At 72.9% G+C, this 54969-nt stretch carries 56 protein-coding genes (1 of these 56 only partly in view); 37 read left to right on the forward strand and 19 right to left on the reverse strand.

The features are described 5' to 3' along the window. Positions 1–282: 282 nt before the first annotated feature. The 3 genes from AH6_RS29500 to AH6_RS29510 all read left to right on the forward strand — a co-directional run bounded on the left by AH6_RS29500 (position 283) and on the right by AH6_RS29510 (position 3435). Positions 283–1770, forward strand: coding sequence for a DHA2 family efflux MFS transporter permease subunit (locus tag AH6_RS29500; RefSeq protein WP_083983594.1), 1488 nt, complete (start codon positions 283–285; stop codon positions 1768–1770). Positions 1771–1783: 13 nt separating this feature from the next. Further along, positions 1784–2359 (forward strand): TetR/AcrR family transcriptional regulator, encoded by a 576-nt coding sequence (locus tag AH6_RS29505; protein ID WP_218005960.1) that lies wholly within the window; start codon positions 1784–1786, stop codon positions 2357–2359. Positions 2360–2640: 281 nt separating this feature from the next. Further along, entirely contained in the window at positions 2641–3435 is a 795-nt protein-coding gene (locus tag AH6_RS29510; protein ID WP_067486361.1) for an SAM-dependent methyltransferase, read from the forward strand. A gap of 182 nt (positions 3436–3617) precedes the next feature. Here AH6_RS29510 and AH6_RS44225 read toward each other — a convergent pair whose 3' ends face one another. Beyond that, positions 3618–3767, reverse strand: coding sequence for an ATP-binding protein (locus AH6_RS44225; RefSeq protein ID WP_157431800.1), 150 nt, complete (start codon positions 3765–3767; stop codon positions 3618–3620). A 135-nt stretch (positions 3768–3902) separates the two neighbouring features. On the opposite strand from AH6_RS44225, the gene AH6_RS29515 reads away from it, so the two are divergent. Both AH6_RS29515 and AH6_RS29520 read left to right on the forward strand, forming a co-directional pair. After that, positions 3903–4718, forward strand: coding sequence for a helix-turn-helix domain-containing protein (locus AH6_RS29515; RefSeq protein ID WP_157431801.1), 816 nt, complete (start codon positions 3903–3905; stop codon positions 4716–4718). Further along, on the forward strand, positions 4715–4903 hold the full coding sequence (locus AH6_RS29520) for a DUF397 domain-containing protein (protein ID WP_067486364.1): 189 nt from the start codon (positions 4715–4717) through the stop codon (positions 4901–4903). The genes AH6_RS29515 and AH6_RS29520 overlap by 4 nt, the downstream gene beginning before the upstream one ends. On the opposite strand, the gene AH6_RS44230 is transcribed toward AH6_RS29520, so the two are convergent. Then, on the reverse strand, positions 4878–5360 hold the full coding sequence (locus tag AH6_RS44230; RefSeq protein WP_157431802.1) for a hypothetical protein: 483 nt from the start codon (positions 5358–5360) through the stop codon (positions 4878–4880). The two genes, AH6_RS29520 and AH6_RS44230, sit on opposite strands and share 26 nt — an antisense overlap. Before the next feature lie 88 nt (positions 5361–5448). Between AH6_RS44230 and AH6_RS44830 the strand changes: the two genes are divergently transcribed. From AH6_RS44830 to AH6_RS29535, 4 genes are all read left to right on the forward strand, one after another. After that, positions 5449–5568, forward strand: coding sequence for a DUF397 domain-containing protein (locus tag AH6_RS44830; protein ID WP_169807937.1), 120 nt, complete (start codon positions 5449–5451; stop codon positions 5566–5568). A 211-nt stretch (positions 5569–5779) separates the two neighbouring features. Next, positions 5780–6301 (forward strand): hypothetical protein, encoded by a 522-nt coding sequence (locus AH6_RS29525; protein WP_157431803.1) that lies wholly within the window; start codon positions 5780–5782, stop codon positions 6299–6301. A gap of 129 nt (positions 6302–6430) precedes the next feature. After that, complete coding sequence (locus AH6_RS29530) at positions 6431–7021, forward strand: TetR/AcrR family transcriptional regulator (protein ID WP_067486368.1); 591 nt, start codon at positions 6431–6433, stop codon at positions 7019–7021. Then, positions 7018–7878 (forward strand): alpha/beta fold hydrolase, encoded by an 861-nt coding sequence (locus tag AH6_RS29535; protein ID WP_067486370.1) that lies wholly within the window; start codon positions 7018–7020, stop codon positions 7876–7878. The genes AH6_RS29530 and AH6_RS29535 overlap by 4 nt, the downstream gene beginning before the upstream one ends. A 165-nt stretch (positions 7879–8043) precedes the next feature. On the opposite strand, the gene AH6_RS29540 is transcribed toward AH6_RS29535, so the two are convergent. Further along, entirely contained in the window at positions 8044–8778 is a 735-nt protein-coding gene (locus AH6_RS29540) for a PaaX family transcriptional regulator C-terminal domain-containing protein (RefSeq protein WP_067486372.1), read from the reverse strand. Positions 8779–8893: 115 nt separating this feature from the next. Between AH6_RS29540 and AH6_RS29545 the strand changes: the two genes are divergently transcribed. The 9 genes from AH6_RS29545 to AH6_RS29585 all read left to right on the forward strand — a co-directional run bounded on the left by AH6_RS29545 (position 8894) and on the right by AH6_RS29585 (position 17566). Further along, on the forward strand, positions 8894–10666 hold the full coding sequence (locus tag AH6_RS29545) for an acyl-CoA dehydrogenase family protein (protein WP_067486374.1): 1773 nt from the start codon (positions 8894–8896) through the stop codon (positions 10664–10666). Positions 10667–10728: 62 nt separating this feature from the next. Continuing rightward, positions 10729–11268: a PaaI family thioesterase gene (locus AH6_RS29550; RefSeq protein WP_067486376.1), complete on the forward strand. Its 540-nt coding sequence runs from the start codon at positions 10729–10731 to the stop codon at positions 11266–11268. Beyond that, positions 11268–12032, forward strand: coding sequence for a crotonase/enoyl-CoA hydratase family protein (locus AH6_RS29555; protein WP_067486377.1), 765 nt, complete (start codon positions 11268–11270; stop codon positions 12030–12032). Before AH6_RS29550 ends, AH6_RS29555 begins: the two co-directional genes overlap by 1 nt. A 75-nt stretch (positions 12033–12107) precedes the next feature. Continuing rightward, positions 12108–12908 carry a hypothetical protein gene (locus tag AH6_RS29560; protein WP_067486378.1) on the forward strand — a complete coding sequence of 267 codons (801 nt, stop codon included), beginning with the start codon at positions 12108–12110 and terminating at the stop codon, positions 12906–12908. Then, positions 12905–13423 (forward strand): RNA polymerase sigma factor, encoded by a 519-nt coding sequence (locus AH6_RS29565; RefSeq protein ID WP_067486515.1) that lies wholly within the window; start codon positions 12905–12907, stop codon positions 13421–13423. The genes AH6_RS29560 and AH6_RS29565 overlap by 4 nt, the downstream gene beginning before the upstream one ends. Before the next feature lie 53 nt (positions 13424–13476). Beyond that, the gene (locus AH6_RS29570) at positions 13477–14700 is read left to right on the forward strand and encodes a L,D-transpeptidase (RefSeq protein ID WP_067486379.1); all 1224 of its coding nucleotides are present in this window, start codon (positions 13477–13479) and stop codon (positions 14698–14700) included. 64 nt (positions 14701–14764) lie between these two features. After that, on the forward strand, positions 14765–16015 hold the full coding sequence (locus AH6_RS29575; protein WP_067486380.1) for a cytochrome P450: 1251 nt from the start codon (positions 14765–14767) through the stop codon (positions 16013–16015). A 7-nt stretch (positions 16016–16022) separates the two neighbouring features. Beyond that, complete coding sequence (locus AH6_RS29580; RefSeq protein ID WP_067486381.1) at positions 16023–17129, forward strand: NAD(P)-dependent alcohol dehydrogenase; 1107 nt, start codon at positions 16023–16025, stop codon at positions 17127–17129. Beyond that, on the forward strand, positions 17126–17566 hold the full coding sequence (locus AH6_RS29585; RefSeq protein ID WP_067486383.1) for a DUF4334 domain-containing protein: 441 nt from the start codon (positions 17126–17128) through the stop codon (positions 17564–17566). The genes AH6_RS29580 and AH6_RS29585 overlap by 4 nt, the downstream gene beginning before the upstream one ends. A gap of 3 nt (positions 17567–17569) precedes the next feature. Here AH6_RS29585 and AH6_RS29590 read toward each other — a convergent pair whose 3' ends face one another. Both AH6_RS29590 and AH6_RS45450 read right to left on the reverse strand, forming a co-directional pair. Beyond that, entirely contained in the window at positions 17570–18178 is a 609-nt protein-coding gene (locus AH6_RS29590) for a 2-hydroxyacid dehydrogenase (RefSeq protein WP_218005961.1), read from the reverse strand. Then, positions 18178–18477, reverse strand: coding sequence for a Rossmann-fold NAD(P)-binding domain-containing protein (locus AH6_RS45450; protein WP_218005962.1), 300 nt, complete (start codon positions 18475–18477; stop codon positions 18178–18180). Before AH6_RS45450 ends, AH6_RS29590 begins: the two co-directional genes overlap by 1 nt. Before the next feature lie 83 nt (positions 18478–18560). Here AH6_RS45450 and AH6_RS29595 point away from each other — a divergent pair, with 83 nt between their 5' ends. Next, positions 18561–19586, forward strand: a complete 1026-nt coding sequence (locus tag AH6_RS29595) for a nitronate monooxygenase (protein WP_067486385.1) — start codon at positions 18561–18563, stop codon at positions 19584–19586. On the opposite strand, the gene AH6_RS29600 is transcribed toward AH6_RS29595, so the two are convergent. After that, positions 19583–20548 carry a YihY/virulence factor BrkB family protein gene (locus AH6_RS29600; protein WP_083983596.1) on the reverse strand — a complete coding sequence of 322 codons (966 nt, stop codon included), beginning with the start codon at positions 20546–20548 and terminating at the stop codon, positions 19583–19585. The genes AH6_RS29595 and AH6_RS29600 overlap by 4 nt on opposite strands. Positions 20549–20729: 181 nt before the next feature. Here AH6_RS29600 and AH6_RS29605 point away from each other — a divergent pair, with 181 nt between their 5' ends. From AH6_RS29605 to AH6_RS29615, 3 genes are all read left to right on the forward strand, one after another. Continuing rightward, positions 20730–22814, forward strand: coding sequence for a catalase (locus AH6_RS29605; RefSeq protein WP_067486386.1), 2085 nt, complete (start codon positions 20730–20732; stop codon positions 22812–22814). Between the two features lie 279 nt (positions 22815–23093). Beyond that, entirely contained in the window at positions 23094–23453 is a 360-nt protein-coding gene (locus AH6_RS29610) for a DUF3140 domain-containing protein (protein WP_067486389.1), read from the forward strand. Between the two features lie 25 nt (positions 23454–23478). Beyond that, positions 23479–23670, forward strand: a complete 192-nt coding sequence (locus tag AH6_RS29615) for a hypothetical protein (protein WP_067486392.1) — start codon at positions 23479–23481, stop codon at positions 23668–23670. Positions 23671–23793: 123 nt separating this feature from the next. On the opposite strand, the gene AH6_RS44835 is transcribed toward AH6_RS29615, so the two are convergent. Together AH6_RS44835 and AH6_RS29620 are read right to left on the reverse strand one after the other, a co-directional pair. Next, positions 23794–23970, reverse strand: coding sequence for a hypothetical protein (locus AH6_RS44835; protein WP_169807938.1), 177 nt, complete (start codon positions 23968–23970; stop codon positions 23794–23796). A gap of 446 nt (positions 23971–24416) precedes the next feature. After that, a complete protein-coding gene (locus tag AH6_RS29620) occupies positions 24417–25175 on the reverse strand; it encodes a GAF and ANTAR domain-containing protein (RefSeq protein ID WP_067486395.1) in 759 nt (252 codons plus the stop codon). Between the two features lie 225 nt (positions 25176–25400). Between AH6_RS29620 and AH6_RS29625 the strand changes: the two genes are divergently transcribed. The 3 genes from AH6_RS29625 to AH6_RS29635 are packed head-to-tail and all read left to right on the forward strand — an operon-like array spanning position 25401 to position 29234. Continuing rightward, positions 25401–25862: a nuclear transport factor 2 family protein gene (locus AH6_RS29625; RefSeq protein WP_067486399.1), complete on the forward strand. Its 462-nt coding sequence runs from the start codon at positions 25401–25403 to the stop codon at positions 25860–25862. An 11-nt stretch (positions 25863–25873) separates the two neighbouring features. Then, the gene (locus AH6_RS29630) at positions 25874–26494 is read left to right on the forward strand and encodes a DsbA family oxidoreductase (RefSeq protein WP_067486402.1); all 621 of its coding nucleotides are present in this window, start codon (positions 25874–25876) and stop codon (positions 26492–26494) included. A gap of 19 nt (positions 26495–26513) precedes the next feature. Beyond that, positions 26514–29234 carry a helix-turn-helix transcriptional regulator gene (locus AH6_RS29635; RefSeq protein ID WP_067486405.1) on the forward strand — a complete coding sequence of 907 codons (2721 nt, stop codon included), beginning with the start codon at positions 26514–26516 and terminating at the stop codon, positions 29232–29234. Between the two features lie 79 nt (positions 29235–29313). On the opposite strand, the gene AH6_RS29640 is transcribed toward AH6_RS29635, so the two are convergent. The 3 genes from AH6_RS29640 to AH6_RS29650 all read right to left on the reverse strand — a co-directional run bounded on the left by AH6_RS29640 (position 29314) and on the right by AH6_RS29650 (position 34092). Beyond that, complete coding sequence (locus AH6_RS29640) at positions 29314–30444, reverse strand: erythromycin esterase family protein (RefSeq protein WP_067486408.1); 1131 nt, start codon at positions 30442–30444, stop codon at positions 29314–29316. 39 nt (positions 30445–30483) lie between these two features. Further along, entirely contained in the window at positions 30484–31386 is a 903-nt protein-coding gene (locus tag AH6_RS29645; protein WP_067486411.1) for an alpha/beta fold hydrolase, read from the reverse strand. 75 nt (positions 31387–31461) lie between these two features. Beyond that, a complete protein-coding gene (locus AH6_RS29650; protein ID WP_067486415.1) occupies positions 31462–34092 on the reverse strand; it encodes a LuxR C-terminal-related transcriptional regulator in 2631 nt (876 codons plus the stop codon). Positions 34093–34366: 274 nt separating this feature from the next. Between AH6_RS29650 and AH6_RS29655 the strand changes: the two genes are divergently transcribed. Continuing rightward, positions 34367–34549, forward strand: coding sequence for a hypothetical protein (locus AH6_RS29655; RefSeq protein WP_067486418.1), 183 nt, complete (start codon positions 34367–34369; stop codon positions 34547–34549). Between the two features lie 6 nt (positions 34550–34555). Here AH6_RS29655 and AH6_RS29660 read toward each other — a convergent pair whose 3' ends face one another. The 6 genes from AH6_RS29660 to AH6_RS29685 all read right to left on the reverse strand — a co-directional run bounded on the left by AH6_RS29660 (position 34556) and on the right by AH6_RS29685 (position 42169). Then, positions 34556–35116, reverse strand: a complete 561-nt coding sequence (locus tag AH6_RS29660) for a DinB family protein (protein WP_067486421.1) — start codon at positions 35114–35116, stop codon at positions 34556–34558. Positions 35117–35513: 397 nt separating this feature from the next. Beyond that, the gene (locus AH6_RS29665; RefSeq protein WP_067486424.1) at positions 35514–37034 is read right to left on the reverse strand and encodes an OmpA family protein; all 1521 of its coding nucleotides are present in this window, start codon (positions 37032–37034) and stop codon (positions 35514–35516) included. A 161-nt stretch (positions 37035–37195) separates the two neighbouring features. After that, on the reverse strand, positions 37196–37990 hold the full coding sequence (locus AH6_RS29670) for an SAM-dependent methyltransferase (protein WP_245679524.1): 795 nt from the start codon (positions 37988–37990) through the stop codon (positions 37196–37198). 133 nt (positions 37991–38123) lie between these two features. Then, positions 38124–38585: a carboxymuconolactone decarboxylase family protein gene (locus AH6_RS29675; protein WP_067486430.1), complete on the reverse strand. Its 462-nt coding sequence runs from the start codon at positions 38583–38585 to the stop codon at positions 38124–38126. A 68-nt stretch (positions 38586–38653) separates the two neighbouring features. After that, positions 38654–39142, reverse strand: a complete 489-nt coding sequence (locus AH6_RS29680; RefSeq protein WP_067486434.1) for an RrF2 family transcriptional regulator — start codon at positions 39140–39142, stop codon at positions 38654–38656. Positions 39143–39151: 9 nt separating this feature from the next. Beyond that, complete coding sequence (locus tag AH6_RS29685) at positions 39152–42169, reverse strand: AfsR/SARP family transcriptional regulator (protein ID WP_083983598.1); 3018 nt, start codon at positions 42167–42169, stop codon at positions 39152–39154. 98 nt (positions 42170–42267) lie between these two features. On the opposite strand from AH6_RS29685, the gene AH6_RS29690 reads away from it, so the two are divergent. The 6 genes from AH6_RS29690 to AH6_RS29715 all read left to right on the forward strand — a co-directional run bounded on the left by AH6_RS29690 (position 42268) and on the right by AH6_RS29715 (position 48029). Then, a complete protein-coding gene (locus tag AH6_RS29690) occupies positions 42268–43158 on the forward strand; it encodes an NAD(P)-dependent oxidoreductase (RefSeq protein ID WP_067486441.1) in 891 nt (296 codons plus the stop codon). Between the two features lie 105 nt (positions 43159–43263). Further along, positions 43264–44607 carry an MFS transporter gene (locus AH6_RS29695; protein ID WP_067486444.1) on the forward strand — a complete coding sequence of 448 codons (1344 nt, stop codon included), beginning with the start codon at positions 43264–43266 and terminating at the stop codon, positions 44605–44607. Between the two features lie 149 nt (positions 44608–44756). After that, positions 44757–46085 (forward strand): NADP-specific glutamate dehydrogenase, encoded by a 1329-nt coding sequence (gene gdhA, locus AH6_RS29700; protein WP_169807939.1) that lies wholly within the window; start codon positions 44757–44759, stop codon positions 46083–46085. 23 nt (positions 46086–46108) lie between these two features. Continuing rightward, positions 46109–46915 (forward strand): endonuclease/exonuclease/phosphatase family protein, encoded by an 807-nt coding sequence (locus tag AH6_RS29705; RefSeq protein ID WP_067486447.1) that lies wholly within the window; start codon positions 46109–46111, stop codon positions 46913–46915. Positions 46916–46983: 68 nt separating this feature from the next. Beyond that, a complete protein-coding gene (locus AH6_RS29710) occupies positions 46984–47616 on the forward strand; it encodes an NAD(P)-dependent oxidoreductase (protein WP_067486450.1) in 633 nt (210 codons plus the stop codon). Next, complete coding sequence (locus AH6_RS29715; RefSeq protein WP_067486453.1) at positions 47613–48029, forward strand: nitroreductase family deazaflavin-dependent oxidoreductase; 417 nt, start codon at positions 47613–47615, stop codon at positions 48027–48029. The genes AH6_RS29710 and AH6_RS29715 overlap by 4 nt, the downstream gene beginning before the upstream one ends. Here AH6_RS29715 and AH6_RS29720 read toward each other — a convergent pair. Further along, positions 48013–49422, reverse strand: coding sequence for a sensor histidine kinase (locus tag AH6_RS29720; protein ID WP_067486457.1), 1410 nt, complete (start codon positions 49420–49422; stop codon positions 48013–48015). The two genes, AH6_RS29715 and AH6_RS29720, sit on opposite strands and share 17 nt — an antisense overlap. A gap of 208 nt (positions 49423–49630) precedes the next feature. Between AH6_RS29720 and AH6_RS29725 the strand changes: the two genes are divergently transcribed. The 3 genes from AH6_RS29725 (at position 49631) to AH6_RS29735 (ending at position 53194) form a co-directional block, all read left to right on the forward strand. Continuing rightward, positions 49631–51235 carry a peptide chain release factor 3 gene (locus AH6_RS29725; protein WP_067486460.1) on the forward strand — a complete coding sequence of 535 codons (1605 nt, stop codon included), beginning with the start codon at positions 49631–49633 and terminating at the stop codon, positions 51233–51235. A 26-nt stretch (positions 51236–51261) separates the two neighbouring features. After that, the gene (locus AH6_RS29730; RefSeq protein ID WP_067486463.1) at positions 51262–52746 is read left to right on the forward strand and encodes a SulP family inorganic anion transporter; all 1485 of its coding nucleotides are present in this window, start codon (positions 51262–51264) and stop codon (positions 52744–52746) included. A 64-nt stretch (positions 52747–52810) separates the two neighbouring features. Beyond that, complete coding sequence (locus tag AH6_RS29735; RefSeq protein WP_067486466.1) at positions 52811–53194, forward strand: MerR family transcriptional regulator; 384 nt, start codon at positions 52811–52813, stop codon at positions 53192–53194. A 53-nt stretch (positions 53195–53247) separates the two neighbouring features. Here the strand turns inward: AH6_RS29735 and AH6_RS29740 are convergent, their stop codons facing one another. Beyond that, positions 53248–54066 (reverse strand): hypothetical protein, encoded by an 819-nt coding sequence (locus AH6_RS29740; RefSeq protein WP_157431806.1) that lies wholly within the window; start codon positions 54064–54066, stop codon positions 53248–53250. A 112-nt stretch (positions 54067–54178) separates the two neighbouring features. On the opposite strand from AH6_RS29740, the gene AH6_RS29745 reads away from it, so the two are divergent. Together AH6_RS29745 and AH6_RS29750 are read left to right on the forward strand one after the other, a co-directional pair. Then, positions 54179–54871: a DUF5995 family protein gene (locus AH6_RS29745; protein WP_067486472.1), complete on the forward strand. Its 693-nt coding sequence runs from the start codon at positions 54179–54181 to the stop codon at positions 54869–54871. 66 nt (positions 54872–54937) lie between these two features. Further along, positions 54938–54969: the 5' portion of a pyridoxamine 5'-phosphate oxidase family protein gene (locus AH6_RS29750; protein ID WP_067486475.1), read on the forward strand. 427 nt of this gene lie beyond the right edge of the window; the window shows 32 of its 459 coding nt (coding positions 1–32); its start codon is at positions 54938–54940; its stop codon lies off the right edge, out of view.

Raw genomic sequence — 54969 nt, forward strand, 5'->3', positions numbered from 1 at the left:
CCCCGGCGGCGGAGGTTGTTGTCCCCGTCCCCGTGGCTGGGGTTGTTGCACGCCTGTCCCCGGGGCTAGCGCTGTTGGTCATGTGTGGGGCACGGGGCCAGGTATGGGCCCGTTGGCCGTCTCCGTGCCCGGCCGGACGCGGGTGCGGATAGCGGCCGAGCAGCGGTAGCCCGTTCCTAAAAAAGAGAGTAGCCTCCGATTTGAAGGCAGACTCTCACTAGGAGGTGAACTCCCATGTCAGCAGATCTGGGTGCGCGCAGATGGTGGGCCGTTGGAGCGCTCGTGCTCGCGTCTCTGGTCGTGGGCTTCGATGTGACGATCCTGAGCCTGGCGTTGCCGGCGATGGCCGCTGACCTGGGCGCGAACAACGTCCAGTTGCAGTGGTTCGTCACGTCGTACACGTTGGTGTTCGCGGCCGGGATGATCCCCGCCGGGATGCTCGGGGACCGGTTCGGGCGCAGGAAGGTGCTCCTGGGCGCGCTGGTGATCTTCGGCGTGAGTTCGCTGGCCTGCGCCTACTCCACGGCCTCGGGTGCGTTCATCGGCGCGCGGGCGGTGCTCGGCCTGGGCGCCGCGCTGATCATGCCGACCACGTTGTCGCTGCTGCCGGTGATGTTCTCCGACGAGGAGCGTCCCAAGGCGATCGGCGCGGTGGCGGGTGCGGCGATGCTCGCCTATCCCCTGGGCCCGATCCTGGGCGGCTACCTGCTCAACCACTTCTGGTGGGGATCGGTGTTCCTGATCAACGTGCCGGTGGTGATCATCGCCTTCCTGGCGGTGTGGGCCTGGCTCCCGGAGTCGAAGGCCAAGCAGGCCAAGCGGTTCGACGTGGGAGGGCTGGTCTTCTCCAGCGTGGGCCTGGCCGCGATGACCTACGGCGTGATCCAGGGCGGCGAGAAGGGCTGGGACGACGTCACCGCGCTGGCACCGCTGCTCGGCGGTCTGCTCGCCGTGGTGGTGTTCGTCCTCTGGGAGAGGCGGGCGGCCGAGCCCCTGGTCGACCTCTCGCTGTTCGCGTCAGCCCGGTTCACCTCCGGCACCATGCTCGGCACGGTGATCAACTTCACCATGTTCGGCGTGTTGTTCACGATGCCGCAGTACTACCAGGCGGTTCTCGGCACCGACGCGATGGGCAGCGGTTTGCGGCTCCTGCCGATGGTCGGCGGTCTGCTCGTGGGCGTGTCGGCCGCGCCCAAGACGGCCAAGGCCCTGGGGCCGAAGGCCGCGGTCGGCATCGGCTTCGCGCTGCTCGCCGCCGCCCTGTTCTACGGCGCCACCACGGACACCGGAAGCGGGACCGGCCTCGCGGCCGCGTGGACGGCGGCCTACGGTCTCGGCCTCGGGCTCGCGCTGCCGACCGCCATGGACGCGGCCCTCGGCGCGCTGTCCACCGACAGCGCCGGTGTCGGCTCCGCCGTCAACCAGTCGATCCGTACGCTGGGCGGAAGTTTCGGCGCCGCCATCCTGGGGGCGGTCCTCAACTCGGGATACCGCGGCGAGCTCGAACTCGGCGGGCTGCCCGCCAAGGCGCAGGACGCCGTCAGGGACTCGGTCTTCGGCGGTCTGGGCGTGGCCAAGGCGGTGAAGTCCCCGGCGCTGGCCGATGCGGTGAAGTCCGCGTTCGTCCACGGTCTGGACGTCGTCCTGGTGGTCTCCGGCGCCTTGGGACTGCTCGGCGTCCTGCTCGCCGTGGTGTGGCTGCCCCGCCATGTTGGTCAGAGCGCCGCCGACCCCGCAGAATCTGAGCATGAAGCCGCGGACGCAGTCTGACGAGGCCAAAACGATGCCTGGCCTGAGAGAACGCAAGAAGGCCAGGACCAAGGCCGCGATCCAGCGGGAGGCGGTGCGGTTGTTCCGGGACCAGGGCTATTCGGCCACGACCATGGAGCAGATCGCCGAGGCCGCCGAGGTCGCTCCCAGCACCGTCTTCCGCTACTTCGCGACCAAGCAGGACCTGGTCTTCTCGCACGACTACGACCTGCCCTTCGCGATGATGTTCCAGGCCCAGTCGCCCGACCTGACCCCGATCCAGGCCGAACGCCAGACGATCAGCTCGATGCTCAAGGACATCTCCCCGCAGGAGCTGGCCCTACAGCGCGAGCGGTGGGTACTCATACTCTCCGAGCCGGAGCTTTGGGGAGCGAGCCTGGGCGGCATCAGCAGGACCATGCGGGTCATGTCGGCGGAAGTGGCCAAGCGCACCGGGCGCAGTCCGGCCGACGCGTCGGTGCGCGCCTATACCGGAGCCGTGTTCGGAGTGATGTTGCAGGTCTCGCTGGAGTGGGCGGACGATCCGGACATGGACTTCGCCACCGCCCTGGACGAGGCGCTGCGCTGCCTGGACGACCTGCGTCCCTGAAGCGGGCGGCGTCAGTGGCCGACGGGCCCGCGGACCCGTACCCGGCCCAGCACGGGGATGAACCGCGGCCTGTCCCGTGGTCGGGACGAACGCGGCGGGCGGCACCCGCGGTCGGCGGCGAGCTGGACGTTGCCGGTCCGCCCGCCCGTTTTGCTCCTCGGGGCCGGTCCCCTGGCGGGATTTGATGAGTTTTCCAAGGTCGTGTCCGAAATGTACTGACGGCACGAGGGCCTCTGCGGGCAGGATGGGGCCAACGAAGATCGCTCATCGAGGGAGCGCCCATGGACGACCGGCCTGCGATCGACACCTCCAGCGCCCACCAGGCCCGGGTCTGGAACTATTTCGTCGGCGGCAAGGACCACTACCCGGCCGACCGCGCGTTCGCCGAGGAGATCCTGCGCGCCTACCCGGGCTTCGACGAGGTGCCCCGCCTGGCGCGGATGTTCCTCAAGCGCGTGGTCTGGCACCTCGCCGACGAGGTCGGCATCCGGCAGTTCCTCGACGTCGGGACCGGCCTGCCCACGCACGACAACACCCACGAGGTCGCGCAGCGCGCCGCGCCCGAGAGCAAGATCGTCTATGTGGACAACGACCCGCTGGTCCTGCTGCACGCCGAGGCGTTGCTGACCAGCACTCCCGAGGGCGAGTGCCGTTACGTCGAGGCCGACGCCCGCGATCCCGAGGGCATCCTGCGCGAGGCCGCCGAGACGCTGGACTTCACGCGCCCGGTGGCGCTGATGCTCCTGGGCGTTCTGGGCACCATCGCCGACGACGGGGAGGCCCAGGCGATCGTGCGACGCCTGCTGGACGCCCTTCCCTCGGGCAGCTACCTGGTGCTGGAGGACGGCACCAAGACGGTCCGGCCCGAGGCGGCGACCGAGGCCGAGCGTGTCCGCGACGAGTCCGGCTACAACTACGAGCTGCGCACCCCCGAGCGGATCGCCCGCTTCTTCGACGGCCTGGAACTGCTGGAACCGGGTGTCGTGTCGGTCTCGCGCTGGCGGCCCTCCCAGAACCCGTTCGGCGAGGACCCGCCGGAGGTGGACGCCTACTGCGGTGTCGCCCGCAAGCCCTGACCGTCGGGGGCGGGGTGTGCTGGGCGATGAGGCGTTCCAGGACGCCGGGGTCGCCCGACGCCAGCACGCGGCCGGTGACGAGGGGAAGCGCGACGAACTGGCGGGAGTAGCGGCCGAAGAGGATCGCCCAGCCTGGCCAGCGGCGGTTCAGTTCGGCGGCGACCTGTTCCGGCGTCATCGCGCTACTCCTTCGGCTTCGGGCCGAGACGCGCCCAGACGACCTTGCCGCCGCCGGGTGCGGGGCGGTGGCCCCAGGCGCGGGAGAACTCCCGGACGAGCAGGAGCCCGCGCCCGTTGAGCGCGGCGGCGGGATCGAGAGGCAAATGAACCACGAAAGTGTCCTCTGGGTAGAGCGCGATGTCTTCGTTGCTTTGTGTTGCGTTCCGCCTCCATAGCGTCGCCAGTCGGATCTACGCTGGGAACCCGCTTGCCTGCTGGATCCGGGAAATAGCAGAACGGTGATCGCGATGCCCGCCATGAAGCCGATCGATCCGTTTGAGAGCCTTTTCGCGTACTTCGCGTACGAACTGCGCCGTCACCGTGAGGCGCGCGGCATGAGTCAGGACCAACTGGCCAAGGAGCTGTACACGACCAGAGCCACCATCGCAGCGTACGAAAGTCGGCGGAACCACCCGAAGACGAAGTTCGCCCTCCAGTTGGACGAGTACTTCGGCACGGGGCTGCATTTTCAGGCCCTGCTGTACTACATGCGGCGAGAGCACCTGCTGGAGTGGTTCGAGAAGTACATGCAGCTGGAGCTTGAGGCCAAGGAGATCAAGGCTTTTCAGCCTCTCATCGTTCCTGGACTACTCCAGACCCCCGAGTACGCCAGCGCTCTCCTCGAAACGGGGGAGTTGGAGGACGTCGACAAGGCGCTCCAGGCTCGGATGAAGCGCCGCGACCTGTTGACGCGGCAATCCTCCGCGCCTCCTCATCTCTGGGTGCTACTCGACCAGGCTGTCATCCAGCGTCCCGTCGGTGGGGCGGCGGTGATGCGGGAGCAGTTGCAGCACCTGATCGATGTGTCCCACCTCCGCCATGTGTCCATCCGTGTTGTGGCGACGGCCGCCGGTGCTCACATTGGCATGGAGGGCGGCTTCCTCACGCTGGCTCAGCCTGACGGAAACGTCGGCTTCGCGGAGGCCATGTTGGCCGGACGCCTGATCTATGAACCTGCCGAGGTCGAGAGGCTGACGCTACGATATGACCGTATCGGCACAAAAGCCCTGCACGAGGAGGGTTCTCGCCGTTTGATCAGGGCTGTGTTGGAGGGCATGAAGTGATCGAGTGGCGCAAGGCGAGCCGCAGCAACGCTTCGGGCGGCGAGTGCGTGGAGGTCTCGACCAACGTCACCGAGCGCGTTCTGATCAGGGATTCCAAGGACCCGGACGGATCGCGCGTCGCGTTCGAGTGGGCAGAGTTGGCGGCCCTCCTGCGCGACATCAAGCGTGGTGCGCACGACCTCTGAGCATGACTGCCTCACTCGCGCCGCCGCCCCACATTGCGTGAGGCCGGAGCAATCCTGCGAGGGCATGGGCGGCCTCATGGGATTTCTGGACTTCGATTGCACTGGTGCCGCTGCGCACGCTGCTGAACAGCGTGTTGCCGACGAGAGCACCCAGGGCCAACCCTGCGACGAATGCGGCCAGGCCGACTCGGCGTGGAGGATAGTTGCCCAGCATCACCGCGAGGACGACGAGTCCGATGACGGTGACGAACATGCTGGGGAAGATCAGCCATATCCCGTCCGGGCAGCGGATGCCGGTATGGCGACCGCATTCGCTTCCCAACTCGGTGAGCCTGACGTGCCAGACCCGGATCGCACACCACACACCTGCACCCCAGATCAGCCCGCCCAGACCCCACAACAACGCTCGCTTGGCCAATGTCGCCGCTTTCTTCAATCCAGTGGTTCCAAGATCCATCTGACGTGAGCGAAAGGTGAACAGTTCCGTCCAGGACGAGTTCTGGGTGGTGTCCGTCGTCGGCGCGGGAGGGCGAGGAGGGGGTGGCGTGGCCGAGCGCGTTCTGATCAGAGACTCCAGGGACCCCGACGGACCGCGCGTCGCGTTCGGGCGCGACGGGTTCGCCGCCCTCCTCCGTGATGTCAAGGGCGGCGTGCACGACCTCTGATCTCCCCGGCGGGCGGTGCGCGCGGGCCGGGTACCGGCCATGCCCCTCCTTCCTGCGCGCTCGTCACGTCGAGCGCGGCGGGCCGTAGCGCGCCCGGCTACGGTAAAAGCCCAGGTCAGGGTGTTGGTCCAGGGGCAGAGTAGGGGGTGCCGCTGGTCCGCCCGGCATGTCGGGAAAAATTCTCAGAAAACTTCCGAACCTGCTGGCGATCATGGGCATCGAAGAGGCCATGAACAGAATGAAGCAGGTTAAGCGCGCCGCCCTCATCGCCCTTGTCGGAGCCTCCACCTTCGGTGCCGGAATTGCCACCGCGGCCACTTCCGGAGCCGCGCCCCACGCCGCCCCCACCAAGGTGAGTGCGCAGGCCAGCAGCGCCAAGCCGGGCACTGCGGTCAACTTGAATTTCTCCGAGTCGCTGCGTGAGTCGCTCGGTGACATTTACTTCAACAAGTCCTACAAGCCCGCCCACAAGAAGGCTATTCGCGGCAACCTCATCGGGCCGTGGAATGTGTATTACGGAAAGGTCGCCGGAAAGTCCGCGGCGAGCGACGTGTACTACGCCGTGGGCACGGTCATGTACGACGGCGACCCGCTGGGCACCGAGGGCGGCCCGCACGTGTGGCGCAAGAAGGGCGGTGGCGCCTGGACCTACGTCGGCAACACCGGCGGCGCGGTCTGCGAGCAGGTTCCGTCCGTGCTGGTCAAGGCGTGGCACAAGCCCTGCAACTGGTGAAGTCCTGAATCCGACCGAGTAGTGCCCTTGCCGGGCCGGTCCCGGCAAGGGAGAGATCTGAACCTCCGGCGCTTGCTCACCCTAGGGACCCTAGGATAAAACTAGGGTTCCTAGGACAGTGGAGGGCGCATGGTGCGGGCCGGGTTGACGGTGGAGCGGGTCACGGTGGCGGGAGCCGAGCTCGCGGACGAGCTCGGGCTCGATCAGGTCACCATGGCCCGCGTCGCCCGGCGGCTCGGCGTCAAGGACGCCAGCCTCTACACCCACGTCCGCAGCCTGGACGACCTGCGCGGGCGCATTGCTCTGCTCGCGGCCGACGAGAAGACCCTCTGCATCGCCGAGGCCACCGCCGGGCGTGCGGGCAAGGACGCGCTCATTGCGTTCGCCAACGCCTGGCGTGAGTACGCCCATGAGCATCCGGGGCGCTACGCGGCCACCCAGACGCCTATCCCGATCGACCCGGAACTCGCCGCCAAAGCCCCCGGGCCCCGGCGCGCCATCGAGCTCACCTACAGCATGTTGCGCGCCTATGGGCTTGTGGAGCCTGACGTCACCGACGCGGTTCGGGTTCTGCGCAGCACCTTTCACGGGTTCGTCGCCTTGGAAGCAGCGGGCGGGTTCGCGCATGAGCGGTCGTCTCAAGATTCCTGGGAGCAGGCCCTTGAAGCCCTCCACGTCCTTCTGGAGCACTGGCCCACGTCCCCCGGAGAACTGTCATGACCAGCTCGACCCTGCGCGTGAACGGCGCGACCCTGCACTACGACGTGTGTGGCGAGGGGCCGCTTCTGCTCCTCATTCCTGGTGGGACGGGCGGTGCGGCTTCTTTCGACGGTGTTGTTGACGGGCTCGCTGTCGAGTACACCGTCGTCACCTACGATCCGCGCGGCATGTCTCGGAGTGTCTTGGACGAAGCCGAGGCCGAACAGCGGGTCGCGGAGCATGCTGACGACACCTTCCGGCTTCTGGAGCTGCTGTCGCCCGACGAGCCTGTTCGTGTTTTCGGCACAAGTTCGGGGGCCATCGTCGCGCTGGAGCTTCTTGTCACCCATCCCCAACGGGTTGAGCGTGTGGTGGCGCATGAGCCGCCCGTGGTGGAGGTCCTGCCGGATGCCGATGAGCACCGTGCTCTCCTCGCGCGCGTGCGCGAGGCGTTCGACAGCGGCGGGCCCATGCAGGCCATGGGCGTCTTCGCGGCTGGCTTGCAGGGCGACGGCCCTCCTGCGCCGCAGGTCGAGCTTTCTCCGGAGGCCGCCGCGCGCGTTCAGCGGAGCATGGTCAACATGCCCTACTTCATCGGGCGCATCGTGCCCGGCTTCATGGCCTACGTCCCCGACGTCGCCCGGCTGGAGGCGCTGGCCGATCGGCTCGTGCTCGCGGGCGGCGACGACTCGCGCGGCCAGTTGCCCTACCGTCCGGCCGCCTTCCTGGCCGAGCGCCTCGGTACGGAGCTTGTGCACTTTCCCGGCGGGCACGTTGGGCTGAGCACGCATCCCGACGCGTTCGGCGAAGCTCTGCGGAAGGTCCTGGTCACGCCTCAGGCAGAGTTCCGTTCCGGCGTGCCTCGTCGTAGCCGTTGATCCGGCCCATGTTGACGCGCGGGTGGAAGTAGCTGATCGGCGTCCGGCCCTCGGGCGTCACGCAGAAGATGCGGTAGGGACGCCCTTCGCCCCTCGCCGTCCCACCTGGTACTCCACGGCGAACGTGCAGTTCTCCGGCGGGTAGCTCATGGTCCGCGCTCCAACTCAGGTCATCAGGTGGTCGGCCAGCAGGTGTTCAAAGGTTCGCTCGAAGTGTTCGTAGTGCGCCCGCAGGTCCGGGCCCGGCCAGTCCGCAGGCAGTAGCTCCGGCGGTAGCAGCGGGTCGTTCAGCAGGTGTCGCAGTACCGCCGCCGACACCGTGAACCGCTCCGCCAGGCTCTCCGCCTCGTCCAGCGCCGACCGCAGCGCCGCCGCCGTCGCCGTCCATCCCTCCAGGTCCCACAACGCCCCCGCCAGCGTTGTCGGCGGCTGCTCCGGGCGGCCCGCCAGGAACGTGCACTGCCGCTGCACGATCTCCGGGCGCGGGCGCGTCAGGTTCGCCGGGCGCAGCCATGTCCCCTCGCGCAGCTCCGCCAGCCGCAGTTCCGACATCGCCTGCCGCAGCGCCGCCCGTTCGGCCGCCGGGCGGCGGTCCGCCGTGATGATCGCGATCTCCCACGTCCCGTCCCACGGGCGCGTCCGCGGCGTGCGGCTCTCGTCCTGGCGCGTCTGGCGGCTCAGCAGCCGCTCGGTCAGCTCGTACGCGCCGTCCGCCTGCACCAGGTCCCCGGCCGCCACCATCCGCGACAGCGCCACTCGCACGGTGCCCTCGGCGATCCCGAACAGGTCGCCCACGCGCACCAGGTACCGGGCCGGCAGCCGGGGCGGGTGCAGGCCCAGCAGCGTGCTCAGCACGACCGAGCGGGCGGTCAGCGGGCGCAGGCCCAGGGCGTTCCTCATCGAGGCGGACCCTATCCCGCGGCCGGGCCGCGCCGGGCGGGGGATTCCGCCAAACTCACCTCCGCGCCGGATTACAGTCTTCCCGCGAGCGCAGAAAAAGCGTAATGTCCCGGCCATGGCCTCCTACCTCATCGAGCCGGTGGACCGGCTCCCGTTCGGCGGCCCCGCCAAGGCCCGCCGCTACGCGACCGAGCGCTACCAGGGCGCCGCCGGGCTCAACTGGTACGCCTGCGACCCCACCCTCCGCTTCGTCCTCGAACAGCGGCTCGGCAAGGACGGCCTCGCCTGGGCCGAGCCCCGCCTGACCGAACTCGGCGCGCTCATGGGCGGACCCATCGCCGAGCGCGCCGAAGAGACCGACCGCAACCCGCCCCGCCTGGAGAAGTACGACCGCTGGGGCCGCGACATCAGCCGCGTCGTCATGCCGCCCTCGTTCGAGGCCGCCCGCGCTGATCTGGTCGCCACCTCCTTCATCCGACCCGAGTTCTTTGCCGAAGCCAGGGCCGCCGGGGTGGACGCCGCGCCGCTCGCCGTCGCCTGGAGCTACCTGCTCGACCAGGCCGACATCGGCATGGCCTGCGCGCTCGGCACCGGCGGCGACATGGTCGTCGGGCTGGCCGAGATGTTCGCCCCCGACGACGTGAAGGAGCGCGTCCGCGCCCTGTTCGCCGCCGGGATGTTCTCCGGCGAGGCCGCCCAGATGCTCACCGAGCGCGCGGGCGGCTCCGACCTCGGCGCGCTGGAGTCCACCGCCGTCCCCGACGGCGACGCCTGGCGGCTGAGCGGCTTCAAGTGGTTCGCCTCCAACGTCAACGGCTCGGCGTTCGTCGTGCTCGCCAAGCCCGAGGGCGCGGTGGACGGCGTGCGCGGTGTCGCCCCGTTCCTCGTCCTCACCGAGCGCCGCGACGGCTCGCGCAACGGCTACCGGATCCGCCGCCTCAAGGACAAGCTCGGCACCCGCTCGGTCGCCTCCGGCGAGATCGAGTTCGCCGACGCCGAGGCGTTCCTGCTCGCCCCGGCCGCCACGCGGGCCTCCGGCGGCGACGGCAAGGGCCTCGGCCGCATGATGGAGCTGACCAACGGCGCGCGCCTCGGCATCGCCATGATGGGACTCGGCTGCGCGCGCCGCTCGCTGGTCGAGTCGCTCTGCTACGCCCGCGCGCGCGAGGCGTTCGGCGCGCCGCTGGCCGAGCAGCCGCTCATGCGCCGCAAGCTCGCCGAGCTGGTCGTGGAGACCGAGGCCGCCCAGGCGATGGTGTTCGACGGCTACCTGAGCCGGCAGCGCCTCACGCCGCCGCTCGTCAAGATGCGCGCCGCCCGCCTCGGCGTCACCGCCGCCAGCGCCGCCGTCGAGATCCACGGCGGCAACGGCTACATCGAGAACTGGCCCGTCGCCCGCATCCTGCGCGACGCCCAGGTCAACCCCATCTGGGAGGGCGGCGACAACATCCTGTGCCTGGACGTCCGCCGCGCCATCGACCGGCAGGACGCCCACGAGCCCTTCCTCGACCGCCTCACCGAGGCCGCCGGGCGCGCCCCCGACGACGACGCCACCACCGCCTTCGTCCACGACCGCATCGGCCATCTCCGCCAGGCCATCGACCGCTGGCGCGCCCTTGATCCCGTTACCGCCGAGGCCCGCCTCTACCCGCTCGCCCAGTACATGGCCGACGTCCACGCCGCCGCTCTCCTGCTGGAGCAGGCCGGATGGGAGCGCGCGACGCACGGGAGCGACCGCAAGGCCCTCGTCGCCCGCCTCTACGCTCGCGCGCACCTCGCCGACCACGGCCCGCTGCGCGGCATCGACGACCCCGCCGAAGACCTCGACCGCTTCGCCGACCTGGCGGACGGAGCCCTCACCGACCACCGCGTCCCGCCGCCCGCGTAACCTCGGACGCACCAGAAACCGAACACGGCTCGGTATTCGCACGTGGTTGAGGAGCAAGCCCCATGACGACCCCCTCCGTCGAACGTTCCGGTCCCGCCTCGTCCCGCACGACGCCGCCCGCGCACGCCGTCGCGCCGCAGGTCGTCGGCCCCGACCCCCGGCTCACCTCCCCGGTCATGGCCGACTACGACGGTTGCTTCGGCTGCGGCGAGCAGGCCGCGAGCGGGCTGCGGATCAAGCGGACCGGGCGGCACGACGGGGTCGCCACCGCCGAGTACGTGGTCCGGCGCGAGCACCAGGGCGCGCCGGGCCTCGCGCACGGCGGCGTCCTCACCACCGCGATGGACGAGATGCTGGGCACGGCCGCCTGGCTGCTGGGCAAGCGTTATGTCACCGGTCGGCTGGAGACCGACTTCCTCGCGCCCGTTCCTGTCGGCGCGACGTTGTACCTGCGCGGCTGGTGCACGGGCGTGGACGGCCGCAAGGCTTACCTGGAGGGCGAGGGCCGCATCGGCTCCCCGGACGGCCCGCTCGCCGTCCGCGCCGCCGCCCTGTTCGTCGAAGTCCCGGAAGAACACTTCACCAAGGAGCGACTGAACTGATGTCCGTCCGCACCGAGCGCAACGGCCCCGTCACCACCGTGGTCCTGGCCCGTCCCGAGGTCCGCAACGCCGTGGACGGCCCGACCGCCGTCGCCCTCGCCGACGCCTTCCGCGCCTTCGAGGCCGACCCGGACGCCGCCGTCGCCGTCCTCTGGGGCGAGGGCGGCACGTTCTGCGCGGGCGCGGACCTCAAGGCCATCGGCGCAGGCCGCGGCAACCGCGTCGCCCCCGACGGCGACGGCCCCATGGGCCCGACCCGGATGCGGCTGTCCAAGCCGGTGATCGCCGCGGTGTCCGGGCACGCCGTGGCGGGCGGCCTGGAGCTGGCGCTCTGGTGCGACCTGCGGGTGGTCGAGGAGGACGCGGTCTTCGGCGTGTTCTGCCGCCGCTGGGGCGTGCCGCTGATCGACGGCGGCACGGTCCGGCTGCCCCGCCTGATCGGCGCCTCGCGCGCCATGGACCTGATCCTCACCGGCCGCCCCGTCGAGGCGCGCGAGGCGTTCGACATCGGCCTCGCCAACCGCCTGGTCCCGCCCGGCACGTCCCGCGAGGCCGCCGAGGAGCTGGCCGCCGAGATCGCCCGCTTCCCGCAAGCCTGCCTGCGCGGCGACCGCATGTCAGTCCTGGAACAGGACGGCCGCTCCGAGCAGGACGCCATGGCGGGCGAACTGGAGCACGGCACCCGCGCGCTCCACGAGGCCGTCGAGGGGGCCGCCCGGTTCGCCTCCGGGCACGGCCGCCACGGCGACTTCGCCGACATCTGATCGTGATCTTCGGTTGACGCGTTCCCGGTCCTGCCGGACATGTGCGGTGCGGAACGGCGGGAACGGAGGACCGGGATGCATCCGCACGACCACGGCGACGAGGCCGACCTGAGACGGGTCGCGGGCGCGGCACGCGTCGCCGACCGCGACCTCGCGGCCGACGCCCGGCTGCGCGCGCTGCTCGACGAGCTGCACGACGGCGTCACGGCCGCCGGACGGCCCCGGGCCCGCCGCTCCCTGCGGCTCCCGGCCCCGCACCGCCTCGCGCCCGTCCTCGCGGCGGCCCTCACCGTCGCCCTCGTCCTGGGCGGCGGCCTGGCCCTGCGCCAGTCCCGCACCGACCGCGCGCCGGACGCGACCTCGTCCGGCACCGCGCAGCCCGGCCGGACGTTCCGCACCGGGGTCTTCGGGAGCGCCCCCGGCTTCGAGTTCCGGGGCCGTCCGGGAGAGCACGGGGACGGCAGCGAGTGGGTGCGCCTCGACGCCCCCGACCTGCCCGCCTACCTGGGCGCCCTCCAGGCGTCGCGCCCGCTGCCGCCCGGCGCGTCCTGGGAGCCGCTGCACCGGCAACTCCTCCTGCCCGGCAAGCACGTCCAGATGTCGTACCTGCACCTCGACGTCATCCGGTACGCGGCGTGCCAGTGGGCCGAGGCCTGGTGGGACGGGCAACGGGCCCACCGCACCGAGAGCGTCCTCCGGGCGCACCTCGCCCTCGACAGGCTCCGCACCTACCGGTTCGTCGGCCCCGGTCGCGGGAACAGCCGCGCCGACCGGAGCTACACGATCATCCGGGGAGCCGGCGCGCGGCTCGAAATCCAGCGCTACCGCAACGAATCCTGCGGTGCGCGGTGGCGCCTGACGGGGACGCCGCGATGAGCCGCGACCTGCTCGCCCAGCGCTACGAGCACGTCTACCGCGCGCACAGCGCCGCGATCCTCGGCTACCTGGCCCGCCGCACCGAACCGCCGGAGGACGCCGCCGACCTGGCGGCCGAGGTGTTCACCGTGGCGTGGCGGCGCGTGGCCGACATGCCGCCCGGCGACGAGACCCGGCTGTGGTTGTACGGCGTCGCCCGCAACGTGCTGGCCAACCACCGCCGCGGCCGGACCCGCCGCCACCGGCTGGCCGACCGGCTGCGCGAGCACCTGTCGCGCTCGCCGCACCTCCACCACGACGACGACCACGACGGGACCGCGCCGGTGCACGCCGCGCTCGCCGCCCTCCCCGAACGCGACCGCGAGCTCATCGCGCTCACCGCCTGGGAGGGCATGACGCCCGCCGAGATCGCCGTCGTCCTCGACGCGGACCCCGCGACGGTCCGGTCCCGCCTCTCGCGCGCCCGCGCGCGGCTGCGCGCCGCCCTGGCCGACCAGGACCGCGTCCCCTGCTGACCTCCGCCCGGAACCGGAAGCCCGGACCGGCGGAGATCAAGAGCATCCCCCTCATGACCATGGAGTCCCGGTTGAAGCCCCTGCCGTCCCTCGCCGCCGCCCTGCTGGCCCTGACCGTGCTCACCGGCTGCTCGGCGGCCCCCGGCGACGACGCCCGCACCACCGCCGGGGAGGCGGGCGCGCCCAAGGTCGCCGTCATCCCCGGCGACGGCTCCGGCGGCGTCCGCCCCGACGCCCGGATCACCGTGACCGCCGGGGGCGGCGCCCTCACCGGCGTGAGCGTCCGGACCGCCGGGGGCACGGCCTCCGGCGCGTTCGCCGCCGACCGCGCGTCGTGGCGCTCCCGCTCGGGCCTCAAGCCCGGCGCGGCCTACCAGGTCACCGCCACCGCGACCGGCGCGAACGGCAAGACCACCACGCTGACCAGCCGGTTCCGCACGCTCACGCCCGCTGGAACGTTCCGCGTCACCGACGTCACCCCGAGCGCGCCCGGCGAGACGGTCGGCGTCGGCGCGCCCATCATCGTCACGTTCGACCGTGCGATCACCGACCGCGCCGCCGTCGAACGCGCCCTGGAGGTGAAGGCGCAGAAGCCGGTCCCGGGCGCGTGGCGCTGGATCGGCCCGACCCGGGTCGTCTACCGCACCAGGACCTACTGGCCCGCCCACCAGAAGGTCCGCTTCACCGCCCGCCTCACCGGCGTCGCCGCGGCCAGGGGCGTCTACGGCGCGGCCGACGTCTCCCGCACGCTCACGATCGGCGCGGCGCAGATCAGCACCGTGGACGCCCGCGACCACACGATGACCGTCCGCCGCGACGGCCGGGTGGTGAACCGGCTGAAGATCAGCGCGGGCGGCGGCGGGAAGTACGACGCGGCCAAGGGCGAGGACGTCTACCTCACCGCCAGCGGCGTGCACCTGGTCATGGAGCGCAGGCGCGTCGAGAAGATGACCTCCGCGTGGGAGGGCACCGACCCCAAGAGCGACCAGGGCTACGACGTGAGGGTCAACTGGGCCGTCCGCATCTCGGCCTCCGGCGAGTACGTCCACCAGGCCACCCCCGAGGGCCTGAGCACCCTCGGCCAGGGCAACTTCAGCCACGGCTGCGTCCGCGCCTCGGCGGCGGGGGCCCGCTGGTTCTACAACGCGGCGCAGCGCGGCGACGTCGTCGACGTGGTCGGCACCGCCCGCCGCCTCCCGTGGACGAACGGCTGGTCCTACTGGCAGCTCCCGTGGCAGACCTGGCGTACGGGAAGCGCCCTGAAGATCAACCCTTGACCGAACGGCGTTCGGCTTCTAGGTTCGCCTAGCGGGGGCGGCGCTACCTGGGGAGAACGACCGCATGGACATGACCGTGGAGGAGGCGGGCCGCGCGCTCGCCGATCCGGCCGCGTACGCCGACGACCGCCGCCTGCACGAGGCGCTCGCCCTCCTGCGGCGCGAGGACCCCGTTCCCTGGGTGGAGCGCCCGGGGTACAACCCCTTCTGGGGCGTGACGCGGCACGCCGACATCATGGAGGTCGAGCGCGACCACGCCCGCTTCCTGAACGCGCCGCGCCCCCTGCTCGGCACCGCCGAGTTCGACCACCTGAACGCCGAGCGCGCCCAGCAGGGCATCGCGCTGCGCACGCTCATCCACATGGACGACCCCGACCACCGCGTCATCCGCGCGATCGGCGCCGACTGGTTCCGGCCCAAGGCGATGCGCGCGCTGGAGCCGCGCGTCCGGGAGCTGGCCAGGCGGTACGTGGACCGCATGGTCGAGCTGGGCGGCGAGTGCGACTTCGCGCAGCAGGTCGCGGTGCACTTCCCGCTGTACGTCATCCTGTCGCTGCTCGGCCTGCCCGAGTCCGACTTCGACCGCATGCTGAAACTGACGCAGGAGTTGTTCGGCGGTGACGACTCCGAGCTCCAGCGCGGCGCGACGCCCGAGGAGAAGCTCGCCGTCCTGCTCGACTTCTTCGCCTACTTCCAGGAGCTGACCGAGGCCCGCCGCGCCGACCCCACCGACGACCTGGCGTCCGCGATCGCCAACGCCCGCGTGGACGGCGAGCCGCTCAACGACTTCGACACCGCGTCCTACTACGTCATCATCGCCACCGCCGGGCACGACACCACCAGCTCCACCATCACCGGCGGCCTGCACGCCCTGATGGAGCACCCCGACCAGCTCGCCCGGCTGCGCGCCGACCCGTCGCTGATGCCGCTGGCGGTGGACGAGATGATCCGCTGGGTCACCCCCGTCAAGGAGTTCATGCGGACCGCCACCGAGGACTGCGAGCTGGGCGGCAAGCAGATCCGCAAGGGCGACGCGCTGCTGCTGTCCTACCCCTCGGGCAACCGCGACGAGGCGGTGTTCGCCGACCCGTTCCGCTTCGACGTCGGCCGCGACCCCAACCGGCACCTCGCGTTCGGGTTCGGCGTGCACTACTGCCTGGGCGCGGCGCTCGCCCGCATCGAGGTGCGCGCGTTCTTCGAGGAGCTGCTGCCCCGGCTGGAGTCGATCGAGCCCGCCGGGGAGCCGCAGGGCATCGCGACCACCTTCGTCGGCGGGCTCAAGCGCCTGCCGGTCCGCTACACGCTGCGAGGCTGAGAACCGGATGCGCATCGACGCCGCCGTCCTGCGGGCGGCCGACGCCCCCTACACGATCGAGCCGCTGGAGCTGCGCGACCCGGGGCCGGGTGAGCTGGTCGTCCGCATCGCCGGGACGGGCATGTGCCATACCGACCTGCTCGGCCGCGCCCCCGGCGACCCGGTCGCCAAGCCCGTCGTGCTCGGCCACGAGGGCGCGGGCGTGGTGGAGGCCGCCGGGCCGGGCGTCGCGATCGCGCCGGGCACGCCGGTGGTGTTGTCGCTGGACTCCTGCGGCGGCTGCGCGAACTGCCTGGCCGCGCGGCCGGGCAACTGCGCGCACATGCAGGCGCTGAACATGTACTCGGTGCCGCTGGACGGCGTCCCGCGCGTCACCGACGGCTCCGGCGCGGCCGTCCACAACCGGTGGTTCGGGCAGTCGTCGTTCGCGACGCACGCGCTGGCCACCGTCCGCAACACCGTGCCGATCGACCCGGACGTGCCGCTGGCGACGATGGGGCCGCTGGGCTGCGGCATGCAGACGGGCGCGGGCTCGGTGCTGGTGTCGCTGGGCGTGCGCGCGGGCGACAGCATCGCCGTCTTCGGCGCGGGCGCGGTCGGGCTGGCCGCCGTGATGGCCGCGCGCGTCGCCGGGGCCACCACGATCGTCGCGGTGGACCTGAACGACGCGCGGCTCGACCTGGCCCGCGAGCTGGGCGCGACGCAAGTCTTCAACGGCGCGGACGACGACCTCGCGCGGCGCGTCAAGGAGCTGACGCCCGGCCGCGAGGGCGTGCAGTACGCGCTCGACTCCACGGCCGTGCCCGAGGTCGTCGCCACCGCCGTCGCCGCGCTGCGCACCACCGGCGTGTGCGGGCTGGTCGGCGTCGGGTCGCGGGAGTACCGGCTCGACCCGACGCTGCTGCTGATGGGCCGCACCGTCAAGGGCATCATCGAGGGCGACGCCGTCCCGCAGACCTTCATCCCGCGCCTGGTCGAGCTGTGGAGGCGGGGCCGCTTCCCGTTCGACCGCCTCGTCGAGACCTACCCGCTCGGCGCGATCAACCAGGCCGAGGCGGACAGCCTGTCCGGCAAGGTCGTCAAGCCCGTCCTGCTCATGGAGGCGACGTCATGACCGCCGAGAACCGCGTGCTCGACCTGATCCGCGACGGCGGGGCCCCGGCCGAACTGGAGAAGCTGTTCGGCGAGCTGGCCCCCGTCCCGGCCGAGTTCATGCTCGGCACCTGGGCGGGCGGCGTCTTCGACCAGGCCGACGCCATGGCCGCGCGGCTGGTGAAGATGCGCTGGTACGGCAAACGTTTCCACACCACCGAGACCGTGGACCCGCTGCTGTGCCGCACCGCCGAGGGCGCGGTCTACGCCTACGACGGCATGGGCGGGGCCCGGCTCCGCGAGATCTCCTACCGGGGCGCGGTGTCGGCCGCGATGGTCTACGACACCCAGCCGATCATCGACCACTTCCGCCGCGTCAGCGACACGGTGGTGCTGGGCGCGATGGACGCCAAGGGCCAGCAGGACACCCTCTACTTCCACCTGACCCGCGTCCCCTAGCCCCTACCGCACGCGGTGCAGTAGTTCCTCGCCTGCGGCGAGGCGGCGGCAGTTCTCGGCGGCGACGGCGAAGTAGCGCGCCCACGTCTCGCGCGTCAGCCACGCCACGTGCGGCATCACCACCACGTTGTCCAGCTCCAGCAGCGGGTTCCCGGCGGCGACGGGCTCGGTCTCGAACACGTCCAGGCCCGCGCCCGCCAGCCGCCCCGACGCCAGCGCCTCCACCAGCGCCGCCTCGTCCACGACCGCGCCCCGCGCCGTGTTGACGACGACCGCGCCGTCCGGCAGCAGCGCCAGCCGGTCGCGGTCCAGCAGGTGGTGGGTCTCGTCGGTCAGCGGGATGTGCACCGACACGATGTCGCTCTCGCGCAGCAGGTCGTCCAGCTCGCGCCAGGCCGGGTCGCCGGTGCGCGGCGTGCGGGTGGTGTAGACGACGCGCGCGCCGATCGCCTCCAGCATCCCGCGCAGCAGCCCCGCGATCTGGCCGCCGCCCAGCAGCCCGACCGTGCGCCCGGCGATCTCGCCGCCGACCATGCCGGGCTGCGCGGGCCAGCCCCGCCCGGCGCGGGTCAGGGCGTCGAACGGCACGACGCGGCGCAACGTCGCCAGCATCAGCAGCAGCGCGGTCTCGGCGACGCCTGGGCGTTGGTGCCGGGCATGTTGGCGACCGCGATGCCGCGCTCGGCGGCGGCGTCCAGATCGATGGTGTTGACGCCGGTGCCGAGCTTCTGGATCAGCCGCAACTTCGGCGCGCGGTCCATGTCGGCGGCGGTGAGCGGGCGCAGCACGTGCCAGATGACCTCGGCGTCGGGCAGCAGCTCGGCCAGGCGCGCGTCGTCCTCCTCGGGGCAGCTCACGAGGTCGAGGCCGGGCTCGTCGTGCTCGACGTCGTAGTGCAGCAGCACGCGCATGGGTGTTCCTTTCTTGCGGCCCCGATCCGCCGAGGGCGGGTCCGGCGCCGGGCTTGCTCGGTCCGGTGGCTATCTTGCCGACCATGGAGAAGATCGGCATTCCAGGGGTCGGAGCGCGCGTCGTCCAGGCGCCGATGGCGGGTGGGGCGAGCACGCCCGAGCTGGTGGCGGCGGTGTCGGAGGCGGGCGGGCTGGGGTTCCTGGCCGCCGGGTACAAGACGGCGGCGCAGGTGCGCGCCGACATCGACCGCACGCGCGCCCTCACCGGGCGGCCCTTCGGGGTGAACCTGTTCCTGCCGTCCACCGACGTCGTCGACCAGGTCGCCGTCGCCGCCTACCGGGAGCGCCTGCTGCCCGAGGCGGCGCGGCTGGGCGTCGAGCCGGGGGACGCCGGGGACCGCACCGACGACTGGCACGCCAAGGTCGCCGACCTGCTGGCCGACCCGCCCGCCGTGGTGAGCTTCACCTTCGGCTGCCCCGACGACGAGGTGGTCGGCGAGTTCCGGGCGCGCGGCGTCGTCGTGGTCGTCACGGTGACGACGCCGGAGGAGGCCCGGCTCGCCTCGGCGGCCGACGTGTTGTGCGTGCAGGGCGGGGAGGCGGGGGCGCACCGCGGCTCGTTCACCAACACCGACGCGCGGGGCGTGCCGATCCGGACGTTGTTGCCGCAGGTCAGGGCCGTCACCGACCGGCCGCTGATCGCCGCCGGGGGACTGGCGACGGCCGGGCACGTCGCCGAGGTGCTCGCGCTCGGGGCCGTCGCGGCGCAGGCGGGCACCGCGTTCCTGCGCGCTCCCGAGAGCGGCGCGAGCGACCTCCACAAGCGCGCGCTGGCCGACCCCCGCTACACCGAGACGGCCATGACCCGCGCGTTCAGCGGGCGTCCGGCGCGCGGCCTGGTCAACCGCTTCCTCGCCGAGCACTCCGCGTCCGCCCCGGCCGCCTACCCCGACGTGCACTACCTGACGTCCCCGCTGCGCAAGGCCGCCACCGCGCAGGACGACCCGGGCGGCGTCAACCTGTGGGCGGGCGCGTCGTGGCGGCTGGCCACCGACCGCCCGGCCGCCGAGATCGTCGCCCGGCTGGAGGACTACGTCCAGGTCCCCTAGGGCTTCTCGTCCTCGTCCATCTTGCGGGTGTCGCGCGGTTCGGCGTACGGCTCGGCGTCCGGCGACACGCCCTCGGCCATCCGCCGCGCCCGCACGAGTTCGGAGTCGAACTCCGCGCCCAGCAGGATCGCCACGTTCGACACCCAGAGCCACACCAGGAAGATCACGGCGGCGGCCAGCGCGCCGTAGGTCTTGTTGTAGGACCCGAAGTTGGCCACGTACAGCGCGAAGCCCGCCGACGCGCCGATCCACGCCACCACCGCCAGCACGCAGCCGGGCGTGATCCACCGCCAGCCGGGCTGGCGCACGTTCGGCCCGGCCCAGTAGAGCGTGGCGATCGCGACGATCACCAGCACCAGCAGCACCGGCCACTTCAGCACGTTCCAGCCGGTGGTGAACGCCGAGCCCCAGCCCAGCAGTTTCCCGGTCTGCTCGGCGAGCCGGCCGGTGAAGGTCACCGCCAGCGCGCTGGCCCCCAGCAGCAGCACCATCGCGAGCGTCAGCGCCAGCCGCAGCGGCGCGAGCTTCCAGATCGGGCGGCCCTCGGGCATGTCGTAGACGGCGTTGAGCGCGCGGATCAGCGCGGCCACGTACCGGGACGCCGACCACAGCGCCACCAGCAGGCCGGTCACCGCGAGCAGGCTCGCGGTCGGCGCGGTGTCCTGGAGGCTCTCGATGATCTCGATGACGGTGTCGCGGGTGCGGCCGGGCGCGAACTGGCGCACGTTGTCCACCAGCGTCTGGCGGCCCGACACCCCCACCAGCCCGACCAGCGACACCATCATGATCAGCCCGGGGAACAACGACAACACCCCGTAGTAGGTCAGCGCCGCCGCCCAGTCGAGCAGACTGTCGTCGCCGAACTCGCGCGCGGTCCGCCGCACCACGCCCCACCAGCCGCGCAGCCCGATCTGCGCCGGACGCTCGGGGGGCGCGCCCCGCTTCACCGGCCACCCTTTCACCGGCCACCCTCCTCGCTCGCGCGGCGGCCTCCGCCCCTCCGCGGGCGGACTTTACCCAGCGAGAACGGGTCAAAGCGCTGCGGAACGGCAAATACCCGCGCGCGGGCATGGCGCCTGATCCGCTGGGTATCGGGGGCACCGGACGCACGGACGCACCCCCGCCGAGAAGAGGACGCCTGGCATGACCGACCCCAAGCAGGAACGACTCGACGCGCACCGGGTGGACCCCAAGGACACCGCCCTCACCACCGACCAGGGCATCCGGGTCGACGACACCGACAACTCGCTCACCCTCGGCGAGCGGGGGCCATCGCTGCTGGCGGACTTCCACCTGCGCGAGAAGCTCACGCACTTCGACCACGAGCGCATTCCCGAACGCGTCGTGCACGCGCGCGGCGCGGGGGCGTACGGGCGCTTCCAGGTGTACGAGTCGCTGGCCGAGTACACCAGCGCGGAGTTCCTGACCGACCCGTCGCTGGAGACCCCCGTCTTCGTGCGGTTCTCCACCGTCGCCGGGTCGCGCGGGTCGGCCGACACCGTGCGCGACGTGCGCGGCTTCGCGACGAAGTTCTACACGCAGCAGGGCAACTTCGACCTCGTCGGCAACAACATGCCGGTGTTCTTCATCCAGGACGGCATGAAGTTCCCCGACTTCGTGCACGCGGTGAAGCCCGAGCCCCACAACGAGATCCCGCAGGCCCAGTCGGCGCACGACACCCTCTGGGACTTCGTCCAGCTCCAGCCCGAGACCACCCACATGATGATGTGGCTGATGTCGGACCGGGCCATCCCGCGCTCCTACGCGATGATGGAGGGCTTCGGCGTCCACACCTTCCGGCTGGTCAACGCCGAGGGGCGCGCCACTTTCGCGAAGTTCCACTGGAAGCCCAAGCTGGGCAAGCACTCGCTGGACTGGGACGAGACGCAGAAGATCGCGGGCAAGGACCCCGACTTCAACCGGCGCGACCTGTGGGACTCCATCGAGGCGGGCGCATACCCCGAGTGGGAGCTGGGCCTCCAGCTGGTCCCGGCCGAGGACGAGCACAAGTTCGCCTTCGACCTGCTGGACCCCACCAAGATCATTCCGGAGGAGGAGGTCCCGGTCCGCCCCGTCGGCAAGATGGTGCTGGACCGCAACCCGGAGAACTTCTTCGCCGAGACCGAGCAGGTCGCCTTCCACATCGGCAACGTCGTCCCGGGCATCGACTTCACCAACGACCCGCTGCTCCAGGCCCGCCTGTTCTCCTACCTCGACACCCAGCTCATCCGGCTGGGCGGCCCCAACTTCACCCAGCTCCCGGTCAACCGCCCCGTCGCGCCGGTCGCCAACCACCACCGCGACGGCTACCACCAGACCGAGATCCACCAGGGCCGCGCCGCCTACCACCCCAACACGTTGTCGGGCGGCTGCCCGGTGGTGGGCGGGAGCGGCTCGTTCACCCACTTCCCCGAGCAGGCCGACGGCCGCGCCGTCCGCAAGCGCAGCGAGAGCTTCGCCGACCACTACGGGCAGGCGACGCTGTTCTGGAACAGCATGAGCGACTGGGAGAAGGGGCACATCGTCTCGGCGTTCCGGTTCGAGCTGGGCAAGGTCGAGACCATGCAGATCCGCGAGGGCGTGGTCGCCAACCTCAACCACGTGGACCACGAGCTGGCCGTCAAGGTCGCCGAGGGCATCGGCGTCGCGCCGCCCGAGGAGGCCGTGCCGACCGGCACCACCGCGTCGGCCGTGACCGCCTCGCCCGCGCTCAGCCAGGACGGGCAGCCCGCCGAGACCGTCACGGGCCGCAAGGTCGCGGTCCTGGTCGCCGACGGGGTGAACGGCGCGCAGGTCGCCGCCGTCCGCGACGCGCTCACGGCCGAGGGCGCGTTCTGCGAGGTGCTGGCCGCCAGCGACGGCACCGTCGAGGACGCCGGGGGCGGCGCGCCCGTCGAGGTGGACCGCGCGATGGCCACCATGGCGTCGGTGCTCTACGACGCGGTCGTGGTGCCGGGCGGTGAGCGGAGCGTGCAGACGTTGCTGGGCAGCGGCGACGCGGTGCACTTCGTCGCCGAGACGTTCAAGCACTGCAAGACCGTCGCGGCGCTGGACGAGGGCGTCGAGCTGCTGGAGAAGGCCGGGGCGGCGTCCGCCGACTCGGACGCCGCCAGCCAGGGCGGCGTGGTGACCGGCCGCGGCGACACCGGCGACTTCACCGGCGAGCTGATCAAGGCCGTCGCCGCCCACCGCGTCTGGACCCGGGACAAGGACCACATCGCCGCCTGACCGGCGGTCCCCCTGATCGCTCGTGCGGGGCGGCGTGGCGTAGACCCCGCCCCGCACGAGCCATGTCCGGACCTATTTCTCGGCGCCCCGGCCCTGCTTGTGGCCGGGCGGCGTGAACGGCAGGTGTCCGCGCCGGTGGTGGGCGGCCAGCGCGTCCAGCACAGGGGTCTCCGATTGATTCATGGACAACGCCTTCCCCTCAGGTGGCAAATGACGCGTCTTGGGCCGAATGCCCGCCGGAGACCCGGGTAGGGCCAGGTGCGTACCAGGAGGTGACACATGAATGAGCGACTGTCCGCCGAGGTGGAGCTGCTCTGGGACGACTTCCACCGGACGGTCAACATGACGTCGGAGGAACTGCGCGCCTGGCTGCTGACCGACGCCTCGGGCGAGGACGCCCTGCCCGCCGACCCCGACATGAAGGTGCCGGAGCTGGGCAAACGCGTGGTGGAGATCCTGCGCAAGCGCAAGGTGGACCTGACCTCCGACGACGTGGCCGACATGCGGCAGGTCGTCGAGCACGCCGACGAGCTGCTGGAGAAGGAGCCGCCGGACGGCGCCCAGGACGAGCGGTGGCGGCACGCGCTGATGACGGTGGGCCACGATCCGCTCAAGCCCGAGAACGCGCTGAGACTCTAGCGCTGAGACTCCAGGGGGGACGATCATGTCGAATCCGCAACAGCCCGCGATGCGGCGCTCCGGCGAGACCGCCGTCACGAGCGAGCCGCCCGCAGAGGCCACCGAGCCGAAGAAGGGCAAGGCCGGGGGCAACGCCCACGGTACCGACAAGGGTGACAAGGGTGGCGGCAAGGGCGGCGGAGTGCCGCCGGACCAGCAGCCGCCGCACCCGAGCTGATCTCGGGCTGAGCCGTGCTGAGCTCGCGCTGATCGTGGGTTGAGCACACGCCGAGTCCGCGCTGAGTGCGCCGCGCCAGGGCCGTCCCGGTTCGCCGGGGCGGCCCTGGCGTGCCCGCGCCCGCTACGGCGTCTCGGTCTGCGGGCTGTAGCCCTCCGCCTCGCCGCCGGGCGCGTCGGCCGGGGCGTTGGGCGGGTCGGACGGGCCGGGCTCGTGCTCCCCGGCGAAGTCGGGCTCGGCCTCCTGGTCGGGATCGTCCCGCCGGTCGGCCAGCGGGCGGTCGTCGTCGCGCTTGCTCATGGGCGCACCACCTTCGAGATCGTGGATCGTCCCGCCCCGCGGCCTCGGCGAGGTCGCGGGCGGGCTCGCCCTGGGCGATCTACCCGGTCACCGGGCTCCTGAACGGCGGTGGCGATGGTGACGGCGGTGGCGGCGGTGTGATGCGGGGCCTCTGCCGTCGGGGGGGAGGTACGACAGAGGCCCCGCGCGCCCGCGTCGCGGCGGCACCGGAACATGGCCGGACGCGGACTCTCCGGACCGGAGCAGAGGGGCAGGTATCGTCCCCGGTCCGAAGCCCGCCCGGAACCCGGGTGCGATGCGGCCCGCCGAAAACGACCAACGGGCCGTGCGCACGCGTGCTCCGGGAGTCTCCACACGGAGCGGGCCGCGCTTCCGGACCCGTCCTGCCCAAGATAACCCGCGACGGGAGGGTAGCGGTAGGTAATCGCCCCGCTTTGCCGGGCGGGTCAGCGCTTTGTGTCGTCGTGGAAGGTCCCGGGCCGGGGCGGGCCGCCGCCGGTCACCCGCACCAGGTCGGCGGCGATCTCGCGGAGCTTGCGGTTGCGCCGCTGGGAGGTCTGCCGCAGCAGCGCGAACGCGGTGTCGGCCGCGACGCGCCGTTGCGCCATCACGATCCCGATGGCCTGGTCGATGATCGCGCGCCCGGCCAGCGCCTCGCGGAGCTGGCAGTTCAGCCGGTCCTGGTCGACCTGCCGCAACACCGAGCCCAGCAGCAGCCCGGCGTGCTCGACGATCATCTCGGAGATCTCGGTGCCGCGCTCGTCGATGCCGTGCGGCTCGCGGAAGCACAGGTTGAGCGCGCCCGGCACACCCTCGCCGCGCCGCGCCGTCAGCGGGAAGCACGCCATGCTGCGCACCCCGAGCGCCATCGCGCGCCGGGGGAAGTCGTCCCAGCGCCGCTCGTCGGCCAGGTCGGGCACCATGACCCGGCAGCCCGAGCGCAGCGAGGTCAGGCACGGGCCGCCGCCCCGCTCGTGCTGGAGCCGGGCCAGGCTGCGGGTGAGCGGGGTGGAGGCGGCCACGGTGACCGGGCCCCGCTCGCCCGCCAGCGTCAGGCACGCGCCGGGGTGGCCCGGCACGGTGCGCGCGACCATGTCGATCACGTGCTGGAAGGCGGTCGGCGCGTCGTCGGCCGCCAGCAGCAGTTCGGTCAGCTCGCGGATGCGCGCGAGAAGTTCGTCCTGGTCCGGGCCCCGATCCGCCATGCGAAACCTCCGCCGGGAAGATGCCCTCTTCGCAAAGGGCCATGCAAGTTTCAGCCCTCTGACCTGCCCTCTACGGGGGTTTCGGCGGCGCGAAAACCCGGTAGGCCCGGAAGCCGGGCACCGTCGCCGACCAGTCGACCGACAGATGCCCGGCCCCGCCCGCCGTCCGTAGCGTCGTTCCCACCGGACACCACCGGTGACCAGCGGAGACCTAGGAGGACGACCGTGCACGCACTGCCCGACCGGACGGCGATCATCGAGCTGATCGACCGCTACATGGTGAGCCTGGACGACCGCGTCTTCGACGACGCCTGGGCGCGCGCCTTCCACACCGAGGACTTCGCCGCCACCACCCCCGTGGGCGACGGCGCGGGACTCGCCGAGACGATCGAGTCGACCCGCGCCGCCGTGGGGCGCTTCGACGCCACCCAGCACTTCAGCAGCAACCACATCGTGGACCTGGACGGCGACCGCGCCCGCGTGCGCTGGTACGCGCTGATGGTCCACGTGCACCTCGCGGAGACGGCGCGGGCGCGCGGCCAGGAGCCCGGCGCGCACTTCGACGTCGGCGGCACGTTCGAGGGCGAGGCCGTGCGCACCGCCCAGGGCTGGCGGTTCCGGCGGCTGGACGTGCGGCCGGTGTGGTTCAACGGGCAGCCGCCCGTGTTCGAGCAGGCGACGGCGTGAGGGGCGGGGAGATGGGAGAGGAGACCGTGCAGATCGAGATCGTCTTGGACGTCCCCTGCGTGTGGTCCTACTTCGCGTTCGCCCGCTTCGAGCGCGCCGCCGCCCGCCACCGAGCGCGGGGCGGCGAGGTGGCCGTCCGGTTCCTGCCCTACCAACTCGACCCGGACGCCACCGTCGAGGGCGAACCCAAGCTGGCGGTGCTGCGCCGCTCGTTCGGCGACCGCACCGACGACGCGGTCACCGGCATCACCGCCAAGGCCGCCGAGGAGGGGCTGACGTTCCGGCACGCCGGGGCCGTCATGTCCAACACCTTCGAGGCGCACCGGCTGATCGCGGTCGCCGCCGGGCAGGGCCGCGCCGAGGCGATGGTGGAGCGGCTGTTCCGCGCCCACCACACCGACGGCCTGAACGTCGCCGACCCCGCCGTGCTGCGCCGCCTCGCGGCCGAGGCCGGGGTCGAGTGGAGCGACGGGCTGGCCGCCGAGACGCGCGCCGAGCTGGCCCGGGTGCGCGCGACCGGGATCCGGGGCGTCCCGGTCTTCTCCGTGAACGGCCGCCAGCTGCCCGGCGCGCAGTCGGAGGAGACGTTGTACGCGGCACTCCAAAAAGGCGACAAATCTCTATCCGTCTAGTCCGGATAGGGTAACCGCCATGCTGCACGGACGCGACGCTGAACTGGCCAGGCTCGACCGGCTGCTCCAGCAGGCCCGTGCCGGGCGGAGCGGCGTGCTGGTCCTGCGGGGCGAGGCCGGGATCGGCAAGACCGCCCTGCTGGACCACGCCGCCGCGTCCGCCGCCGACATGCGCGTGTTGCGCGCCACCGGCGTCGAGTACGAGAGCGCGCTGCCCTACGCGGGCCTGCACCTGCTGCTGCGCCGCCACCTCGGCCGCGTGGACGCGCTGCCCGAGCGGCAGGCGCGGGCCCTGCGCGACGCGCTGGCGCTCGGCGACGGCGCAGCCTCGCCCGGCGACCGCTTCCTGGTCGGGCTCGCGGTGCTGACGCTGCTGTCGGACCTGGCCGAGGAGCGGCCGCTGTTGTGCGTGCTGGACGACGCGCACTGGCTCGACGCCGCGACCGCCGAGGCGCTGCTGTTCGCGGTGCGACGGCTGGAGGCCGAGCCGATCGTGGTGCTGCTGGCCGTCCGCGACGCCGACGCGCCAATGGACGGCCCTCCGGCGTTCGCCGCGTCCGGCCTGCCCGAACTGCGGCTGGCCGGGCTGCCCGAGGACGCCGCCGCCGGGCTGCTCGCCGAGCGCGCCGCCGAGCTGCCCCGGCACGTCCGGCACGAGATCCTCACCGCCGCGATGGGCAACCCCCTGGCCCTGGTGGAGCTGCCCACGGCGCGCCCCGAGGCGGCGGGCGGCCCGTCGGCCACCTACACCCGCGTCCGGACGGCGTTCGCCGACCGGGTCGCGGCGCTGCCCGAACCCACCCGGACGTTGCTGCTGGTCGCCGCCGCCGACGCCCGGGGCGACGTCCAGACCGTGCTGGGCGCTGCCGCGCGGCTGGGCGCGGGCGTCGCCGACCTGGAGCCCGCCGAACGGCGCGGCCTGGTGACCTCGGCGGAAGGACGGCTGGAGTTCCGGCACCCGCTGCTGCGCGCGGCCGTCTACGAGAACGCGCCGCTCGGCGACCGGCTCGCCGCGCACCGCGCCCTCGCCGAAGCCCTCCGCGACGCCGGTGACGGCTGCGGCCGCGCCTGGCACCTCGCCAGCGCGGCGACCGGCCCGGACGAGGAGGCCGCCGCCGTCCTGGAGCAGGCCGCCGCCGAGCAGGCCGGGGGCGGCAACGCCGCCATGTCGGGGATGTACGCGCGCGCCGCCGACCTCAGCGCCGACGCCGCCGACCGGGGCCGCCGCCTCGCGCTGGCCGCCCGCGCCGCCGCCGACGGCGGGCTGCCCGAGCAGGCCGTCGAGTACGCCGCGCGCGCCGCGCGGCACGTCGCCGACCCGTCGCTGCGCGCCGACCTGGTGCTGCTGCGCGCGACGCTCGCCGACGAGCAGGACCGCGCGGGCGAGGCCGCCCGGCTGCTGGCCGACACCGCCGCCGAGGTCGCCCCGGCCGACCCCCGCACCGCCGGATACCTGATGTTCCAGGCCGGATCCGCCGCCGCGAACGCGGGCGACTACGCCGAGCTGGCCCGGCTCGCCGACCGCGCCGAGGAACTGGGGGTGGCCGACGCGCACCGGGTCCGGGCGCTGGTGCGGCTGTTCGCCGGGCAGAATCCGTTGGCGCGGGCCGATCCGTCCGACGGCGTCGCCGCGCTCCGCGAGCTGATCGACGGCGACGTCGCCTGCCTCGGCCCGCGCGACATGTTGCGCGCCGCGTTGTGGCACGTGATGATCGCGGACGTGGCGGGCGCGCACGCGTTCCTGGTGCCGCTGGAGCGCCGCTTCCGCGCGGACGGCGCGATCGGGCTGCTGTCGCCCGCGCTGATGGTGCTGGCCCGCGCGCAGCTCATGCTGGGCCACCCGCGCGAGGCGCTGACGTCGGCGACCGAGGGCATGCGGATCGCCGCCGACACCGGGCAGCACCGGGTCCGCGTCTACCACGCGACCGTGCTGGCGCTGCTGGCGGCGATGCGGGGCGACGAGGCGGCGGTCGCGGAGCTGACCGCCGAGCCGCTGGCGCGCGCCGTCCCGCCGAGCAACGTGCACGCGGCGGGCGCGCTGAGCCTGCTCGACCTGGGGCTCGGGCGGCACGAAGCGGCGCTGGACCGGCTGCTGGGCGTGGTGTCGGCCGCGAACCGGCAGGGTTCTGTCGCGAGCCTGCCCGACCTGGTGGAGGCCGCCGTGCGGGCGGGGCGTGCCGGGGAGGGGCGGCAGGCCGCCGAGTGGTACCGGGACTGGGCGGCGCAGGTCGGGCAGCCGTGGACGGACGCGGTCGCGCTGCGCTGTGCGGCGCTGGTGGCGTCCGATGGGGCTGCGGGGGAGCTGTACGCGCAGGCCGTGGAGCGGCATCGTCACGACGGCGGGATGCCGTTCGAGCGCGCTCGCACCGAGCTGCTGTACGGGGAGTGGTTGCGCCGTTCGCGCCGTCGTAACGAGGCGCGTGCGGCGTTGCGGTCCGCGTTGGAGATTTTCGAGCGGCTCGGGGCGGTGCCGTGGGCCGAGCGGGTGAGGACGGAGCTGCGTGCGTCGGGGGAGAGCATGGCGGGTGGCGCGGCGGACGCGCCCTCGGAGGACGTGTTCGCCGCGCTCACGCCGCAGGAGCTCCAGGTGGTGCGGCTGGCGGCGGCGGGGCTCAGCAACCGGGAGATCGGCGCGCAACTGTTCCTGAGCCCCCGGACGGTCGGCTACCACCTGTACAAGGTGTATCCGAAGCTCGGCGTGGCCTCGCGCGGGGAGCTGGCGCGACTCGTCACGGCGTAACGCGCGGGCGCGCGAGGCGGGGCGGGCGTCATAGCGGCGTCGGTGGCGTCACCTCGCGCACGTGCGCGAGGGGCGGGTGTCATAGCGGCTTCGGCGGTGTCACCTCGCGCACGTGCGCGACCACGTCGAACAGCGTGCCGAGCGCGCCGCCCTCCATGACGTGGTCGGCGTCGTCCTCGGGCCGGTAGCCGGGGCCGATCACGCGGATGGGGCCGGGCTCGGTGAACGGGCCGTCCCGCACGTCCAGCAGGTAGCGTTCCGGGCCGGTCGCCAGTACGGCGTCGGCCGTTCCGGCGGGGAGCGGCGGCACGGCGAGGCGGCCGTAGATGGTGCCGTGGTCGAAGGTCAGCGCGACCGACAGGTAGCGCGCGCCCAGCTCGTGGCGCAGGTGGCCGCCGGTGTTGCGGCGCTCGTGGGGGCCGCTGACCAGGTGTTCCCCGGCGGCGGTGTGCGCGATGCCGCCCCAGTAGACGATCTTCTCGCCGGTGCGGCGGTGCCACCACAACAACGTCTCGGCCATCCGGCGCTCGACGGACGGGAGGTCGAGGGGCCGGGCGTGGAAGCAGTGGAAGTCGGCGATGCCCTGCGCGTACCAGGCGGCGAGGCCGTCCCCGGGCAGGCCGGCGACCAGCCGGGCCGCGCGCTCGGCGCGTTCGATGTGCGGTTGTTTGTCGGGCAGCGCGCGGTAGGCGGCCACGTGCTCGTCGATGCCGCCGGTGGGGCGCAGCGGCGCGTAGAGGGTGGTCAGCTCGGCTAGGCGGTCGGGCGCGTGCTCGCGGACGTGCTCGGTGACCAGGTCGTAGGCGACGGCGCGGGTGGCGGTGAAGTCCATGCCGATGACGCGCACCGGGTCGTCGGGGTGGCGCTCGTTGAACGCGCGGAGCCAGGCCAGCGCGTCGCGCACCTCCCCGACCTGCCAGGGCTGCCACGCCTCGCCCAGGAGTTTCCGCAGGTCACCGGTGCCGGTATGCAGGTGGTCGTCCAGGAGGAGGGCGGTGGTCCAGTCGTCCTCCAGCGCCAGCGTCCGGAAGCCCAGCTCCTCCACGAGGAAGATCAGCATCCGGCGCTGGAGGTCGAACAGCTCGTGCGCGCCGCGCGTGGCGGTGCCGAGGCCGACGACGGCGGCGTCACGGGCCGGGCCCCGCAGCGCCTCGGGGGCGAGCGGGGCCGCGTTCCGGCTGATCCAGCGGGTGATGTCGGTGTCGTTCATGGTTCGACGGTAGGAACGCGGCCCCCGGCGCGGCATCTGTCACGTGACCGGTGTGTGGTCGATGATCGCCTCGGCCAGCGGCCGGACGGTCGGCGCGGTCATCAGGTGGCCCATGTCCTGGACCATCAGCAGGCGGCCGTTCCGGACACCCTCGGCGATGAGCGCGCTGTGGCCGGTCTTGCAGGGCTCGTGGGTGCCCTCGATCGCCAGCGTCGGGGCCTCGATCTTCTCCAGCGCCCCGACCGGCTCGAACGCGGGGTCGGCCTGGAAGGCGCGCTGGTGGTTGGCCTCCGAGCCGGGGCGGCGGGCGCGGTCGAAGACGCGCTCCTCCAGGCGGCGCTGCTCGTCCTCGTCGAAGGGCAGGGCGGTGCCGTTCATGACGCGGGCCGTGGCGATCGCGAAGTCGATCAGCGCGGCGCGCTCGGGCGCGGGCGGCGTGACCTGGGTGAAGTACTCGACGAACTCGCGGCGCGGGAACGGCAGGTCGTCGTCGGCGGGGGTGGCCTGGCCGGTCAGCGCCCGCATGAGGGTGCGGCCCTCCTGCCCGCCGAGCGGGGACGACCCGATGGTGGTGAGGGTCAGCACGCGTTCGGGGTGGTCGGCGGCGACCCACTGGGCCAGCAGGCCGCCCGCCGAGTGGCCGACCAGGTGGGCGGCGGCGATGCCGTAGCCGTCGAGGACGGCGAGGATGTCGTCCTTGCCGTCGGCCCAGGTGTAGGGCTCGGCGTCGAAGTCGATCGCGCTGGAGCGGCCGGTGTCGCGCTGGTCGAAGCGGATGGCGCGGCGGCCCGCCGCGACCAGCCGCCCGACCAGGGCGTCCGGCCAGGTGACGCTGGAGGACATGGAGCCCGGGACCAGCAGGATCGGCGGGTGCGCCGCGTCCCCGAACTCCTCGGTCCACAGCTCGACGGTTCCGTTGGTGATGATGCGCTCGGCAGCCATACGTTTCTCGCTCCTTCGGTTCGTTGTTGCTGAGTAAGAGCTTGCCGGGGCGCGGTACGGGAGCCATCCGTAGGACTACTGGGCATCACCGGCCACGTGGCGGACGAGTTCGGTACGGGAGGCGACGCCGAGCTTCGGGTAGATCTTGTAGAGGTGGTACTCGACGGTGCGGGGGCTGAGGAACAGGCGGGCGGCGACGTCCTTGTTGGACGCGCCTTCGGCGACCAGGCGGGCGATGCGCAGTTCCTGGGGCGTCAGCGAGTTGAGGGCGTCGGCCTCAGGGGCGGCGGAGGTCTCCCCGGCGGCGCGCAACTCTTCCAGCGCGCGCTTGGCCCACGGGTCTGCGCCTAGGCGCTGGAAGGTTTCTGCGGCGGTCCGTAGGGGTTGGCGCGCTTCCCCGGCGCGGTGCACGCGGCGGAGGCGTTCCCCATACAGGAGGGCCGTGCGGGCGTGCTCGAACGGCGATCCGTTGTGGAGGCCGAGGGCTTCTTCGTAGAGGGGGAGCGCTTTTTCGCCGTCTGCTACGAGGGCTTGGCAGCGGGCTACCAGCGCGCGTGATTCGTCGGTCTGCGCGGTTGAGGACCACTGCGTGTAGGCGGCGACGGCTTCGTGGGCGGCGGCCGTCTCGCCGCAGCCCATGGCGGCCTCCACGCGGTCAGGAGTGGAGCGCCACACGGTCGTCGGGTGGCCCGCGCCGGGACCGGCCGAGACCAGCGCCGCGAACCGCGAGTGCGCGGACGCGAACCGGCCCAGGCCGAGGTCCAGCAGGCCGAGCGCGTAGGAGGCGACGCTGACGCGGAGGCCGACGCGGTGCGGGACGGCGATGGCGAGGGCGTCGGCCGCGTACCGCTCGCACTCCTCCTGCTGGCCGCGCACGGCGGCGACGGCGGCGAGGTTGGCCAGGTGGGCGGCTTCGGAGTTGGCATAGCCCGCCTCGCGCGCGAGGGTGAGGCCCTCTTCGGCGATGGAGGCGCTGAGGGCGAAACGGCCGCTGAGGCGTTCGGCGGTCGCGACGTACTCCAGCACGACGGGGAGCTGCCCGACCATGCCCGAGACGCGCGCGACCCGGCCCGCGCGCACGATGAAGTCGGTGGCCATGTCGATCTCGCCCAGGTAGCCGGCGGCGGCCGACGCCCACAGCAGGTCGGCGGCCTCGGCTCGTTCGACGGGCCGCGCCAGGGCCTCCCGCAGGACGGCTCCGCCGCGCTCGCGGTCGCCGCCGAGCAGCGCGCCGATGCCGACGAGCATCCCGCGCAGGAAACCGTCCTCCAAATGGGCGGCCCGCTCGCCGACCTCGATGATGGCCGCGACGTCCCCGACGACTCCGGCGGCCTCTCCGGCATCGGCGAGCAGTTCGAGGGTGGGTCCGGCCTCCAGGAAGATGCGCAGGGCCTCCGCCGCGTCGCCGGAGTTCAGCTCGAAGCGGCCCTTGAGCTGGGCGGCCTCGGTGCGCAGGTCCGCGCCGCCCAGCTCGCGGGCCGCCGCCAGGCACGTCTGGGCCTGGCCGGGGCGTCCGCCGAGCCAGGCCGCGCGCGCCGCGTCGAGCAGCCGCCGGGCCCGGGTCGGGCGGTCGGGGGTGAGGTCGGCGGCGCGGCGGAGGGCCGTGGCGGCGTCGCCGTAGCCGCCGCGCCCTTGGGCTCGCCGGGCGGCTTCGGCCAGCTCGGCGGCGACGGCCTCGTCACGGCCGAGGGCGGCTTCGGCGCGGTGCCAGGCGCGGCGGTCGGGGTCGTCCAGGACGGCGGCGAGGGCGGCGTGGGCGCGCCGCCGTTCGGCGGGTTCGGCGGCGGTGTAGGCGGCCGAGCGGATCAACGGGTGGCGGAACCGCAGCTCGGCACCGTCGATGCGCACCAGCCCGGCGCTTTCCACGGCTTCGAGGGCCTCGGCGGTACCGGAAGCATCCAGCACGGCGTCCAGATCACCGCGCCCTTCAGCGGCCGCGACGAGCAGCAACCAGCGGGCGTCCGCTTCCAGTCCCGCGATCTGGTCGCCGAACAGGTCCGCGCCGACCGGCAGCGGGTCGGGCAGGGCTTCCCGTCCCGCGAGCTGCGCGGCGCTGAGCCGTTCCCGGGCCTCGCGCAGCGCGAGCGCGTTGCCGTCGGTCAACGCCACGAGCCGCTCGACGACAGACGGCGCGGCCCCCTCAAGCAGGCGTCCGGCACTTTCCAGATCGAGCCCCCCGATCCGCAGATCGGGCACACCACCGACGGCACCCCCGCCCCGAACGGCGATCAGCAGCGCGATCCCGTCGTCACGGACGCGCCGGGCGGCGAAGGCCAGCGCGTCCGCCGAGGCGCGGTCGGCCCACTGGAAGTCGTCCACCAGGCAGAGCAGGCCGCCGTCCCCGGCGGCCTCGGCGAGCAGCGACACGACGCCCGCCGCGACCAGGAAACGCGCGTCCGCAGGGGGCGCGGCCAGTCCCAGCGCGCCCCGGACGGCGTCCCGCTGCGGCCCGGGAAGGGCGTCCACCAGATCGACCACCGGATTGAGCAACTGGTGCAGGACGGCGAACGCCAATCCCTGCTCGGCCTCGCTCCCGGCCGCGCGCAGGACGCGCAGCCCCGAAGCGGCCCCGGCGGCGTACTCCAGCAGCGCCGACTTTCCGATCCCAGCGGCCCCGCGCAGCACCAGCGCATGCCCCGAACCGGCCCGCGCACCGGCGATGACCTGGTCGATCGCGGCCTGTTCCGTCCCCCGTCCAACCAACATGCGCCGATTCTCCCTGCTGCAACAGTGAACGCGACAGGCGCGTCCTGGGGAGTACAGAGAGGAACGAACGAAGGAGCCCGATGGTAGAAGCCGCCACCGTCCTGGCACTGCTGGTCCTGGTCTTCGTGACCGTCGCCTGGCTGGAGACCCGGGTGCTGCACGCGGGGAAAAGGCCGGTATCCGAGACGGAGAACATCTCCGACATGCATCATGAAGTGCCGGTCATGACTCTGGGTCCCCGGACGGTCGCGTTCGGCGAACACGAGGAGGTGCGTTGGAGACGGTCGCCGCGTTCGGTCTTGTCACCGCCGTGCTCGCTGGAATCCTGTGGATCGAGGCGAGGACGGGCCGCCGCAAGGACGTCCCCGCCCGGAGCGTGCCCCGCCGGAGGACGGCCTCAGGCCCGAAGTCGGCGTACCTGGCGGGCATGACGACCTGCCGCTCCCGCACGCACTGACCAGCGTTACGCTCCCCGCCGCCGGTAGAGGTCGCGCAGCAGCGAGATCTCGGCCCCGTGGTGGATGACCTCGCGGTTGATGTGCAGGACGAGCGAGGCCAGCGGCAGGTCGGCGTAGTCGCCCTCGGCCGGTCCGCAGGGACGGGCGAGCCCGTCGGCCCCCAGCCCCCGGACTCCGGCGAGCCAGGCCGCGTACCCGGCGTCGAGCTGCTCCAGGGCACCCGCGGCCGAACCCGCGTAGTGGAACTCCTCGTAGTCGACGGGCGGCCCGGCGAAGTGCGCGGCCACGCGCGCGCCGAGGACGCCGACGATGATGTGCCCGAGCCGCCAGGCGATCGTGGTCACCGGAGGCGGCGCGGGCTCGGGGACGGCGTAGTCGATGACGAGATCACCGCCGCCGACGGCCATCGGGGTGACGGCCTGCTCACGGGGCCGGACGCTCCACGCGCCGGGCACGGGCTCCCAGAAGTACTCGTCGTCGGTGAGCCCGTCGAGGCGCGGCCGCAACTGCACGTTCCAGTGGTGGTCGAGCTGGTCCACGAGCTGCCGGTTCCAGTCGATGTCCATGCCCCCCACAGTAAGAGCCCGCCCCCCGCTCACGCCCACATCCGCGCCCATTCCCGCGCCACGCCCATGCCCGCACCCGTGCGGCCCCCACTTGCCCCCACGCCCCGCCCGCACTATGCCCGTGCCGTATCCGCACCCGCCCCGCCCTGCCCGCCTTCACGCCCGCACTCATGCCACATCCACGCTTGCCCCCACGCCCGCGCCCCGCCTGTACTGCGTCCCTGCGTCCGCCCCGTCCCTGCGCCGCATCTGCGTCTGCGTCGTGCTCGCCTCACGCCCATGTTGTGCTGCGCTCTTGTCTGCGTGTGCTCGTCCCTAGCGCACGCGCTTGCACCTCGCGGCCGTGTTGCGCTTGTGGCTGTGTGAAGGGGAGTGCGCGTGTTGGTGTGGTCGGGCTTCAGCGGGTGATCGGGATTTTGGTCAGGCGGGGGAAGCGGGCTATCTGCACGCTTGTCGTGGGGGTGTTGTCCGGGGGGAGGGAGACGACGGCCCAGAAGTCGCGGCTCTGGCCAGGAGGTGGGTTGTCGTTGCCCAGGAAGACGCCCGCGTTCGACGTGCAGACGCACATCCGGTCGGCTCCGCCTCGTTGGGCCCGGTAGTCCACGGGCAGGTACGCCGTCTGGCCCGTTGGGTCCAGCACCGCCACGGCGCGGTCGAAGTGCTCGGTGAACTCCATCCACTCGCCGTACATCTCCGACAGGCCCGCCGAGACGGGCTTGGTGCCCTTGTTCGTGATGCGGTAGGTGAGCACGCCCAGGCCGTTGCCCAGGGAGCGCAAGCTCTGCACGCTTGCGGTCAGGGGCTGGCCCTTGATCGTGCTGGTGACGGTCGGGGTAGGGGCGTTGGTGTCTGGTGGGGGTGGGGTTCGCTCCTTTGGGACTGGGCGCTGGAAGGTCAGTGTCACTCGGCGGTTGCGGCGCTTTCCCTCGGTGGAGGTGTTCGGGTACAGGGGGCGTTTGGAGCCGTAGCCCTTGGCGTCGAGGCGCACGCCCGCGCGGGTCACCAGCTTTTCCATCTCCGCTTTCACGGCGTCGGCGCGGCGCTGGGAGAGCGGGTCGTTGACGGTGTCGTCGCCGGAGGAGTCGGTATGGCCTTCGACCTGGACCGTCGGTGCCGTGGACGCGTCGATCTGGGTGGCGGCCCGGTGGAGGGTCTGGCGGGCGCGTGGTGTCAGGGCGGACGCGTTCACCGCGAACAGCACGTCGGTGGACAGGTGCACGCGCAGGTCGGTGCCGTCGTCCTGCGTTTCGCCGCCGTCCGGGGTCTGGGTGGCGGCGTTGAGCGGTGCGATCACCGTCTGGACGCGGTGGCGGTCGGGGTTCGGGATCGGCTGGCCGGGCGGTGCGGTGGGCGGGGACCCGCTGATCGGCACGTTGGCGAACGGGGGCGCGAGCTGGGTGACGACGGTGGTGGTCGCGGTGCCGGGCGGGGGAGCCGGTAGGACGGCGTACAGGGTGGCCTCCGCGCCGTCCTTGAGGTACCGGAACGGTTCCTTGCGCAGGTCGGTGGCCAGCGCGCCCTTGCCGGGCGTGCGGTAGGGCAGCAACATCCGGCGGCGGGGCGCGTCCAGGACCGAGATCCCCGTCGCGAAGGCCGGGTCGGTGGTCTCGGTGGAGGTGTCCTTGAACGCGTCGAGGCTGGTGCCCGCGTCGCGCTGGTCGGGCCGGGCGGTGTTGGCCACCCGGATCTGCACGACCAGGTGCCGCTCGTCGAACCGGTTGAGCCCGACCAGGTCCAGCCGCACCCACGGCCGGTGGTACATCGGCGCCGAGGCGAGGACGGCCCGGGTGTCGCGGCCCGGCGGGGCCGCGGTGATCCCGCCGGTTCCGGCGTCCCGTTTCGTTTCCGCGGGAAGGGTGCAGCCGGTCGCCGCGGCCAGTAGGGCGAGGAGGGCCGCCCACAGTGCGATTCGGCTCATGCTTTCCCCTGACACTCTCATCGCATGTGCAAACGGAGGGTGAGGCTTGTTCATGCTCGGAAGTCGAGAGTAGCGTTTGCAAGTGAGAATGTAAAGAGTTGGGTTTGCAAACGCAGAACGCGCAGGTCATCGAGGACCTGCGCGTTCCGGGAGGGGGTGGTTCAGGGCTTGCGGCCGACGCCGCCGAAGACGTCCAGCTCCACCGGATCGCTGCCCGGTTCAGGGCGCCAGAACGGCGCCGAGACCACGCCGGGCTCGATCAGGTCGAGGCCGTCGAAGAAGCGGCCGATCTCCTCGGGCGTGCGCAGGTGGAAGGGCGACTCGGCACGCTCGTTGTAGACCTCCTCCGCCTGGCTGAACTCCTTGGCCCGCACGACGTTGGTGCCGTCGTTGATCACCAGGAAGCTGCCGGCGGGCAGCGGGGCCAGCAGGTCGCGCACCAGCGCGTGCGCCGCCTCGTCGTCCCGGAAGTGGCCGAGGATGCCCGCCAGGATCAGCGCCACCGGCCGCGACAGATCCAGGACCTTGCGGGCCTCGTCCAGGATGCGGCCGGTGTCGGTCGCGTCGGCGTCGATGTAGGTCGTGACGCCCTCGGGCGTGCTGGTCAGCAGCGCGCGGGCGTGCGCCAGCACCAGCGGGTCGTTGTCCACGTAGACGACGCGGGACTCGGGCGCGACGCGCTGCGCCACCTCGTGGGTGTTGTCGGCGGTCGGCAGGCCGGTGCCGACGTCGAGGAACTGGCGGACGCCCTCCTCGGCGGCCAGGTAGGTGACCGCGCGCACCAGGTGGGCGCGGGCGGCGCGGGCCACGTCGCGCAGGGCGGGGGCGGCCCGGAGGGCCTGCTCGCCCACCATCCGGTCGATCTCGAAGTTGTCCTTGCCGCCGAGCCAGTAGTTCCAGACCCGTGCCGAGTGCGGCACGGAGGCGTCGATCCTGGCGCTGGGTTCGTCGGGCACGCGGCCTCCCCTGAAGGCGATCAAGGGCTTCATCCTGGCCCATCGCCCCCGGCCGCGTACCCGGTTCGTCCCGATCAGGCCACCGGGTCCGCCCGGCCCTCACGGGGCGGGCCGGGCGGTCGGCGGCCGGGGGTCAGGACGCCTTGCGCAGCGCCCCGGCGGGGGTGCGGATGGTGACGTGGATGCGGTTCCAGGCGTTGATCGTGGCGATCGCCATGATCAACGCGGCCAGCTCCTTCTCGCCGTAGTGGTCGGCGGCCTGGTCCCAGACCTCGTCGGGGACGCCCGCGCCGTTGTCGGCGATGCGGGTGGCGGCCTCCGCCAGGGCCAGCGCGGCGCGCTCCTCGTCGGTGTACCAGGACGCCTCGCGCCAGGCCGCCACCGACCACAGGCGCTCGTCGGTCTCGCCGCCGCGCTTGGCGTCGTGGGAGTGCATGTCCACGCAGAGGCCGCAGCCGTTGATCTGGCTGACGCGCAGCTTGACCAGCTCCAGCGTGCGCTTGGGGACCTCGGTGCCGCCGAGGAAGGTCTCGACGTCGAGCAGGCCCTGGTACCCGGGGGTGGCCAGCGCGTAGATGTCGGGCATCCGGCTCATCGTGTTCTCCTTAATGAGATGGGGGATATCCAGATTGCGGGTGTGCGGAGGTCGATTCTGGGGGTGGGTCAGGTTTTCTGGCTCGCGTACCAGGCGCGCACTCGTTCGGGCAGGCCCGGACTGTCCCGCTCCGCGTCGGCCGCCACGTCCGCGAGCGTCTGCGCGGCCAGCGACCGCCGCCAGGCCATCTCCGCCCTCGTCATCGCGGCGTTCACCGCGCACGGGCTCGTGAACGCCGACTTCGGCGTGGTCTCGCCCATGCCCTGGCGGCGGATCTCGGTGCACTGGAACGCCGGCTCCGGGCCCTCGATCGCGGTCACCAGGTCCATCATCGTGATCTTTTCGAGCGGGCGGGCGAGGCGGAAGCCGCCGCGCGCCCCGGCCGTCGAGGTCGCGATGCCCGCCCTGACCAGCGCCTGGAGCTGTTTGTTCAGGTAGGGCGGGGGCAGGTCGTAGCCGGCGGCCAGCCGGCCGGTGGACACCGGCCGCCCGTCGCCCAGCCAGTCGAGCAGCAGGCACACGTGCGCCGCCCACTCGACCCCCTCGCTCATCCGCATATCTGGATACTAGAGATCTAGATTGGCGGAGGCAAGCCTGGCGCGGATCCGGTCCACGTCGTGGCGCTCCGGCGGCGGCAGCGGAGCCCCGGCCGCCGTGCGGGCGGCGGACGCGGCCGCCAGCAGCCGGACCGCCTCGGCCGTCTCCCCGGCCAGGGCGTACGCCCCCGCCAGGCCCTCCTGCGCCAGCGCGACCGCCCGCGGATCGCCGGTCTCCTCGGCGGCCCGCAGGCCCTCGGTGTGCAGCGCCAGGGCCTCGGCGGCGTCGCCCCGCTGCTCGGCGACGAAGCCGAGCTGCGCCAGGATGAAGGCGATTCCCGCCGTGCCCCCGATGCTTCGCAGCCACTCCAGCCAGGGACGCAGGTACTCCTCGGCCGCGTCCAGGTCGCCCCGGCGGCGCGCGACCAGCGCCAGGCCCGTCGCGGCGAACTCCTCCGCCGTGCGGCTGGAATGCCGCCTGGCCATCGTGTGGGCGCGACGGTGCAGGTCCTCGGCCCGGTCCAGGTCGCCTTCCAGCAGTGCCAGACGGCCCAGGCCCGTCAACTTCACCGAGACCTCCGTCCACATCTGGAGCTCCTCGGCCACGCGCAGCTCGTCGCGCCGCAGCCGGGCCGCCAGTTCCAGGTCGCCGACGATCTCCGCCCAGCGCGAGAGCGCGTCGGACGCTTCCTGGCGGCCCCACGCGTCGCCCAGCTCGGTGAACAGCGCCAAACTCCGCTCGCCCGACGCGCGGAGGGCGTCCAGGTCGCCGTCCACGATGGCCAGCTTCGCCAGGAGGACCAGCGCGGCCGCTTCGCCCCAGCGGTCGCCGTGGGAACGGAACGTCTCCAGCGTCTCCCGGGCCCGTTCGTTGTGCTTCTCCAGGTCGCCGTAGTACCAGCGCAGATTCGTCAGGAACCACTGCGCGCGGGCGCGGGGGAGCGGTTCGTCGAAGGCGGCCAGGATCTCTTCGATCGCCTCTTCGGAGACGCCCTCCCCTTGGGCGCACACCATCCCCGTGTGCCAGGCCATCGCTTCGGCCCGAGGGCCGGACGACGCTTCCAGCGCCTTCGCCAGCGCGCGGCGGGCCTCGGTAAGGCGGCCGCGCAGGTACCAGTACCAGGCCAGCGCGTTCACCAGGCGCAGGGGATCGGCGGTCGTTTCCAGAGCCAGGCGCAGATTCGCGTACTCCTGGTCCAGACGGGCCAGCCAGACGCTCTGTTCGGGACCGCGCAGCTTGGACGCGGCCCGTTCTGCCAGGTCGCTGTAGTAGCGCGCGTGGCGTTCGCGGAGTTCTTGCTGCTCTCCTGCTTCGTCCAGGCGTTCCTGGCAGTAGGCCGCCACCGACTCCAGCAGCCGGTACCGGCCGTTGGCGTGCACGACCAGGGAGCGGTCCACGAGATGCGGGAGGACGTCCAGATCAGCGCCGCTCACCCGCTCCGCCGCCTCCAGCGTGCAGCCGTCCGCGTGGACGGCCAGGCGGCGCAACACCGTCCGCTCGGCGGGCGACAACAACTCCCAGCTCCAGTCGATCACCGCGCGGAGGGTCCGCTGCCGCGCCGGGCCGCCGCGCTTGCCCGCCTTCAGCACCGTGAACCGGTCGTCCAGCCGTGCGGCCAGCTCGTGCACGCCCAGCGACCGCACCCGCGTCGCCGCCAGCTCCAGCGCCAGCGGCAGCCCGTCCAGGCGGCGGCAGATCGCCGCCACCGGCGCGGCCGTCTCCGGCGTCAGCGCGAAGCCGGGGGAGGACGCCGCCGCGCGGGTGACGAACAGCTCCACGGCGCTGAACGTGCGCAGGGTCTCCGGGGCGATGTCCGCGCCCGGCAGGTGCAGGGGGCGCACCGGCTCGACCCGCTCGCCCGGGATGTCGAGCGGCTCCCGGGACGTCGCCAGGACGCGGAGCCCGGGGGCGGCGCTCAGCAGGCGCTCGGCCAGCTCGGCGACCTCCTCGATCAGGTGCTCGCAGTTGTCCAGCACCAGCAGCAGCCGCCGGTCGCCCAGCGCACCGCCCAGCCGCTCCGCCGGGCACTCCAGCGGCCCCGCCTCGTCCCGCACGCCCAGCGTCGCCGCGATCACCTCGGCGGGCTCGGCGGCCGAGCCCGCCAGCTCCACCAGCCACACCCCGTCCGGGAACGCCGCCACCGAGCGCGCCGCCGTCTCCAGCGCCAGCCGCGTCTTGCCGACGCCGCCGGGGCCGGTGAGCGTCACCAGGCGGTGGTCGCGCAGCAGCACGCGCGTCTCGGCGATCGCGTCGGCACGGCCCACCAGCTCGCCCAGCACGGCGGGCAGGTTGGTGCGGGAACTGGGCGGCGCAGACGTCTCCGGCGACTGCTCAAGGATCGCCTGATGCAGCGCCGCCAGTTCCGGTCCGGGATCGAGGCCCAGCTCGTCGGCCAGCCGCGTCCGGATATCGGCGTACCCGGCCAACGCCTCGGTCTGGCGTCCCGCGCGGTAGAGCGCCAGCAGGTGCGCCGCGCGCAGCCGTTCGCGTAGCGGATGCTCGGCCACCAGCGGTGCCAGCTCGTCGGCCAGCGCGGCGTGCTCGCCTAGTTCCAGGCGGGCTTCGGCGTGCTCCTCGCGGGCCGTCAGGCGCTGTTCCTCCAGCGCGGCGATAGCCGGTTGCGCGAACGCCAGATCCGCGAAGTCGGCGAACGCGGGGCCGCGCCACAAGCCCAACGCGTCTGCCAGAAGGCTCGCCCTAGAGCGGGGATCGCCCGCCTCGCGCGCCCGCGCGACCAGCGCCGTGAAGCGGCCCGCGTCCACCGCGTCCGCCGCCACGTCCAGCGCGTATCCCGGCGGACGCGTCACCACCAGGGAACGGTCGCCCAGCGCGGACCGGAGCTGCGACACGCGCGCCTGGAGCGTCCCCGTCGGGTTGCGTGGCGGCCGGTCGCCCCACAGGTCCTCCACCAGGCGGTCCACCGGCACCGGACGGCCCGGCGTGACCAGCAGGTCCGCCAGCAGCGCCCGCACCTTCGCCTCGGGAACGGCGACCGGTGCGCCCTCCGCCGTCCACACCGCGAGCGACCCCAACACCCCAAAAAGCACCAGATCAGCCTAAGTCCAGTAGCCGCCCCGAAGGTTTCCCGTAGCGGCCCGCCCGACGCTGGGACCAATCAAGCGAAACGAACAGCAGGGAGCACGATATGGCGGAGAACCAGCGTCCGGCGGTAGCGGTCATCGGCCTCGGCCCGATGGGCGCGATGATGGCCGAGACCTTCCTGAAGGCCGGATACCCCACCACCGTCTGGAACCGCACCGCGAGCAAGGCCGACGCGCTGGTCGGGCAGGGCGCGACGCTCGCCGCGAGCGCCGCCGAGGCCGCCGCCGCGGCGGACGTGACGGTCATCAGCCAGACCCACTACCAGGCCATGTACGACTCGTTCGGCGACGGCGACCTCAACGGCGCGACGCTGGTCAACCTCAGCTCCGGCTCGCCCGAGGAGCTGCGCAAGGCCGGGGAGTGGGCGGCCGGGCGCGGCGCGGCCCTGCTCACCGGCGGGATCATGACGCCGCCGCCCGGCATCGGCCAGCCCGGCGCGTACGTGTTCTACAGCGGTCCCGAGCAGATCCTGGACGAGCACCGCGCCACGCTGAAGGTGCTGGCCGACACCACCTACGTCGGCCCCGACCTGGGCCTGGCGATGGCGTTCTACCAGGCGCAGCTGTTCACGTTCTGGTCGTCGCTGGCGAGCTTCATGCACGCCACCGCGCTGGTCGGCAAGTACGGCGTCACGCCCGAGGCGTACCTGCCGTTCGGCCGGGAGCTGTTCGCCGACCTGGCCTCCGAGGGGCCGATGGGCTACGCCCAGATCCTCGCCAACGAGATCGCGGCGGGCGAGTTCCCCGGCGGCGAGAACTCCCTGCACATGCAGGCCGTCGGCGCGGACCACGTGGTCGAGGCCAGCGTCGAGGCCGGGCTCGACACCGCCTTCCCGCAGGCGCTGCGCGACCTGTTCTGGAAGGGCGTGAACGGCGGGCTCGGCGAGGACGGCCTCGGCGCCGTCTACCGGGTCGTCACGCGCGACCTCGGCTGATCCGCACCCCGCGCCCCCTCCGCCCCTCCCGGCGGAGGGGGCGTTCGCAACCCCACGGGGCCCGGCGGGGTTCGGGGTCATGCCACGAAGCGAGGAGACCCCCCGATGACGCTCACCCTCCCGGCCCCGCCCCGGACGACGACGGCCGGACGGGTCCGGGCGCTGCCGCTGCTGGCGGCGGTCTTCATGACCACGCTGGACTTCTTCATCGTCAACGTCGCGCTGCCCTCCGCCCGCCGCGAGCTGGCCGCCGGACCCACCGCGACGTCCCTGGTCGCCGCCGGTTACGGCCTGGCGTACGCGGCGTCGCTGGTGGTCGCGGGCCGCCTCGGCGACCGGTACGGGCGGCGGCGTGTCTTCACCGCCGGGCTCGTCCTGTTCACGCTCGCGTCGGCCGCCTGCGGCATGGCCCCCACCGCCGGGACGCTGGTGGCCGCGCGCGTCGCGCAGGGCGTCGCCGCCGCGCTGCTCGCCCCGCAGGTCCTGGCGCTGCTGGGCGCGCTGTACCCCGGCGCGGACCGCGCGCGGGCGTTCGCCTGGTACGGCACGACCGTCGGCCTCGCCGGGATGAGCGGGCAGGCCCTCGGCGGCCTGCTGATCGCCGCCGACGTGGGCGGGCTCGGCTGGCGGACCTGCTTCCTGGTGAACGTCCCGGTCGGCCTCGCCGCGCTCGCGCCGCTGCGCCGCCTGGTGCCCGAGACGTTCGGCCCCGCCCGGCCGCTGGACCTCGGCGGCGCGCTCCTGCTGGCGGCGGGCCTGGTGCTGGTGATCCTGCCGCTGACCGACCCCGGCCGGTGGCCCGCCCTAGTCGCGGCAGTCCCGGTCCTGGGCGCGTTCGTGGCCGGGCAACGTCGCCGCGTCGCCGCAGGCCGCGCGCCGCTGCTCGACCCGGCGCTGCTGCGCGACGGCGCGTTCGCCCGCGCGCTGGCCGCCGTCGCGCTGCTGTTCGCGACCTCGGCCGGGCTGACGTTCGTGCTGGCCCTGGTGCTCCAGGAACACCACGGCCTCGGCCCGCTCGCCGCCGGGACGATCTTCACGGCGCTGAACGCGGGCTTCTGCGCCGCCGCCCCGCGCGCCGAGCGGTTCGGACCGCCGACCGGCGCGTTCCTGCTGGCCGCCGGGCTGCTGGCGCTCGCCGTCGCCGCGCCGGGCCCGCACCCGGCGCGCCTGCTGCCCGGCCTGCTGCTCGCCGGGGCCGGGATGGGTCTGGCGATGTCCCCGCTGATCTCGGCGGCGCTGGCCGCCGCGGGCGACGAACTCGCAGGCCAGGCCGCCGCGATCCTGGGAACGGCGCAGGAGTTGGCGGGCGTCGCCGCCGTCGCCGTCACGGGCCTGGTCCTGCTCGGCCTCCAGGCCGGGCCGCTCGCCGCGCTGGCGGTCCCCGCCGCCTGCGCGCTGGCCCTGATCCCGCTCACGCGACGGGCGCCGCGCTGCGCCGCGCTTTGCTAGAACGCCTGCTCAGGCGGTTTGCTGGAGCGTCCGCTCCCGCCGCTCGCTGAACGGCTCCCGGTCCGGGCTCGTACGATCCCGTAGCCGACGAAAGGAAAACCGTGTCCCTGACCTTCCGCCACCCGGTCCCGGCCGCCACCGCCACCGAGCTGGAGCGGCTCTACGCGCACCTCCAGGCGCGCGACCCGGGCGAGCCGGAGTTCCACCAGGCCGTCGGCGAGGTCCTGGAGACGCTGGGCCCGGTGCTGGCCGCCCGCCCCGAACTGATCGACGCCGCGATGCTGGAGCGCCTGACCGAACCCGACCGGCAGCTCATGTTCCGGGTGCCGTGGCAGGACGACTCCGGTCGCGTCCGCGTCAACCGCGGCTTCCGCGTCGAGTTCAACGGCGCGCTCGGCCCGTACAAGGGCGGCCTGCGCTTCCACCCCAGCGTGTCGTTGTCGGTGGTGAAGTTCCTCGGCTTCGAGCAGGTCTTCAAGAACGCCCTGACCGGCCTCAACCTCGGCGGCGGCAAGGGCGGCAGCGACTTCGACCCGCACGGCCGCTCCGACGCGGAGGTCATGCGGTTCGCGCAGTCGTTCATGACCGAGCTGTACCGGCACCTGGGCGAGCACACCGACGTCCCGGCCGGGGACATCGGCGTCGGCGGCCGCGAGCTCGGCTACCTGTTCGGCCAGTACCGGCGGATCACCGGCCGCTGGGAGGCGGGCGTGCTCACCGGCAAGGGCCTCGGCTGGGGCGGCTCGCCGGGCCGCGTGGAGGCCACCGGGTACGGCAACGTGCTGTTCGCGCGCGAGATGTTGCTGCGCCGCGGCGAGGACCTGGAGGGGCTCCAGGTCGTGGTGTCGGGCTCGGGCAACGTCGCGATCCACAGCGTCGAGAAGGCGCAGGCGTTCGGCGCGAACGTGCTGACGGTCTCCGACTCCTCCGGCTACGTCGTGGACGACAAGGGCATCGACCTCGCGCTGCTCAAGCAGGTCAAGGAGGTCGAGCGCGGCCGCGTCTCCGACTACGCCGAGCGGCGCGGCTCCTCGGCGCGCTTCGTGCCGGGCGGCAGCGTGTGGGACGTGCCCGCCGACCTCGCGCTGCCCTCGGCCACCCAGAACGAGCTGGACGCCGGGGCCGCGCACGTCCTGATCCGCAACGGCGTGCGCGCGGTGTCGGAGGGCGCGAACATGCCCGTCACGCCCGACGCCGTCCGGCTGTTCCAGGAGGCGGGCGTGTCGTTCGGGCCCGGCAAGGCCGCCAACGCCGGGGGCGTCGCGGTCAGCGGGCTGGAGATGCGGCAGAACGCCGGGCGCGAGTTGTGGACGTTCGAGCGCGTCGAGCAGGAGCTGACCCGCATCATGACCGAGCTGCACGCCAACGTCGCCGAGACCGCCGACCGGTACGGCGCGCCCGGCGACTACGTGACCGGCGCGAACATCGCCGGTTTCGAGCGCGTGGCCGACGCCGTCCTGGCGCAGGGATTGGTCTGACCCCCATCGGGTAACGCCTGGGGATGCGGGTGCTGACGCTCAACCTGTGGGAGACGCGCGGTGACTGGCCCCGGCGGCGGGACGCCCTCGCCGCCGGGCTGGCGCGCCTGGACCCGGACCTGATCGCGTTCCAGGAATCGGCCAAGCGCGACGACTACGACCAGGCCGCCGACCTGCTCGGCGACGGCTACCACCTCGCGCACTCGGCGAAGCGGGAGCCGGACGGCCAGGGCGTCACGATCGCGTCGCGGTGGCCGCTGCGCGAGGTGCGCGAAGCCGACCTGGAGGTGCCGCCGCGCACCGCCGACTCCGCCTGCACGACGCTGCTGGCGGAGGTGGACGGCCCGGTGCCGCTGCTGTTCGCCAACCACTTCCCGAGCTGGCGTCCCCACCTGGAGTACGAGCGCGAGCAGCAGGCCGTCATCGCCGCGCGCGAGGTGGAGGCGATGCTCGCGGGCCGCGACCTGCCGGTGGTCGTGGCGGGCGACATGGACGCCGCGCCGGAGTCGGCGAGCATGCGGTTCTGGACCGGCCGTCAGTCGCTGGAGGGGACGAGCGTCTGCTACCAGGACGTATGGGAGTACGTGCGCGGCACCGCGCCCGGCCACACCTACACGCCCGCCAACCCGCTGATGGACGCCGACGACTGGCCGTTCCGGCGGATCGACTACATCCTGGTGCGCCGCAACGACGACGGCGAGATGCCGTTGCGCGTCCGCGACTGCGCACGGGTGTTCGTGGATCCGATCGAGGGCGTGCAGGCCAGCGACCACTACGGGATCTCGGCGGTGCTGGAGCCGCGCTCCGGCGCGGCCACCGGCCCGCTGTGAACGAGGTATCCGATCGGTAACCACCTCCTTGGTTAGCGTCCCGGGGGACACGACCTGGAGGTTCTTCCATGAGCGAGATCGTTGTTTTCGGAGCGGGCGGACGCGGTGGCCGGGCGGCCGTCGCCGAGGCGCGGCGGCGCGGCCACGCGGTGACCGCCGTCGTCCGCGACCCGGCCAAGCACGGGGACCTGGCGGCCGACGGCGTGCGCGTGGTCGCGGGCGACGTCACCGACGCCGCGAGCGTCGCGGCGGTCGCGGCCGGGCACGACGCCGCGATCAACTCCACCTACGACTTCGGCACCGAGCCCGCCGCGTTCTTCACCACCGCCGCCGAAGCGCTGCTGGACGGGCTGCGGCGCGCGGGCGTCGGACGTCTGGTGCACGTGGGCCTCTCCTCGGTGCTGGAGGACGCGTCCGGCACGCTGCTGATGGACACCCCCGGCTACCCGCAGGAGTACCGGTCGTTCTCCCTCGGCCACGCCGCCGGGAACGACACGCTGCGCAAGGACGCCGAGTTCGACTGGGTGGTGGTCAGCCCGTCCGGCGACTTCGACCACGAAGGCCCGCGCACCGGCCGCTACCGGCTCGCCCCGGCCGCTATGGACAGCCGCATCTCCTACGCCGACTTCGCGATCGCGCTGCTGGACGAGATCGACTCCCCGGCCCACCACCGCGCGCACATCGGGGTCGAGCAGGGATGACCGGCGTCCTGGACAACCCGGAGCCGTTCGTCGCCGAGCACATCCGCCGCTTTCTGGAGACCGGCGGGCGGCCCCGGCCCGGCATGAACGACCTGCTGCTCACCACCCGAGGACGCAAGACGGGGCAGATGCGGCGCACCGCTCTCGTCTACGTCCCACACGGCGACGGCTACCTCCTGGCGGCCTCCAACCGGGGCGCGGACCGGCACCCCGCCTGGTACCTCAACCTGGCCGCCGACCCCGAGGTGACGGTGCAGGTGGGCGAGCGATCCTTCCCCGCCCGCGCCCGCACGGCCGCCCCCGGCGAGCGGCCCGCCCTGTGGCGGCTGATCACCGAGGCCATGCCCGTCTACGACGACTACCGCGCGATGACCGGCCGGGAGATCCCCGTCGTGGTCATCGAGCCGCGGTGACGCCCGCCGAGGCGAGCGGCAGCCGGAACACGAAGCGCGCGCCGCGCGGGCTGTCGGCGATGCGCAACGACCCGCCGTAGGTCTGCGCGATCTCGCGGGCGATGGGCAGGCCGAGGCCCGTCCCGGCGGGGTCGCGGCGCCGGGAGTCGGCCAGCCGGGCGAACCGCTCGAACACGCGCTCGCGGGCCTCGGGCGGCACGCCCGCGCCGTCGTCGAGCACCTCCAGCACCGCTTCCCGGCCGTCCACCGCGACGGTGACCTCGACGCGGGAGTCGGCGTGCCGCTCGGCGTTGCTGACCAGATTGCCCAGCACCCGCGCGAGCCGGACCGGGTTGGCCGACACGACCGCGCCCTCGGCCAGCCGCGTCTCGATCGGGACGCGGCCCTGGCGGCGTTCCACCTCGCGCCGCACCAGGTCGGCGAGGTCCACGCGCTGTTTCGGGGCGGGGGCGCGGGAGTCCAGCCGGGACAGCTCCAGCAGGTCCGCCACGATGTCGTTGAGCCGCTCGGTGTCGCGCAGCGCGGCGCGCACCTCGGGCTTCCACGCGAAACCGTCGTCCTCCTCCAGCAGGTTCTCCAGCCGCATGTGCATGCCCGCGATGGGGTTGCGGAGGTCGTGCGAGGCGTCGGAGACGAAGCGGCGCTCGCGCCCGGCGGCCTCCTCCAGCCGCTCCAGGGTGTGGTTGACGGTCTCGGCCAGCTCCTGGATCTCCCCGCCGGTGCCGGGCTCGGGGACCCGCTGCTTCAGGTCGGCGGTGGTGTTGATCTCGGCCATCTGGTCGCGGATCGCCTCCACCGGGGCGAACGCCACGCCGATCGTCCGCCACGTCCACCAGGCGATCGCCGTCAGCATCGTCAGCAGCAGCAGCCCGATCTCCAGCGGGAGCCGCCAGCCGCGCAGGAACGGCGACGGCCGCTGGGCGGCGAGCACCATCACGCCCCTGCCGTAGGGGGACTCGGCCATGCGCATCCCGAACACCTCGACGCAGGAGTCCAGGTAGGACGGGCACGCCTGGCGCTCCACCAGCAGCTCGCCCCGTTCGAGGTAGGTCCGGACCAGCGGCGGGCGGCCCGCCAGGTCGGGGGTGGACGCCAGGACCCGGTGGTCGGCGCCGACGATCTGGATGTAGGGGGCGTCGCCGGCCCCGGGTTCGGGGGGCCGGGCCCGCCCCTCGACGGTGAGCCGGTAGACGACGCGCTCGACGGTGCGGGCCGCCGAGTCCGACGCCGAGGACTGCGCCACGTCCCGGACCAGCATCAGGGCGAGGGCCACGCACACGTCCAGCACCAGCGCCGCCAGCACCACGGTGATCACCGTCGCGCGGCCCCGGACCGAATGGAACACCCTGGCCCACAGGCGGCGCCCCCGCACCGTCTGCCGCTTCCCCCGCATAGGTCCCCCCGAACCCTCCTGAGCAGCGGCGATCGCCCGCGGTGAACGCCGCGCCGCACAGGGTGAACAACCAGCGTACGCGGGGGCGAATCCCCACCGGCCGCAGCGGGGGCCGCCACGCCGGTCGGGCCCCCGGAGCCGCCGCGCGACCCGACCTACCCTCACGTAAAGGTAGAGTTGTTCGGTTCACGACGACGGGGGGAGACCGGTGACCACGGCTCAGGCTGGAACGGCCCAGATCGCCGGCGAGGCGGCGCGCCGCCGCACGTTCGCGGTGATCAGTCACCCCGACGCCGGCAAGTCCACCCTCACCGAGGCGCTGGCGCTGCACGCCGCCGCGATCGAGGCGGCCGGCGCGGTGCACGGCAAGGCCGGCCGGCGCGGCGTCACCTCCGACTGGATGGCGATGGAGCGCGACCGCGGCATCTCCATCACCTCCTCGGTGTTGCGCTTCGAGTACGGCGAGGTGCTGCTGAACCTGCTGGACACCCCCGGCCACGCCGACTTCTCCGAGGACACCTACCGGGTGCTGGCCGCCGTGGACGCCGCGATCATGCTGCTGGACAGCGCCAAGGGCCTGGAGGCCCAGACGCTCAAGCTGTTCGACGTGTGCCGGCACCGCGGCATCCCGATCATCACCTTCGTCAACAAGTGGGACCGGCCCGGCCGCGAGCCGCTGGAGCTGCTGGACGAGGTCGAGCAGCGCATCGGCCTGCGCCCGGCCCCGCTGACCTGGCCGGTCGGCATCGCGGGCGACTTCCGCGGCCTGCTCGACCGCGCCACCGGCACCTTCACCCGCTTCGACCGCGCCCCCGGCGGCGTCAAGCGCGCCGTGGAGGAGGTCGTGGCCGCCGACCGCGCCGCCGAGGAGGAGGGCGAGGCGTGGACGACGGCGCAGGAGGAGCTGGCGCTGCTCGACGAGATCGGCGCGACCCTCGACATGGACGACTTCGCCGCGGGCAAGTGCACGCCGGTGCTGTTCGGCGCGGCGCTGCCCAACTTCGGCGTGCGGGCGCTGCTGGAGACCGTCTGCAAGCTGGCGCCGTCGCCGTCGCCGCGCCTTGACGTCAAGGGCGAGCCGCGCGAGGTGACCGCGCCGTTCGCCGGGCAGGTGTTCAAGGTGCAGGCGGGCATGGACCGCGCGCACCGCGACCAGCTCGCCTTCATCCGGGTCAGCTCGGGCCGCTTCGAGCGCGGCATGACGCTGACGCACGCGCCGTCCGGCCGCCCGCTGGCCACCAAGTACGCGCAGACGATGTTCGGCCGCGACCGCACCACGCTCGACACCGCCTTCCCCGGCGACGTGATCGGCCTGCCCAACTCCACCGGGCTGATCGTCGGCGACACCCTGTACGAGAAGCGCCCGGTGACCTTCCCGCCGATCCCGGCGTTCGCGCCCGAGCACTTCATGGTCGTGCGCGCCAAGGACAACGGCCGCGCCAAGCAGTTCCGCCGCGGCATCGACCAGCTCGACGGCGAGGGCGTGGTGCAGGTGCTGCGCAGCGACGTGCGCGGTGACCAGGCCCCCGTCCTCGCGGCGGTCGGCCCGCTCCAGTTCGAGGTGGTCGCGCACCGGATGGAGCACGAGTTCAACGCGCCGGTCAACCTCGACCGCATGGAGTACACCACCGCCCGCGTCACCGACGCCGAGTCGGCCGCGACGCTGGCCGGGCGGCGCGGCGTGGAGGTCTTCACGCGCCGCCTGGACGGCGCGCTGATCGCGGTGTTCGTCGACAAGTGGCGGGTGCAGGCCGTGCAGCGCGAGCACCCCGAGGTCACCCTCACCCCGATGCTGGCCGCCGAGGCCGGCTGAGCCGCACCACCCCGTCTGGAGAACGTTTGCTTCCCGCCGTCGCGGCGCGCCTGAGACCGTCCACCCCGCTCACCGCCCGGCTGCTGCGCACCGAGGTGCTGGCCGGGCTCGTGGTGGCGCTGGCGCTGATCCCCGAGGCCATCTCCTTCTCGATCATCGCGGGCGTGGACCCGCGGATCGGGCTGTTCGCCTCGTTCACCATGGCCGTCACCATCGCGGTCGTGGGCGGGCGTCCCGCCATGATCTCGGCCGCGACCGGCGCGGTCGCGCTGGTCATCGCGCCGCTCAACCGCGAGCACGGCTTGGGCTACCTGGTCGCCGCCGTCATCCTGGCCGGGCTGTTCCAGGTGGTCCTGGGCGCGCTGGGCGTCGCCAAGCTGATGCGGTTCGTGCCGCGCTCGGTGATGGTCGGGTTCGTCAACGCCCTGGCCATCCTGATCTTCATGGCGCAGCTACCCGAGCTGCGGGACGTGCCGTGGCCGGTGTACCCGCTGGTCGCCGCCGCGCTGGCGCTGATGGTGCTGTTCCCGAAGCTGACCAAGGCGGTGCCCGCGCCGCTGGTGTCGATCGCGATCCTGACCGCGCTGACGCTCGGCGCGGGGATCGCGGTGCCGACCGTGGGCGACAAGGGCGAGCTGCCGTCGTCGCTGCCGGTGCCGGGCCTGCCGGACGTGCCGTTCACCTGGCACACGCTGACGGTCATCGCCCCGTACGCGCTGGCGATGGCGCTGGTGGGGCTGATGGAGTCGCTGATGACGGCCCGGCTGGTGGACGACATCACCGACACCCGCTCCAACAAGACGCGCGAGTCGATCGGGCAGGGCGTGGCCAACATCGTCACCGGCTTCTTCGGCGGCATGGGCGGCTGCGCGATGATCGGCCAGACGATGATCAACGTGGGCAACGGGGCGCGCACCCGGATCTCCACGTTCCTCGCCGGGGCGTTCCTGATGGTGCTCTGCATCGTGTTCGGGCCGATCGTGTCCGACATCCCGATGGCCGCGCTGGTCGCCGTCATGATCCTGGTGTCGGTCGGCACCTTCGACTGGCACTCGGTCGCGCCCGCCACGCTGCGCCGCCTGCCGCTCGGCGAGACGCTGGTCATGGTGATCACGGTCGCGGTCGTGGTCGCCACCCACAACCTCGCGATCGGCGTGGTGGTCGGCTCGGTCACCGCCATGGTGGTGTTCGCGCGCCGGGTCGCGCACCTGGTGCACGTGTCGGCCGTCCGCGACCCCGACGGCGGGCGGACGGTGTACGGAGTGACGGGCGAGCTGTTCTTCGCCTCCAGCGACGACTTCGTCTCGCAGTTCGACTACGCGGGCGACCCCGAGCACGTGGTGGTGGACATGACCGACGCGCACGTGTGGGACGCGACGTCGGTCGCGGCGCTGGACGCGGTCACCGCCAAGTACGCCGCGCGCGGCAAGACCGTCGAGATCGTCGGCCTGAACGAGGCCAGCGCGCGGATGCACGGCGCGCTGTCGGGCGAGCTGTCCGGCGGGCACTGATCCGATGGGCGCTGACCGGGCGGGAGCGGGCGGGACCGGCCGCGACGCCCCGGGGAGGGACCCGGTGGCCCCCGCGCGACTGCGGATCGGCGAGGTCGCCGCCCGGACGGGGCTGAGCCTGCGCACCATCCGCCACTACGAGGAGGTCGGCCTCGCGCCGCCCACCGCGCGCTCGGCGGGCGGCTTCCGCCTCTACACCGACGCCGACGTGGCCCGGCTCATGGTCATCAAGCGGATGAAGCCGCTGGACTTCACGCTGGAGGAGATGCGGGACCTGCTGGTGGTGCTGGACCGGCTGCGCTCGGCCGGGGTGGACGGGGCCGAGCGGGCCCGGCTGGCGGGCCGCCTGGCGTCCTACCGGACGCAGGTGGAGGAACGCTGCGCCGCCCTGCGGTCGCGGCTGGCGGATGCGGAGAACTTCTCGGTGGAACTGGGCCGCCTGACCTGAACGACCGCCTCCGGCTACTTCGCGCCGACGGTGGGGGCAGCACGGCATCCCCGTTATTTCCCGCTGCCGGGAAGCCGGTACGCGTAAGCCCGCTTGGCGCCGCAGCGGGGGCACCGGCCGAAGAAGCGGGAGCTCAGGTGCTCCCCGTCCGCCGTGACGATGTTCCGGTAAGCGCAGCGCCGTTCCCCGCATGTCTTGCACGTGCGGGGAACGGCGTCAACGAACGCCCCGGTGTTCGTACTGCCGAACAGGGACTCCTCGGCCTCCGGCTCGGCGAGGCCGGGGAAGTGGCCTTCGAGCCAGCCGGGCATCGCGTCGACCTGCATCATTCCGGACGCACCACAGTACGAGCAGTACCCCGGCCCATGGTTGCCCGCCGTGCACTCCGGGCACCTGCGGTGGTTGAGCCGATTGGTGCCTTCGCAGGCCCGGCACAGGCCGAGCCCCTCGCACTCGGTGCACAAGACGGCGTCCCCGGCCACGGTGCCGATGGTGTGCGCGGGCTGCACACGATCCCGTCCCTGATACAGCACGGACGTCCACGCGGTCACGGCCAGGATCCCCGGTCCCGCGCCTTCGTACAGCCGCGCCTCGAAGCCGTCCCGCTTCGCGTACGCCCAGGTCTCCCCGTCCCTGCTGTGCGATCCGTGCGACCGCCACCCGGCGTCGGTGAAGGCACGCAGCAGCCCCGCGCACACCGCCGGATCGGCGGGCCGCTCGTCCCCGCCCATGGCCACCGTCACCAGGTGCCGGACCCCGCCTGCGATCGGCGAGGGGTCACTCCAGGCGTCCACCACCAGCGGCGAAGCGTCGGGGAACGCCGCCGCCCCGATGTCCAGCACCGCTTCCCGCACCCATACCGCGCCGGACACATCCACCCCGCTCGCTCGACCGAGCCCATGGTGCGCCCGCCATCGCCTCCCCGGCAACGCCCCCGCGTTCTAAGGTCGACGCAGGGGGCCACGCCACTTCGGGGAGAAGACCATGAGCACGGTCCAGGACGTCATCGAGCGGATGCGGGAGATCGACCGTTCGCTCGATCCGGGCGACGGCGTCGCCTGCTTCAACCGCGTCTACCTGCGCGTCACCGAACTGGTCCTGCGCAACCTGAAGGAGGGCTTCTTCGCCGACCTGGAGTTCGTGCAGCGCCTCGACGTCATCTTCGCGGACCTGTACTTCAGGAACGTGGACGCCGCCCTCGCCGGACGCAGGCCCGAGCGCTGCTGGCGTCCCCTGTTCCAGGCGCGCGAGGACACGACGGTCTGGCCGCTCCAGTTCGTCCTCGCCGGGATGAACGCGCACATCAACCATGACCTGGCCCTCGCGGTGATCGCGACCTGCGCCGAGCGCGACCTGCCGCCCGACCGGGAACCGGTGCACGCCGACTTCCTCAAGGTGAACGGGCTGCTGGCCCAGGTCGAGGCCGAGGTGCGCCGCGACCTGGAGCCGTACCTGCTGCGCGTGGCCACCAAGGACGCCGAGACGATCAAGCACATCCTGGGCAGCTTCAGCGTGGCCCGTGCCCGCGACATGGCCTGGTGCACGGTGGAGAGCCTGTGGCCGCAGCGCGAGCTGGACGTGCTCTACGACACCTCGGTGGCGGTGTTGTCGCAGGCGGTGGGCGTGGTGGGCCGCCTGCTGGTGACGCCGGTCGTGCCGCCGCCCGACCTCGACTGACGGCGGTGACCGGAAACCGTCGTACCCGCGTGCTGGAATGTGACCGGTCGATCCCTGGAGGTGTTGATGGCGACCTGGGCGGAGATCGAGAAGTCCGC

It is taken from the genome of Actinomadura hibisca NBRC 15177, assembly GCF_001552635.1.
GTDB classification, from domain to species: Bacteria; Actinomycetota; Actinomycetes; order Streptosporangiales; family Streptosporangiaceae; genus Spirillospora; species Spirillospora hibisca.

Excerpts from the sequence above, each read along its gene's own strand:
- AH6_RS29715 (WP_067486453.1), top strand. The coding sequence starts at position 47,613 with ATGACCGGCGTCCTGGACAACCCGGAGCCGTTCGTCGCCGAGCACATC.
- AH6_RS29580 (WP_067486381.1), top strand. The coding sequence starts at position 16,023 with ATGCGCATCGACGCCGCCGTCCTGCGGGCGGCCGACGCCCCCTACACG.
- AH6_RS29710 (WP_067486450.1), top strand. The coding sequence starts at position 46,984 with ATGAGCGAGATCGTTGTTTTCGGAGCGGGCGGACGCGGTGGCCGGGCG.
- AH6_RS29660 (WP_067486421.1), bottom strand. The coding sequence starts at position 35,116 with ATGGACATCGACTGGAACCGGCAGCTCGTGGACCAGCTCGACCACCAC.
- AH6_RS29640 (WP_067486408.1), bottom strand. The coding sequence starts at position 30,444 with ATGAACGACACCGACATCACCCGCTGGATCAGCCGGAACGCGGCCCCG.
- AH6_RS29555 (WP_067486377.1), top strand. The coding sequence starts at position 11,268 with ATGTCCGTCCGCACCGAGCGCAACGGCCCCGTCACCACCGTGGTCCTG.
- AH6_RS29525 (WP_157431803.1), top strand. The coding sequence starts at position 5,780 with ATGGGCATCGAAGAGGCCATGAACAGAATGAAGCAGGTTAAGCGCGCC.
- AH6_RS29515 (WP_157431801.1), top strand. The coding sequence starts at position 3,903 with ATGCCCGCCATGAAGCCGATCGATCCGTTTGAGAGCCTTTTCGCGTAC.
- AH6_RS29630 (WP_067486402.1), top strand. The coding sequence starts at position 25,874 with ATGGGAGAGGAGACCGTGCAGATCGAGATCGTCTTGGACGTCCCCTGC.
- AH6_RS29705 (WP_067486447.1), top strand. The coding sequence starts at position 46,109 with ATGCGGGTGCTGACGCTCAACCTGTGGGAGACGCGCGGTGACTGGCCC.
- AH6_RS29560 (WP_067486378.1), top strand. The coding sequence starts at position 12,108 with ATGCATCCGCACGACCACGGCGACGAGGCCGACCTGAGACGGGTCGCG.
- AH6_RS29550 (WP_067486376.1), top strand. The coding sequence starts at position 10,729 with ATGACGACCCCCTCCGTCGAACGTTCCGGTCCCGCCTCGTCCCGCACG.
- AH6_RS29635 (WP_067486405.1), top strand. The coding sequence starts at position 26,514 with ATGCTGCACGGACGCGACGCTGAACTGGCCAGGCTCGACCGGCTGCTC.
- AH6_RS29570 (WP_067486379.1), top strand. The coding sequence starts at position 13,477 with ATGACCATGGAGTCCCGGTTGAAGCCCCTGCCGTCCCTCGCCGCCGCC.
- AH6_RS29575 (WP_067486380.1), top strand. The coding sequence starts at position 14,765 with ATGGACATGACCGTGGAGGAGGCGGGCCGCGCGCTCGCCGATCCGGCC.
- AH6_RS29665 (WP_067486424.1), bottom strand. The coding sequence starts at position 37,034 with ATGAGCCGAATCGCACTGTGGGCGGCCCTCCTCGCCCTACTGGCCGCG.
- AH6_RS29615 (WP_067486392.1), top strand. The coding sequence starts at position 23,479 with ATGTCGAATCCGCAACAGCCCGCGATGCGGCGCTCCGGCGAGACCGCC.
- AH6_RS29610 (WP_067486389.1), top strand. The coding sequence starts at position 23,094 with ATGAATGAGCGACTGTCCGCCGAGGTGGAGCTGCTCTGGGACGACTTC.
- AH6_RS29595 (WP_067486385.1), top strand. The coding sequence starts at position 18,561 with ATGGAGAAGATCGGCATTCCAGGGGTCGGAGCGCGCGTCGTCCAGGCG.
- AH6_RS29650 (WP_067486415.1), bottom strand. The coding sequence starts at position 34,092 with ATGTTGGTTGGACGGGGGACGGAACAGGCCGCGATCGACCAGGTCATC.
- AH6_RS45450 (WP_218005962.1), bottom strand. The coding sequence starts at position 18,477 with ATGCGCGTGCTGCTGCACTACGACGTCGAGCACGACGAGCCCGGCCTC.
- AH6_RS29690 (WP_067486441.1), top strand. The coding sequence starts at position 42,268 with ATGGCGGAGAACCAGCGTCCGGCGGTAGCGGTCATCGGCCTCGGCCCG.
- AH6_RS29680 (WP_067486434.1), bottom strand. The coding sequence starts at position 39,142 with ATGCGGATGAGCGAGGGGGTCGAGTGGGCGGCGCACGTGTGCCTGCTG.
- AH6_RS29505 (WP_218005960.1), top strand. The coding sequence starts at position 1,784 with ATGCCTGGCCTGAGAGAACGCAAGAAGGCCAGGACCAAGGCCGCGATC.
- AH6_RS44230 (WP_157431802.1), bottom strand. The coding sequence starts at position 5,360 with ATGGATCTTGGAACCACTGGATTGAAGAAAGCGGCGACATTGGCCAAG.
- AH6_RS29540 (WP_067486372.1), bottom strand. The coding sequence starts at position 8,778 with ATGAGGAACGCCCTGGGCCTGCGCCCGCTGACCGCCCGCTCGGTCGTG.
- AH6_RS29545 (WP_067486374.1), top strand. The coding sequence starts at position 8,894 with ATGGCCTCCTACCTCATCGAGCCGGTGGACCGGCTCCCGTTCGGCGGC.
- AH6_RS44835 (WP_169807938.1), bottom strand. The coding sequence starts at position 23,970 with ATGAGCAAGCGCGACGACGACCGCCCGCTGGCCGACCGGCGGGACGAT.
- AH6_RS29530 (WP_067486368.1), top strand. The coding sequence starts at position 6,431 with ATGGTGCGGGCCGGGTTGACGGTGGAGCGGGTCACGGTGGCGGGAGCC.
- AH6_RS29590 (WP_218005961.1), bottom strand. The coding sequence starts at position 18,178 with ATGCTGGCGACGTTGCGCCGCGTCGTGCCGTTCGACGCCCTGACCCGC.
- AH6_RS29745 (WP_067486472.1), top strand. The coding sequence starts at position 54,179 with ATGAGCACGGTCCAGGACGTCATCGAGCGGATGCGGGAGATCGACCGT.
- AH6_RS29720 (WP_067486457.1), bottom strand. The coding sequence starts at position 49,422 with ATGCGGGGGAAGCGGCAGACGGTGCGGGGGCGCCGCCTGTGGGCCAGG.
- AH6_RS29695 (WP_067486444.1), top strand. The coding sequence starts at position 43,264 with ATGACGCTCACCCTCCCGGCCCCGCCCCGGACGACGACGGCCGGACGG.
- AH6_RS29535 (WP_067486370.1), top strand. The coding sequence starts at position 7,018 with ATGACCAGCTCGACCCTGCGCGTGAACGGCGCGACCCTGCACTACGAC.
- AH6_RS29585 (WP_067486383.1), top strand. The coding sequence starts at position 17,126 with ATGACCGCCGAGAACCGCGTGCTCGACCTGATCCGCGACGGCGGGGCC.
- AH6_RS29675 (WP_067486430.1), bottom strand. The coding sequence starts at position 38,585 with ATGAGCCGGATGCCCGACATCTACGCGCTGGCCACCCCCGGGTACCAG.
- AH6_RS29620 (WP_067486395.1), bottom strand. The coding sequence starts at position 25,175 with ATGGCGGATCGGGGCCCGGACCAGGACGAACTTCTCGCGCGCATCCGC.
- AH6_RS29645 (WP_067486411.1), bottom strand. The coding sequence starts at position 31,386 with ATGGCTGCCGAGCGCATCATCACCAACGGAACCGTCGAGCTGTGGACC.
- AH6_RS29510 (WP_067486361.1), top strand. The coding sequence starts at position 2,641 with ATGGACGACCGGCCTGCGATCGACACCTCCAGCGCCCACCAGGCCCGG.
- AH6_RS29605 (WP_067486386.1), top strand. The coding sequence starts at position 20,730 with ATGACCGACCCCAAGCAGGAACGACTCGACGCGCACCGGGTGGACCCC.
- AH6_RS29565 (WP_067486515.1), top strand. The coding sequence starts at position 12,905 with ATGAGCCGCGACCTGCTCGCCCAGCGCTACGAGCACGTCTACCGCGCG.